The following is a 57,364-nucleotide window of genomic DNA, read 5'->3' on the forward strand; positions in this document are numbered from 1 at the left end:
ACCCGTCGCGCCGCCACGCGCGCGCAGTGCATCCAAGCGCCAGGCGTCGACGCCGGCGGCATCATCCCAGTCGGCGCGCTGCGACTGGAGGTACTCACGCAGTGCCTGGATCTGCCGCGCCTGCTCGTCCAGCCGGGCCTCCAGTGCACTGATCCGGGCGTCGCCTGCCGCCACCGGTGACGGCGCCCCCGCCTGGGCCCACGCGGGATGCGGCCCCAGCAGCGCCGCGGCCAGCAGCGCCACCATCGCCCCCCGCTTCCCCGCGCGCATCAGGGCGTCCCGAGCGCGCCCAGGCCCGACAGGCCCAGCGCGTCCGTGAAGTTCACCGCCTGCAGCAGTCCCAGCGCGTTGCTGCCGGCATCGATCGTCGTCAGCACGCGGATCTGCGCGCCGTCCAGCGTGTTCTGCAGCACCAGGCCGCCCCCGGCGCCCTCGTGCACATTGCCGGGACCCACCTGCACCAGCTGCAGCTGCTGCAGCCGCGCAAGCTCCCGGGCCTGCGGTCCGGTCATGTTGGCGATGTCGGGGATGGACACGCGTATCGACGCCACCAGCTCACCGTTCACCCAGGCCAGGCGCTCGAAGCCGAACGAGACCACCAGGCCCGACGGCAGCGCGAAGCCGCCCCGCATCGCTTCCAGCCTGGCCTCGCCCAACGGGATCCAGCCGGCCGGCGGCATCGCGCCCTGCGCACCGGCGTGGGCGTATGTCGCCGGCACGCCGGCCGCATCGGCCACGGCTGCCGCATCGGCCGCCGCCGGCAGCGGCCAGCCGATCCCCGCCAGCGCCAGCAGCGAGGTGACCAGCAGGTGCCACGCCAGGCGTCTCGCATTCGGAATCTTCATGGTCAGATGTCCCCCGGGCCGCGACGGTGCATGACCACGTCCTGCAGGCCCTGGCGCTGCACGGCGGTGGCCAGGGGCGCCAGTGGCGCCAGCCGCCAGTCGCGCGGATGGTTGAAGGCCGCGAGCTCGCGGCGGTTGTGGACCACGAACAGCACCCGGTTGTCCCACAGGCGGTCGAACTCGCGCCGTGGCAGCAGGCGCGTGCCGCGTGCCGGGTCACCCACGAGCACGCGGCCGGCGCGCATGCCCTTGACCACCACGAAATGCCGGTAGCCGCGATCGTTGAGCAGCACGATCGCCGGCAATCCTTCCTCGACCAGCCGGTCCAGCGGAACCTCGAAGCCGTCGGCCGCGTAGCCCTGGGCCTCGAGGTAGGCGCGCATGTCCAGCAGTGAAAACCCCTGCCGGCGGATCCGGGCCTGGTCGCCGCGCTCGTACATGTGGCGGAAGACGTCGCCCTCCCCCACCGCGTGTCCGTACTGGAACGTCAGCAGGGTGGCGATCGCCGCCGAGCCGCAGCTGAAGTCGTGTTGCTGCGGAACGGTCGTGCGGTAACGCGCCGCCTTCAGGCTGGTGACCGGCACCGCATAGCTTCCGCCATAGGGAACGCGGACATCGGCGGGCGCACCGCCCGCGGCGCAGGGTGCCGCTGCCTGCCAGCCCAGGCAGGCCGCCAGGGCAAGCCAGGCAGGCAGCAGCCCCACGCCGCGGACACTCACGGCACCGGCCCGCCGAACTGCACGTTCACCGCGGTGCCGTTCTGGATCAACACATTGGCGCCGCTGTTCTGGATCACCGTTGAAATCCCGGCCGCGTTGCCGAAGGCGCCGCCGGTCACGACGTTCGAGCCGCCCACGGTCCCGATCGCCGTGTTGCCCTCGACGTTGCCGCTGTTGTCGACATCGACGATGACCAGACTCGTCGACTCGCCGCCGCGCAGGGTACCCAGCGTGCTGCCGGCCACGGCTTGGCCGAAGCCTTCGACCGCGACCGCACCGTCTGCCGGGGACGCCAGCGCGAGCACGCCGGCGATGAGTGGAATCACGATGGCTGGCATGGCCGATCCTCCTTGCCTGGGGAGCGCGCGTCGCGGACACGGCGTCCGCGACGCACGCCCGTGTCCGGACTAGGGACCGCCCACGTTGAGGTTGGCCTGCACGGTCACGCCCTGCTGGATCAGCGAGGACGCACCGCTGTTCTGCGCCATGACCATCACCCCGGCCGCGGCGTTCGCCGAGCCATCCATCGAGTTGGACATGTCGAAGGCACCACCATGGGCCCAGCTGGTGCCGCCGCTGCCGCCGTCGCCACCGTTGCCGTCGCCACCGCTCGCGGCACCACCGTCGCCGTCACCGCCACGACCACCATTGCCGGCCGTTGCGAACGCATCGCCACTGCTGCCGGAGTTGTCGGCGCTGGTGTCGCCACCGGCCGAGCTGCCGTCTGCGGATGCGGTGCTGTCGCCCGAGGTGGCCGAGGCATCGGAGGTCGCGCTCGGGATCCCGTCGCCGACCGCATCGCCGTCGGCACTGGCGCTTGCGCCTGAACCCGCGCCGGCCGTGCCAAGTGCGGTGGCGAGGCCGGTCGCGCTTGCATCGCCGTCGCGCAGGCTGGCCGCCTGGCCATCGCCGCCGTCACCGCCGCCGCCGCCCACGCCGGTACCGCCGACCGCGGTGCCGCCCACGCCCGCACCGCCCGCGCCGCCATCGGCGCTGCCGTTGTTCTGGGCGATGTTGCCGAGCACCAGGACGCTGTTTCCGGTCACCGTACCGCTGAGGCTGGTCTCGGCCATCGCCGAACTGGTGTTGAACGAGCTGGCGACGCTGGTGCTGGCCGAGCTGTTGTTGTTGGCCGACGCGTTCGACATGCCATCGGCAGCGGCGCTGCCGGCGTTGTCGCGGTCGGAACCGCTGCTGTTGTCTTCGGTATTGCTGGCGTTGTTGTCGCCGCGGCCGGTTTCGGTCTGGTCCTGCGCCCATGCCTGGGCGGACAGACCTGCACCGAGCAACACGGCCACAGCCAACATGCTCTTGCGGATATGCATGGTCGTACTCCTTGGGGGAATGTCGCGCCGGCGCACGAAGGGGAGGTGCCGCACGCCGGTGCAACCCTGTCCCACGCATGTTCGATGCCAGTCATCCGGCGACGCATGCAAGCACTTGGTAACTCGGGACTTTTCAGGGAGCCGTCGGGAATGGCGGGCGTCGGGACCGGTCCAGCGCGCGCGGTGCGCGTGAAAACGTTGCAGGCATGCAACACGGCCCGCGCCGTGCGGAGTCCGCGGTGCGTGGCGGCATGCACGGGAGCGCCCGCATGGCACCGCCACCGGCGCAGGACGCCGGTCGGCAGGGATGTTTCATTTCCGACAATCGCGACTGCCGGGTCGGCCGCCGGCCGCGCGGGAATGCCCGGCGCGCGTCCTTCAGCGCGCGTCGGCGGCGCGCACCTCGAAGTCGGCACCGATGCTGCGGCCGTCTGCCAGGCTGAATTCGACGCGCGCCGAGTCGCCGCTCTGCAGCGGTGCCACCGGCCGCATCAGCATCAGGTGCAGGCCACCCGGCTGCAGCACCGCCGCATCGCCCGCTGCCACCGGCAAGCGCGGCACTTCGCGCATCCGGCTGACGCCATCGACAACCGTTGTTTCATGCAGCTCGACGCTTGCGAAGGCGTCGCTGTGCGCGCTGACGATGGCGACATCGATGGCACACGGATTCTCGATACGGGCGAAGCCCGCCATCATCGGCATCGGCATCGGCGGCGAACGCAGCCAGCCCTCGACCACGCGCGGAACGCAGGTGGCGGGTCCGCTGGCAGCCTGTGCATCAGTGCGGGCCGGGCCGGAAGCGCTGGCGCCCGCAGTGGCTGCGCACAGCAGCGCGGCGGGAACGAGGGTTCGAAGGAGGCTGGTCATGCACCTATCATAGCCATCCACTCCGGGGCGGACCTGACGACGCATGACAGCACTCATCGAAACCATCGGCCACGGCGCGATCACCGAACTCAGGCTCGCGCGCGCTCCGGTCAACGCGCTCGACCCCGAGCTCTGCGCAGCGCTGGCGGCGGCCGTGCCCGCGGCAGTCGACGCCGGCGCGCAGGGCCTGGTGCTGTCGGGCGGTGAAAAGGTCTTCTCCGCCGGGCTGGACGTACCCCACCTGCTGTCGCTGCAGTCGCGCGACGCGCTGGGCGCGGCCTGGACGGGCTTCCTGGACGCCGCGCGTGCGCTGGCCGCGTCACCGGTGCCCGTGGCCGCGGCGATCACCGGCCACTCTCCAGCCGGCGGCTGCGTGCTCGCCCTGTGCTGCGACTACCGGGTGATGGCCGAGGGGCCGTTCCGCATCGGCCTCAACGAGACCCAGGTCGGCCTGGTCGCGCCGGACGGCATCCAGCACCTGATGCGGCGCGTGGTCGGTACGCATCGCGCCGAGCGCCTGCTGGTGGGCGGCGAACTGGTCGAAAGCGCACGCGCGTTCGAGATCGGACTGGTCGATGAACTCGCCGCGCCTGGCGAGGTCGTTGCCCGCGCCCGTGCCTGGCTGGACGCGCTGCTCGCGCTGCCGCGCCGGCCGGTGCTGCACACCCGCGAGATCGCGCGCGCGGATCTTGTCGCCGCGCTGGCGCCGGAGCGCATCGACATCGATACCTTCGTGGACGCCTGGAACGACCCGGACACCCAGGCCGGGCTGCGCGCGCTGGTGGCGCGGCTGGGCAAGTAACGCAAGGCGGCACTGCGGCGGCGACCGGGGACGCCGCGGACACCGCGGACACCGCGGACGCCGAGCGTCTGGCAAGCGGCGCGGCTCAGCCGCCGCCGGCGGCGACCGGACGCGCCGGGTCTTCGATCCAGCCGCTCCACGAGCCCGTGTACAGCCCGGCACCGTGCAGCCCCGCATGCGCCATCGCCAGCAGGTGATGGCAGGCAGTCACGCCCGAGCCGCACATCGCCACCACCTGCGTCGGCGCATCGTCGCCCAACAGTGCCCCGAACTCTTCAGCCAGCACCTCGCGCGCCTTGAAGCGCCCGTCGACCAGGTTGAGCGCGTAGGGCCGGGATGTCGCGCCCGGTACGTGCCCGGCGCGGGCGTCGATGGGCTCGGCCTCGCCGCGGAAGCGCTCGCCTGCACGGGCATCAAGAAGCAGACCACCGGCGGCGAGGTGGGCTTCGACGCGCTGGCCATCGAACAGCCGTGCGTGGTCGAAAGCCACCGGATATGGCGCGGTCGGCGGCACGTCGGGAGTGGCGGCGTCCAGCGGCAGGCCTTGGGCGTGCCAGGCGGCGAATCCGCCGTCGAGCACCGCCACGCGTGCATGCCCCGCAAGGCGCAGCAGGCACCAGGCGCGCGCGGCAAACGCGCCGTCGGCTGCGTCATAGACCACGACCTGGTGCGCCGGCGTGATCCCGAGCGCGGCAAGCAGGCGGCCGAACGCCGCAGCGCCAGGCCAGGGGTGGCGACCTGCACCGGGCACGTGTGGCCCCGACAGGTCCCGGTCGACGCGTACGTAGCGCGCACCCGGCAGGTGCCCTTCGCGCCAGGCCGCCTCGCCGGCCGCGGGGTCGGCGAGCGAGAAGCGGGCGTCCAGCAGCACCAGCATCGGGTCGCCAAGGCCTGCGGCAAGGTCCGGGGGCGATACCAGCGTGCCCCAGTCGGGCATTGCATTCATGGCAGGCCTCCGGCGGCCAGCAGGCGCTGGCGCAGGTTGTAGAGGATCGACGCCGTCGCACCCCAGACGCGCTGGCCCGGTGCGGCATCGTGGCGATGGTATTCAAGCACGTGGCGTTCGCGCCCGAGGTAGTTGATCACGATGCGGTCGAGGTTCTCGGGGGCCATCAGCCACGCCAGCGGCAGGGTGAAAACCTCGGCCACCTCGCCTGGCCGCGGTCGCGGCTCGAAGCCGGCAGGCACCCGTGCCACCACCGGCAGCACCCGGAAGCCGGAGACGGTCGCCAGCGGATCCAGATAGCCGAGCACGCGCGCATCCGCGGGCCGCAGGCCGATCTCCTCGTCCGCTTCGCGCAGTGCGGCGGCGAGCGGACCGGCATCGCCCGGATCCACCCGCCCTCCGGGAAAGCTCACCTGTCCGCCGTGCTGGCGCAGGCCATCGTGGCGCCGGGTCAGGATGACGCTGGTCTCGCCTTCGCCAACCAGTGGCACCAGCACCGCCGCATCCGCCAGCGCGGCGTGCGCCGGCAGCAGATCGCTCAGTTCGTCGAGGTTCCAGGCCGCACCGACAGGCACCGCGCTCAGCGGACCCAGCGCAGCCTGGAGCGCGGCGTCGGCGTGCATGCCGGCCATCAGCCGCGGCGCGCCTCGCGTTCCGGCAGCACCGAGTCCATGAGGTGCGCACGCTGTGCGTCATCCATCGCCAGCCAGCCCGCGATCTCGTCGCCGGTCCGCAGGCAGCCGTCGCAGAAGCCTTCCGGATCAAGGGTGCACACGCCGGTGCAGGGACTCTGGACGGCGCGGAACGCGGTGTTCATCACGGACTCCCGATGGCTGGGCGGGCCCCGGACACGAACGCGCCGGCACGGGGCCGGCGCGTCCTTGGAGCAGCAGCGTGCGCAGCGGCGGCCGCGCAGCTGGAGAGGGGGCGCCGTCGGCGCCCCGCGGTCACTTGACGCTGACCAGCTTGACGTCGAACACCACCGCCTGGTTGGCCATGCGGCCGGCGCGGATGTCATTGCCATAGGCCTTGTCGCCCGGCAGCACCACTTCCCAGCGCGAACCGGCCGGCATCTGCAGCAGCGCCTCGCGCAGGCCGTCGAGCGGCACCTGGCTGACCTTGAGCTCGACCGGACCCGGGGTCTGGCCCTGCGGCACCTGGTTGGTGTCGATCAGCACGGTGCCGTCGGGCAGCGTGCCCTTGTACGTCAGCGCGACATCACTGGCCTGCGTCGGCTTGGCGCCGTTGCCGGTTTCGATCACGCGGTACTGGACGCCACTGGCCAGGGTCTTCACGCCCGGCTTGGACTTGTTCTGGGCGAGGAAGCTGTCGCTGGCCGCCTTGTTGGCGTCGGACAGCTTCTTGAACTCGGCTTCCATCTTCGCCTGCTGGCGCTTCTGCATGTTCTCGACCGCAGTGCGCAGCTGGTCGACGGCGACCGCCGGCTCCTTCTTGCCGTAGGCGTCCTGAAGGGCCTTGACGACGGTGTTGACGTCGATGGCTTCGCCACGCTCGGTCAGCTCCGCGAGCTCGGCGCCCGTGTTGTAGCCGATCGCGTAGCTGAGCTTTCCCTTCTCAGAGGTGGTGTCCTGGGCGGCGGCGGTGCCGGCGACCAGGGTGGTGGCCGCAAGGGCGGCAGCGAGCAGGCGCAACTTCATTCGTGGGACTCTCCGGAATTGCCGATTGGTTGGGTCCAAGATGCGGCGGGGCGGCCTGGCCGCCCCGTCTGGACACGTTAGGATACTGGCCCCAGTGCTTAACCGCCACTGACACCGCCCACTCCGACACCGCCGTGCGGCGTAAGTTCCGCGCGCGCCCCGACCCCGAGGCTTCCATGTCCGAACTGATCCTGGCCGCCGACCACGGCGCCGTCCGCGTCCTCTCCGTCAATCGTCCCGACAAGCTGAATGCGCTCAACCGGGCCACCCTCGAGGCCCTGCAGGTCGCGTTCGACGCGGCGGCTGTCGACGACGGGGTCCGCGTCGTGGTGCTCACCGGCAGCGGCGGCAAGGCCTTCGTTGCCGGCGCGGACATCGCCGAGATGTCGGCGCTGAGCGCGGTGCAGGCGCGCGATTTCTCGCTGGTCGGCCAGCGCCTGATGCGGCGGATGGAGCGCATGCCCAAGCCGGTGGTGGCGATGGTCAACGGCTTCGCGCTTGGCGGCGGCCTGGAGCTGGCGATGTGCTGCCACCTGCGCATTGCCGCCGACACCGCGAAGCTCGGACTGCCCGAGGTCACCCTGGGCCTGCTGCCCGGCTTCGGCGGCAGCCAGCGCCTTCTGCGCCTGTCCGGGCGCGCGGCGGCGCTCGAGCTCACCCTGCTCGGTGCACCGGTGGATGCGGCGCGCGCGTTGCAGCTGGGCATCGTCAACCGCGTCGCGCCGGCGGCGGAGCTGGAAGCCGAGACCATGACGCTGGCCGCGAAACTGGCCGGCAACGCGCCGCTGGCGATGCGCGGCATCCTGGACGCGATCCACGTCGGCGGCGAGTGCGCGATCGACGACGGGCTGGAGTACGAGAGCGCGCAGTTCGGCCTTGCGTTCTCCACCAAAGACGCACGCGAGGGAATGGGCGCCTTCCTCGAACGCCGCAAGCCGGCGTTCACGGGTCGCTGAGCCGACGCATGCCAGAGCGTGACGCCACCCGCGATCGCGATCACGATGGCGACTGCCCCGGTCCAGGCGGCCACGCCGTCCTGATGGAAAGCGGCGCCGACGCGGATGCGCCGGATGCCGCGCAGGCCGGCCGCCTCTGCGACCTGTTGCGCGAAGACGATCTGGACGCCGCGATCGATGGCGGACTGGCGCGCTTCCAGCCGCTGCCCGGGCTTGATGCTGGCTGCAACGCCATGCTGTCGGCCGCCCGCGACCGGCTGTTGGTGGCCTGGGCGGCTCGCGATCGGCATCGCGCCCGCGACGCCCGGCTGGAGCGCATCGCCAATGGGCGGCTGCGCGCCCGCGGCGGGCTGTCGGCAGACAGCCCTTTGAACCAGCCCCCCTCTGGGGACGCGGCAGTCGAGGGTCCAGCGCAGGCCGGCGCCATCGTCAGCGGCATCAGCGCCGGCATCGGGGGCACCGGCGCCGGCAGCGACACCGGCACACTCCCGGCGCCTTCCCGCTCCACGCTGCCCGCGGCCGCCGCCGCGGCCCTGGCACGCGCCAGGGCGCGCGCATCGGGCACGCAGTCTTGAGCGCCTTTCCCGAGCGGCGCGGCCGGATCATGCCCAACGCCGACGTGCGCGAGATGTTCGCGCGCCTGTCCGCGCTGAATCCGAAGCCGGCCACCGAACTCGAGTACGCCTCGCCCTACGAACTGCTGGTGGCGGTGACACTGTCAGCCCAGTCCACCGACGTCGGCGTCAACAAGGCCACGCGACGCCTGTTCCCGGTCGCCAACACGCCTGCCGCCATCGCCGCGCTGGGCGAGGACGGGCTGAAGCGCTACATCAGCACCATCGGCCTGTACAACGCGAAGGCCGCCAACGTGGTCGCGATGGCCAAGCTCCTGATCGAACGCCACGGCGGCGACGTGCCGCGCACGCGCGCGGAGCTGGAAGCGCTGCCGGGCGTGGGCCGCAAGACCGCCAACGTGGTGCTCAACACCGCCTTCGGCGAACCGGTGATGGCGGTCGACACGCATATCTTCCGCGTCTCCAACCGCACCGGCCTGGCCCACGGCGGCAACGTCCGCGCAGTGGAGGACCGGCTGATGAAGCGGGTGCCGGCGGACTACCTGCTGGATGCCCACCACTGGCTGATCCTGCACGGGCGCTACGTATGCAAGGCGCGGCGCCCGGAGTGCGGGCCCTGCGTCATCCGCGACCTGTGCACGTATCCGGACAAGACGACAGCCGACGCGACGCCTGCTGGCAGGGCGACCGGCGCCTGAGCGCCGGCCGCCGCGTCCGCCTCAGCGCGCGGCCGTCCAGGACACGGTGACGTTCGGCCGCAGCGGCAGCACGGTCTTGCTGGAGAAGCGCTGCGCATCGGGACCGGTCCAGCTGCAGGCCGAAGACGACGACCAGGGGCCGAGGTAGCACACGGGCCACAACAGCGTGGAGGCCACCGGCTCGCCGCCGACCTGCTCGCTCGAGAACCGCCACTGGCGCGAAGCATCCGCCGCGGCATCGGCCATCGCGCGCGAAACGGTGCCGGTGGCGGCGTGCACGTCGGCATCCTTCACCGAGCCGTCGGCGGCGACCTCCAGCCTCAGCACCACCATGCCCTCGTTGCCGGCCAGCTGGTCGCGCATCGGGTATTCGGGCGGTGTCATCGCCGCCAGCGCCGGCCCGGTGGTTGCGGACACCACCTCGTGGCCGCCCCCCGCCGTTTGGTCGACCACGACACGGAGGAAGGTGCGCGAAGCGCCGTCGGCGGCGCCGGAGTTGAACACCCAGTCGCGGATCTCCGCGGCCAGTGCGGACGTGGTGGGACCGGGCGCGCTGCCGTGGGGCTCGAGGCTTGCGATGCGGCCGTCGGCGTCGAGCTCGACCGCGTAGGTGTAGACCTGCTGGGTCGACTTTGGCGCGGTGTCGGCCGCGGTGGCGGCGAACGGAAGGGCCACGGAGACGAGGAGGGGAATCGCGATCCGCTGCATGTCGGTGCTCCTGCGCACGAAGCGCCTGTAGGTGATGCAGTGATCACACTACGCGTGGCGCTGCGGTGGGTTACACCTCGATGACAAAGCATCTTTCGATTGACGAGCGGTGCACATACTCCGACAGGCGGTCGGTCACATGTGCGGCCCGACCCGCAGCCACTTGGTCGCCACCCACTTTTCGCCCTCGATCACCGGCGCGCCGCCATGCAGGCTGCCGGTCATCGGATGCGGTCGATCGTAGGCGAAGAACACCGCGTTGCCCTTGACCGCCGCGACTTCAAAGCGGGCGTCGGGAAAGGTGGTCGCACCGCCGCAGTCGGGCGTGTTGAGGTACATGACGATCGACGCCACGCGCTGGCCGCCGCGCGACAGCGCCACGTGCGCGCCGGGGCGGTCGGGATCGAAGTAGTCGTAGTGCGGCCGGTACTGCGCGCCCGGGCCGTAGCGCAGCAGCTGCAGGCCTTCGCCGTTCTCGAGCGGCCAGTCGACCAGGGCCGCCAGGCGGCGTTCGATGCGCGCACAGAGCGCATTCTCTCCACGGCTGAAGAACGTGCCTTCGCTGCTCCGCGCCTCGTGCGACTCGTCGGCACCCGTGTCCGGGTTGAACACCGCCGAGGGCCGCAGGCGCTGCCGCCCCATCTCCACCAGGGCGTCGCACTCCGCATCCGACAGCACGCTGCCGAACACCACCACGCGCGGATGCAGCATGTTCGCCAGCACCGGCACGCGCCGGTCCCCGGCATCGATCACCGACGGACCGTTCATCACGATCGGCGCGGGCACCCGTTCCGGCGGCGGCAGGTCGTTCGCGCGCGCATGGGCGTCGAGGTGCCCGCGCATCGCATCCTCGAGCGCGGCGACCGCATCGTCCTCCGCCCAGCCACGCGCGACCATCGAGGCCACCACGTCCTCCGGCGACGCGCCCGAGTGCACCTGCCCCAGCAGCCACTGCAGCAGCGCGTGATCGATCACCGGTGTTTCCATGGTCATGCCCGTGAGGAATCGCCCGGATGAAGCAGACACCGGACACATGACCGCGCGATGACAGCCGTCTTCCGGATGTCATGCGATTGCCATGCATGACAACTCGCCGCCACGCGACTTGTCCCTGAAAGAAAGCTGTAACGGGACGCCCCTAGCCTTCATTCCCGATTCATCCGGAACGCAGCGGACGCCGCCCAGCGAGGGCGGGCAACGGCCGCGGTTCCATCGCTGCGTTCGCAGTCCATTCCTCCCGGAGACCAACCGATGTCCATGCGCCACAGTTCCAAGGCCCTCCTCATGACCTTTGGCGCGGTGCTCGCGCTCAGTGCCTGCGGTGGTGGAGCCGACCGCGTCGCTTCGCCCGGCGAAGGCGCATTCCCGCCGCCGCCGACCACCCCGCCGCCCCCGCCGACCACCCCGCCGCCGCCTCCGCCGCCGCCGCCGACCAGTGGCCCGGCCGAGAACTGCCCGGAAGGCTTCAGGAACATCGGCACCATCGCCGACTTCCGCGCCTGCGAGCTGCCGGAGCGCATCATCGGCGAGCTCACCCTGCCGAAACGCGACGGCACCGTCTACGCCATCAATGGCGCAGTCCACGTCGGCGAAGACATGGGTGGCGACCCGGCCGCTCCCAGGGCGGGTGCGCGCGAAGGCATCCTCAACATCGAGCCGGGCGTGACCGTGTACGCCTCCGCCGGCCCCGACGCCCTGGTCGTCAACCGCGGCTCGAAGATCTATGCGCTCGGCACCGCCGAGGAGCCGATCATCCTGACCGCGAAGATCGACGTCGAAGGCAATGCCGACGCCGAAACCGACGGTCGCTGGGGCGGCCTGGTGCTCGCCGGCCGTTCGCCGGTCAACACCTGCATCGGCGACTTCGAACCGGGCAGCGCAGCCTGCGAGACCAGGATCGAGGGCGGTGACCTCGGCATGTACGGCGGCAATTCGACCACCGACAACTCCGGCACCGTGCAGTACATGCAGATCAAGTACTCCGGCTTCGCCTTCTCCGGCGGCAACGAACTCCAGGGCCTGACCATGGGCGGCGTCGGCAGCGGCACCACCATCGAGTACGTCCAGGTCCACAACAGCTCCGACGACGGCATCGAGATCTTCGGCGGCTCGGTCAACGCCCGGCGCATCGTGATCACCGGCGCCAGCGATGACAGCCTCGATATCGACTCCGGCTGGAACGGCGGCGTGCAGTTCGGTGTCGTGGTCCAGCGCGACAGCACCGGCGACAACATGAACGAGTGGTCCGGCACCAACAGCAGCAACCCCATCCCGCTCACGCCCGGGCAGTACTCGAACCCGCAGGTCGCGAACTTCACCTACGTCGGCCGTGCCGGCGGCAGCAGCGGCAACGGCTCCGGCTTCACGGTCAACCTCGGCAGCCGCGCGGAGATCTACAACACCGTGGTCACCCGCAAGGCTGGCGGCACGGGCAAGGGCCTGACCTGCCTGAGCATCGAGCACGTGCCGGAGCGCGGCAGCACCGCCGTCCTCGAGTCGGTCTTCTTCGCCTGCCCGAACAACTTCAACAACGCAGACGCGGAAGCCGCCTTCACTGCCGGCACCAATACCGTGGCGGGCAATTCGACCCTGACCGGCGTGTTCGTCAACGGCGCCAACGAAAGCGCCGTCCCGGCGGTCGCGAACCTGGCGGGCAAGCACAGCTTCTTCGAGCAGGTCGACTACATCGGCGGCGTCAAGGACTCGAGCGACACCTGGTGGCAGGGCTGGACCTGCGGCCTGACGGCCGACGCGTCCTGCTGATCGGGCCCGTCGCTGCAACAAGGGGCGGCCTGCACGGGCCGCCCCTCCCCATGCCCGGCCCCGTAAACCGCACAGCCCAAGGTCCCTTTATGAAGCGCATTCCGTCACGCAGCGGCCTCTTCGTCGCGATCACCACTCTCATCGCATGCCAGGGCGCGTGGGCCCAGCAGCCTGAAGCGCCCGGCGGCCAGGCCGTGGTGCCGTCCCAGGCCACGATCGTGCAGGCCACGATCGCCCAGTCGGCTGCCACGGCCGCCCAGCCGACGCCGGAACAGCCGGTCCAGCTCGACGCTGTCGAAGTGCGTGGCGAATACATTCCCGAGCCGATGCTGCAGACCGCCGAGGTCGCATCGTTCATCCAGCGCGAGGACTTCGAACGCACCGGCGACGCCGACGCGGCCGCCGCCCTGCAGCGCGTGTCCGGCGTGAGCATCGTCGGCGACAAGTTCGTCTACGTCCGCGGCCTTGGCGAGCGCTACTCCTCGGCGCTGTTCAACGGTTCCCCGCTGCCCAGCCCCGAACCCATGCAGCGCGTGGTGCCCCTGGACCTGTTCCCGGCCGAAGTGCTGCAGGGCATGACCGTGCAGAAGACCTATTCGGTCCGCTATCCCGGCGAGTTCGGCGGCGGCGTGATCGACCTGCAGTCGCTCAACATACCCGACGAACCCTTCTTCAAGCTCAGCGTGGGCGGCGGCTTCAACGACAACACCACCATGGAGAAGGGCCTGACCTATTACGGCGGTGGCGACGACGACTTCTGGGGCTACGACGACGGCACCCGCAAGATCCCGCGCGCGCTCCAGGACGCCATCGGAACCGGCAAGCGGGTCGACCGCAACAACTTCAGCAACGAGGAACTGGCGACGATCGGCCGCAGCCTCGAGAACGCCAGCGTCAACGTGCTGCAGGAAAACGACAGCATCGACCCGGACGTCGACTTCGGCTTCAGCGCCGGCTATTCGGCCGACATGGGCGACGACGCCCGTATCGGCTTCGTCGCCGTGGCCGGGTTCGAGAACGAGTGGCGCACCATCTTCGGCGACCAGGAGCAGGGCGTATTCCTCGGCCCTGACCTGGAAACGCTCGCCTACGGCAACGACTACGAGTTCCTTTCCACCCGCAACAACGCCCGCGTCAACGCGCTGCTCGGCGCCGGCTACGAGTGGGGGAACAACAGGATCAACCTCACCACCCTGTACGTGCACGACACGCTCAAGGAAGCCCGCAGCCGCGCCGGCATGGACTACATCAGCAACTACGGCTACCGCAGGGACGACACCCGCTGGTTCGAGCGCGAGATGATCAACAACCAGCTCAGCGGCTCGCACGAATTCGGCGAGTACGGCGACCTCAAGGTCGAATGGCGGGCCGCCTGGGCCCAGGCGACCCGTGACGTCCCCTACGAGAAGATGATCGGCTTCCGCGACGAAGGCGACGGCTACTGGGCCTACTCGGTTGGCAACCAGGAGAACTACACCCGCTTCAGCCAGGTCGAGGACGAGGTCGCCAGCGGCGGCGTCGACGTCACCTGGCGCCTGCCGATCGAGCGCGACGTGACGCTGAGCGGCGGTGCTTCGTACATGGACAACGACCGCAACGCCTGGTCGCGGGAGTTCAGGTACTTCGCCGGTGACGGCCCCGGCAACGGCGCCACCCTGCCCCACTACTTCCCGTACCAGCGCCCCGACTACCTGTTCTCCGACTACAACCTGAGCCAGGGCTGGCTGCGGCTGGAGGAGACCACCGGCCTCGCCGGCCAGGCCGCCTACGACGCCACGCTCAAGGTGCTCGGCACCTACCTGCAGGTCGACGGCGAAATCACCTCCAGGCTGCGCGGCACCCTCGGCGTCCGCTACGAGAACGCGACACAGGCGGTGCACCCGTACGACATCTATACCGGTGCCCGCTCCGGTGCCGTCGCGCCGCTGGAGAACGACTATTTCCTGCCCGCGCTCACCCTGACCTGGAACGTCGCTGAGAACCGGCAGGTCCGCTTCGGTGCCTCGCAGACCATCGCCAGGCCGCAGTTCCGCGAGCTGTCGCCGCAGCTGTACACCGAGCCAGAGAAGGATCGCCAGCTCTACGGCAACCCCTGGCTGGTCGACAGCGAACTGACCAACTTCGACGCCCGCTACGAGTGGTTCTTCGGCTCGGGCGAATACTTCACGGCCGGCCTGTTCCACAAGCAGATCGACAAGCCGATCGAATCGATCATGTTCACCGGCGGTGGCGACGAGCTCTGGCAGACCTTCGTCAACGCGCCCGAGGCCACCGTGTACGGCGCAGAGCTGGAGCTCAAGAAGTACTTCGACCCCGGCATCGCCGCGGACTGGTGGGATGGCAATCGCCTGTACCTGGCCACCAACTACACCTGGACGGACTCCGAGGTGACCGCAGGCGCGAACGACACGGTCGCCCTGGACGGCGGCAGCGGAACCACGCAGCCCGCACGCAGCCTGATCCTTGACGGCAGCCGGATGCAGGGCCAGTCGGAGCACATCGCCAACCTGCAGTTCGGTATCGAGAACACCGCGAAGGACCTGCAGGCAACGCTGATCGCCAACTACGTCAGCGAGCGCATCTCGGCGCGCGGCAACAACCTGCGCCAGGACGTCATGGAAGATCCGGGCCTGACGCTGGACCTCGTCCTGCGCAAGACCATGCGCTTCGGCGAAACGCCGGTGACCCTGGGCTTCGCGGCGCGCAACATCCTCGACACCGAGTACGACGAGTACATCGAGGGCGGCGGCGGCCAGAAAATCCACGTCCTGCGCTACGACCCGGGCGTGTCCTGGTCGTTCAGCGTCTCGACCGGGTTCTGACGGGGGAAGAGGCCCGAGGGGCAGATGGGGGCAACGGGCGGGTATCCCGTCAAAGCGCGCCCCGCAAAACGACACCAATATGTCAGCTGCAACAAGCCTGTCACGAAAGCTTCGCATGCTGTCGCGAGGGCGCAGCATCCTGCGCCACGACGCCCTTGCCCGTGCCCGCATTCCATTCCCTTCCCGATTTTCGCACCGCCCTTGACCGCTTCCGCAGGCCCGATGGCCTGCGGCGGGCCGTCGAAGTCGCCATCGTCGTGCTGCTCGCCCTCCAGGCAGCGCGCCTGGCCTGGCTGCTGCTGCCGCCCGCCCCGCTGGGCGCGCCCGTGATTGACGCTGCGACGGTCATCCGGGAACAGCCCGGGCGCTTGGCCATCGACGCCTTCTACCCCGGCCACGGCGCGGCCATCGCCGCCAGCGCCGACGCCTCCGGCCTGCGCCTGTTCGCGGTCCGCCCCGCTCCGGCGGGTGGCAGCGCCATCATCGCCATGCGCGAAGGCCCGCAGCGCTCCTACGCCACCGGTGAAGCCGTGGCACCTGGCGTGACCTTGGCCGAGGTGCAAGCCGACCACGTGGTCCTCGACAGCGGCGGGCGCCGCAGCGAACTCCGCTTCACCCGGCCCGACGCACGCCCCGCGCCAACCCGCCCGACAGCGGCGCAGGCACCCCCGGCACCCGCGCGTACAGCGCCCACATCCGCGCCAGCCGCGGACGCGCCCGACGAAGCGATCGACCCGGCGCAGCTGCTCGCCCAGATGGGCCTTCGCCCCGACGAAACCGATGGCCGGATCAGCGGCTACACCGTGATCCCGCGCGGCGATGGCGCCGTGCTGCGCCAGGCGGGACTGCAGGCAGGCGACGTGCTGCTGTCGGTGAACAACGAGGCACTGGACGCCGAACGCTACGCCGAGCTCGCCAACAGCCTCTCCGGCGCGTCCTCGATCTCCCTCACCTACCGGCGCGACGGCCAGATCCGCAGCGCGACCCTGCAGGCCAAGACACCGTGAAACAGCGACTCCTCGCCGCCGCACTTGCCGTTGCGCTGCTCGCGCACCCGGCTCCCTTCGCCTTCGCCCAGGCCACCGCCGGCGTGAGCGCGCAGGACGCCGACATCCGCGCCTTCATCCAGGACGTCGCGCGCGCCACCGGCACCACCTTCATCATCGATCCCGCGGTGCAGGGCAGCGTCAGCATCACCCGTCACGTGGCCATGGACGAGGCCGAGCTGCTGGGCGTGCTGCTGGCGGTGCTGCGCGCCAACGGCCTGGTGGCGGTGAGCGCGGGGCCGGGCGCCTACCGCGTGGTGCCCGACGCCGCCGCGGCGCAGCTGCCCGGTGGCGGCAGCGGCGGCTCGGCGTTCACCACCCAGGTGCTGCCGCTTTCAACCGTGGACGCGCGCATCGCCGCGGAAACGCTGAAGCCGCTGGTCGGCCGCGGCGGCGTGGTGGTGCCGACGCCGCAGGGCAATGCGCTGCTGATCGCCGACTACGCCGACAACATCCGCCGCATCCGCGGCCTGGTGGCGCAGATCGACAGCGACACCGCAGGCATCGACACGGTCACCCTGCGCAACAGCTCGGCGCGCGAAGTGGCGGCCACGGTCAACCAGCTGTTCGGCGGCGGCGAAGGCCGCGGCGGCCAGCTCTCGATCCAGCCGGTGGAAGGCAGCAACTCGATCGTGGTCCGCGGCGCGCCGACCGCAGTGCAGCGCGTGGTGCAGACCATCCTCGAACTCGACCGCCGCGCCGAGCGCACCGGCGGCGTGCGCGTGGTGCGCCTGCAGCACGCCAGCGCCGAGCAGCTGCTGCCGGTGCTGCAGCAGCTGGTCGGGCAGTCGCCCGACGGCGAGGCGTCCACCACCGGCAGCGCGGCCGGCGCCGCGGGCGCCGCCACCGATGCCAATGCCGCACAGTTGATCACCGCCGTGCCCGGCAAACGCCCGACCATCGTCCGCTACCCCGGCTCCAACTCGCTGATCATCAACGCCGATCCGGAGACCCAGCGCCTGCTGGTCGACGTGATCACCCAGCTCGACACCCGCCGGGAGCAGGTGCTGGTGGAGGCGATCGTGGTCGAGATCTCCAACAACGCCGCAAAGCGCCTCGGCGCGCAGCTGCTGATCGCCGGCAAGGAAGGCAGCAACATCCCCTTCCTCGCCACCCAGCACCCCGGCGCCAATCCCGGGATCATGCCGCTGGCCGCGGGCTACGCCGCCGAACGCGCACGCGGCGACCACGATGACGACGACAACGGCGTGCTCGACCTCGCCCGCCAGGCCGCGGTGCAGTCGCTGCTGGGCATCAACGGCGCGCTCGGCGGCATCGCCGGCAGCAACGACAACGCCACCTTCGGCCTGATCATCGACGCGGTGAACAGCGACACCGCGTCGAACCTGCTGTCGACGCCGTCGATCCTGACGCTCGACAACGAGGAGGCGCGGATCCTGGTCGGCCAGGAAGTGCCGACCACCAGCGGCGAGGTGCTGGGCGACAACAACAGCAATCCCTTCCGCACCATCGAGCGCCAGGACGTGGGCATCCAGCTCGAGGTCACGCCGCAGATCAACGCCGGCGGCGGCATCACGCTCACCCTGCGCCAGGAGGTGTCCTCGATCGCCGGGCCGGTGAGCGACGACTTCGCCGAGCTGGTGCTCAACAAGCGCGAGGTCGAGACTCGGGTGCTGGTGGACGACGGCGAGATCGTCGCGCTTGGCGGCCTGCTCGACCAGAGCGACCGCAACACCGTGTCCAAGGTGCCGCTGCTGGGCGACATCCCGATCGTCGGCCATCTGTTCCGGCACCGGTCGCGCTCGCACGACAAGACCAACCTGATGGTGTTCATCCGCCCCACCATCGTGCGCAGCACCGCGGACGCGCAGGCGATGAGCGCCGGACGCTGGGACTACATGCGCAGCCAGCTGCCGGTGAAGGGCGAGCGGGAGAACGCGCTGGACGAGCTGGTGCGGGAGTACCTGCGCGCTGCGCCGCCGGCGATGCCAGCGCCCGGCGCGACGTCCGGCGCGACAGCGACGCCCCTGCCGGCACCGGCGCCTGCCGAAGCGCAGGCCCTGGCGCCCTCGCCGGGACCCGCGGCCTCCCGGACGACATCCGATGAAGACCACGCCACCGGCGACCACGCGCGATGAGCGAAGCCCTGCCCGCCCTCGCTTACACATTCGCCAAACACCAGGGCGTGGTGCTGCTGGCAATGGGCGAGCGCGCGCGCGTCGGCCTGCGCGAGGATGCCGACCCCGCAGCGCTGCTGGAAGCGCGGCGGAGCCTGGGCGTCGAGCTTGAGGTCGAAGTCCTGCCGCGCAGCACCTTCGACCGCCGGCTGTCGGAGCTGTACGCCGACGCCGCGCTGGCCGGCGGCGGCGAGTTCGAGCTTCCCGGCGACCTCGACGCCCTGGCCGGCGACATCCCCGCCACCGCCGACCTGCTCGACGCGCAGGACGACGCGCCGGTGATCCGCCTGATCAACGGCCTGATCGCCGAGGCCGCGCGCATCGGCGCCTCCGACGTCCACATCGAATCCTTCGAATCCGCACTGGTGGTGCGCATGCGCGTGGACGGCGTGATGCGTGAGGCGCTGCGCCTGCCCGGGCGCATCGCGCCGCTGCTGGTGTCACGCGTCAAGGTCATGGCGCGCCTGGACATCGCCGAAAAGCGCATGCCGCAGGACGGCCGCATCGGCCTGACCATGGGCAGCAAGGCGCTGGACGTGCGCGTGTCGACGCTTCCCGCGCGCGGCGGCGAGCGCGTGGTGATGCGCATCCTCGACAAGGACCAGGGCACCCTCACGCTCGACAGCCTGGGCCTGGAGCCGCCGGTGCGCGCGGCGCTGGAGCGCGCGCTGCGCGTGCCCAACGGCATCATCCTGGTCACCGGCCCCACCGGCGCCGGCAAGACCACCACCCTGTACGCGGCGCTGGCCGCGCTCAACGACGGCCGTCGCAACATCCTTACCGTAGAGGACCCGGTGGAATACGCCATCGACGGCGTCGGCCAGACCCAGGTCAACGCGCGCGTGGGCATGACGTTTGCCGCCGGCCTGCGCGCGATCCTGCGCCAGGATCCGGACGTGGTGATGGTCGGCGAAGTGCGCGACCCGGAGACCGCACAGATCGCGGTGCAGGCCAGCCTGACCGGGCACCTGGTGCTGTCGACGGTGCACACCAACGACGCGCCCGGCGCGGTCACGCGCCTGCGCGACATGGGCATCGAGTCCTTCCTGCTGGCATCGAGCCTGCGCCTGGTGCTGGCGCAGCGCCTGCTGCGGCGGCTGTGCACAGCGTGCCGTCAGCCGATGGTCGATGACCCGGCCGCGATCCGCCTGCTTGGCCCGGCGGCGGCCGGCGCCACCCTATACCGCGCCGCCGGCTGCGCGCAGTGCAGTCACACCGGCTACGCCGGGCGCCTGGGCATCCACGAAGCGCTCGAGATCGATGAACCCATGCGCCAGCTGATCGGTGCCGGCGCCGACGAGGACGCGCTGGCGGCACATGCCTTCGCCACCGCCGGCCGCCTTGGCGACGCCGCGCGCAGCGCGGTGCTGCGCGGCGACACCACGCTCGAGGAAGCCATGCGCGTCACCCGCCAGGAGCTGCACGACCATGGCGGCGTTTGAGTACTCCGCGCTCGACGTCCAGGGCCGCAGCCGCGAGGGCGTGCTGGATGCCGGCAACGCGGCCGAGGCACGACGCCTGCTCGAGGGCCGGAAGCTGCTGCCGGTGCGCGTTGAGCCGGCCACGGTCCGCGCCGAACAACCATCGCGCGCCCGTGGCCGCTTCAGCGCCAAGGACCTGACCCTCCTCACCCGCCAGCTCGCCACCCTGGTGGCGGTGGCGCCGCTGGAAGAAGCCCTGCGCACCATCGGCAGCCAGTCCGAACGCGCGCCGGTGCGGCGCGTGGTCATGGCCACCCACGCGCGCGTGGTCGAAGGCTTCCGCCTGTCCGATGCGATGGCGCGCGAAGGCCGCGCCTTCCCGCCGCTGTATCGCGCCATGGTCGCCGCCGGCGAAGGCACCGGCGCCCTGCCCGCCATCCTCGAACGCCTCGCCGACCTGCACGAACGCGACCAGCAGGTGCGCAGCAAGCTGGTCTCGGCGCTGGTCTATCCGGCGGCGCTGGCGGTGACCGCGGTGCTGGTGGTGATCGCCTTGATGGTGTTCGTGGTGCCAAAGGTGGTCGAGCAGTTCGAGTCGATGGGCCGCGAGCTGCCTCTGCTCACGCGCATCGTGATCGGCATCTCCGACCTGCTTTCGACGTGGTGGCTGCCGATGCTGGTGCTGCTGGCGGCCACAGGGTTCGCCGCGGTACGGCTGCTGCGCGGGCCCGTTGTCCGCCGCCGCTTCGACGCCGCCCTGCTGCGCCTGCCCCTGCTCGGCGGCATCCTGCGCGACGTCCACGCCGCGCGCATGGCGCGGACGCTGGCCACCATGTCCGAAAGCGGCCTGCCGCTGATCGAAGGCCTGGCGATCACCGCGCGCACCGTCGGCAACACCGTGCTGCGCGAAGCCACGGAGTCGATGGTCGAAGTCATCCGCGAAGGCGGCAGCCTGTCGCACGCGATGAAGCGCGCCGCGGTGTTTCCGCCGACCCTGCTGTACATGGCCACCAGCGGCGAGGACAGCGGGCGGCTCGCACCGATGCTCGACCGCGCCGCCGACTACCTGGAACGCGAGTTCAACACCTTCACCACGGCGGCGATGAGCCTGCTCGAACCCCTGATCATCATCGTGCTCGGCGCGGCGGTGGCAGTGATCGTGCTCGCCATCCTGCTGCCCATCCTGCAATTCAACGCCCTCGTGGCGGGCTGACCGGAGGCCCCATGCACAGCCGCAACATCCCCACCCGTTCTTTCCGCCGCAGCGCCGGCTTCACCCTGGTCGAACTGATGGTCGCGATCGTCATCATCGGCCTGCTGTCGACGGTGGTGATGATCAACGTCATGCCCAGCCAGGATCGCGCCATGGAGGAGAAGGCGCGCGCCGACGTTTCGGTGCTGGAGCAGGCGCTGGAGACCTATCGCCTGGACAACATGACCTACCCGACCACGGCACAGGGCCTGGACGCGCTGCTCGATCCGCCGTCGGGCCTGGCGCGCCCCGAGCGCTACCGCAAGGGCGGCTATATCCGCCGCCTGCCCGAGGATCCCTGGGGCCAGGCCTACCAGTACCGCCAGCCGGGCCGCAGCGGCGGCTTCGACGTGTTCTCCTTCGGCGCCGACGGTGCCGAGGGCGGCGAAGGCGACAACGCCGATATCGGCAACTGGCGCTGAGCCCCGGCGATGCGGCGCGCGCGCGGATTCACCCTGGTCGAGCTGATGATGGCGCTGCTCGTCATCGCCCTGGCGGGTGCCGCCGTGGCGCTGACCCTGCCGTCCACGGACGACGCGCTGGCGAAGGAGGCGGACACCTTTGCCGCGCGCCTGGCGCACGCGCGCGACGAGGCCATCCTCGGCATGCGCACGGTGGAGGTCGGGGTGACCGCGCGCGGCTACGGCTTCTCGCGCCGCCGCTTTGACGGCTGGCAGCCGCTGGAAGGCCGCGCCTTCGCCGACGTCGACTGGGAGCCGGGCACCCGGCCGCAGCTGCCGCGGCGCGAGGCCCGGCTGGCGTTCCGCTTCGACCCCACGGGCGCGTCCGAGCCTGGCGACCTGGTGCTGCTGCGCGAAGGGCGCCGCGCGCGCGTGTCGGTCGACGGCGGCGGCGCGGTGACGATCGATGGCACGGCGCGCTGAGGGCGTCGCCGCGGGCCGCGCCGTCTCCGGCTTCTCGCTGATCGAGATGCTGGTGGCGCTGGCGGTGTTCGCGCTCGCCGTGCTTGGCCTGCTCAACCTTGCCGGCGAAAGTACCCGCACCGCGGTGGCGATCGAGGAGCGCGTGCTGGCCGCCGTGGTCGCCGACAACGTCGCGGTCGAGGCCGCCGCGCTGGACGTGCGCGCCCTGGCAGACGAAGCCAGGGGCAGCGAAGAGGCCGGCGGCCGCGACTGGCGCTGGACGCGCAGCACCGGGCCGACCGCAGATCCCTCGCTGCTGCGCGTGGACATCCGCGTGTCGCCACCGGGCGAGTCCCGCGTGGCGGCGGAAATTTCGCTGTTCCGGAGCCTGCCGCGATGACCCCGATGCGGCCCCGCGATGCGGCCCGCGGCTTCACGCTGCTGGAGGTCATGGTTTCGCTGGCGCTGTTCGGCCTCATCGCCGCGGCGGGCGTCGCCGTGATGGCCTACACCGCCGACAGCCAGGGCATCCTGCGCGCGCGCATGGACCGCCTGGGCGAGTTCCAGCGCGCCCGCGCCCTGCTGCGCGCCGACCTGTCGCAGGCCGCGGTGCGCCTGGTGCGGCGCGCCGACGGCAGCAGCGCCCGCGATGCCTTCGTCGGTGGCCGTCCCGGCGAGGGCGGGCCGCTGTTCGCCTTCGTCCGTCGTGGCCACGAAAACCACGAAGCCGCAGCGCGCGCCTCGCTGGAGTACGTCGAATACCGGATCGTCGACGGCCGCCTGGAACGCAGTGCGCGCACGGCCGTGGACGGCGCGACGCCGCCACCGGCGCGGGTGCTGCTCGAGGGCATCACCGGCGCGCGCGTGGCCTACCTCACCGGTGACGTCTGGAACGACGGCTGGCACGGCGGCGCGACATCGCTGCCGGGCGCGATCGAACTGGAGCTGGAGCTCGATGCCATCGGCCACGTGCGCCAGCGCTTCCTGCTGCCGGGCATCGCGCCGTGATCAGCGCACGGCCCGGGTATGCGCATGCAGGCGCGTCGCCCGGCGCCGGCGCCGGGCCGGCGTCTTCGAAGCAGGCCGGCGCCGCCCTGCTCACAGTCCTCCTGCTGGTCGCGGTGATGACAGTGCTGCTGGTCGCGGTGATGGACGACATCCGCTTCGGACTGCGCCGCACCGGCAATGCCCAGGCGCTGGCGCAGGCGCAGTGGTACGCGCTGGGCAGCGAGGAGCTGGCGCGCGCGCGCATCCACCAGCTCGACCGCGGCGACGGTCGCACCACGCTCGAGGGCGGCTGGAACGGCCGGCCCTTCGTGTTCCCCATCGACGGCGGCACCATGCGTGTGCGCGTGGACGACGCCACCGCGTGCTTCAACCTCAACAGCGTGGTCGAAGGCGCCGTGCGCCAGTGGTCGCGGCGCGAGGCCGGCGTACGCCAGTACCTGGCCCTGCTGCAGGCGCTCGAGTTCACGCCGGCGCAGGCGAACGCGATGGCCGACGCGCTGGTCGACTGGATCGACCGCGACCAGCTGCCGGGCGCCGCCGGCGCCGAGGACGCGGCCTATGCCGCGCGCGGCCCCGGTTACCGCACCTCCGGCGCGCTGCTGGCGGAGGCGAGCGAGCTGCGCGCCATCGCCGGGCATGACGCAACCGCCTACGCGCGCCTGCGCCCCTGGGTCTGCGCCCAGCCGGACAGCGCGCTGTCACCGGTCAACGTCAACACGCTGGAGGAGGGCGACGCGCTGCTGCTCTCCGTGCTCAGCGACAACACCCTGGACATCGCCGCCGCGCGCCGCGTGATCGCCTCGCGACCCGCGGGTGGCTGGCGCGACGTGCCCGAATTCTCCAGGCAGGACGCGATCGCCGCGGCCTTCCTGCCCGACCACGTGCTGCAGCAGCTGCGCGTGCACACCCGCTACTTCGCCCTGCGCACGGAAGTGGAGTACGACGGCGCCGAAGTCGTGCTGAGCGCGCTGCTGGACAGCGACTCCCACGGCCCGGTGCACCTGGTGGCACGGCGATGGACACACGACGAATGAGCAAGCGCATCCTTTTCCTGCCCGCCGATCCCGCGGGCGCCGCCACGCTGCTGGACATGGACGGCGACGGCCGCGTGCTGGCACGCACCACGCTGCGGCCCGGAGCGACCGCGGCCCAGGCGCCGGGCATGACGCACACCGTGCTGGTGGTACCGGGCCAGGCCGTACGCATCGACCGCTTGGACCTGGTGGCGCACAGCGCGGCCCAGGCGCAGGCCGCGGCACGGGCCCTGCTGTCCACTCGTCTGGCCCGCCCCGACGCGCTGCACGTGGCGCTCGACGGCGGCGCGTCCACAACGCAGCGCACGGTAGCCGCGGTGGAACCCGGGCTGCTGCGCGACTGGCTCGCCCGCGCCGCGGCCTTTGGGCTGGTGGCCGACGCCGCGGTGCCCGAGCAACTGCTGCTGCCGGTGCCGGTGCCGGATGACGACGCCACGGTGCGCGTGCTTGATGCCGGCGACCGATGGCTGGTGCGCGGCCACGGCCTCGCCTACGTCGCCGCGCCGTCGCTGGCGGCGCAGGTGCTGGGCGAGCGCCCGCGGATCCCTGTCGAAGGCGGCCTGGAAGGCCTCGCCGCGCGCGCACTGCAGCCCGAGGTCGACCTGCTCCAGGGCGACTTCGCCCCGGCCTCCACGCGCGCCCGACCAGCCAACCGCCGCCGCCTGGCCTGGCTCGCGGCGGCGCTGCTGGCGTCGCCGCTGCTGCTGGTCGCGGCGCAGGCGCTGCGCATGGAACTGGCCGCGCGCGCGCTGGAATCCCGCGCCACGGCCACCGCCCGGGAGGCACTGCCCGCAGCCGCCGGAGCCGACGCCGGTGCCGACTCCCTCGCCCCGCGGCTGCAGGCCGCAAGGGAACCGCGCGCCTTCGCCGCCGCCAGCGGCGCCCTGTTCGCCGCCGTCTCCGCGCGCCCCGGCACGCACCTGCTTGAACTCGAATACCAGCGCGGCGATCGCCTGCGCGCGCTCGTCTTCCACGTCAGCGCCAAAGACATCGAAGCCCTCCGTAGCACGCTCGCCGCCGACGGCTGGCGGATGGTGGAGGGCACCAGCAGCGAAACCCCCGGCGGCCTGCGCACCGGACTGGTCCTGGAGCCCGAAGCATGAGCCCGATCCCACGATTCCAGGCCTGGTGGCGCGGCCGCGAGCAACGCGAACGCGTGATGCTGGCGATAATGGCGGCCCTGCTTGCGGCCTTCGCCTGGTGGTACGGCCTGCTGTGGCCACTGCAGGCGCTGCGCGACGGCGCCGAGGCCCGCCACGATCGCGCTGCCGCAGGATTGCAGCAGGTTCAAGCCGAGGTTGCGGCGCTGACCCGCTCCGGCGCGGCATCGACGCCCCCGACCGGCGGCGAAGCCCTGCAGCGGCTGATCCTCGACAGCGTGCGCGAGGCCGGCCTCGCCCCGAGCCGCCAGCGCAGCGCGGCCGACGGCGCCTTCGTGATCGAGTTCGAGCGCGTGGCCTCGCCGGCGCTGTTTGGATGGCTGGGCCAACTGGCCGGACGCGACAGCCTCGCGCCGGCCTCGCTGCGCGTCGAGCGCGCCGACGGGCAGCTGCGCGCTGAAGTCGGCTTTGGTGGAGCAGCACCATGAGCGGCCGTGGCCTGGCCTGGTGGTTCGCTGGCAGCTTCGCGCTCGCCCTGCTGCTGTCCGTGCCGCTGCAGGTGGTGCTTCCGCGGCTGGCGTTGCCTCCGGGCCTGTCGGCGTTGGACGCCAGCGGCAGCCTCTGGCGCGGCGAACTGCGCCAGCTGCACTGGCGCGGCGCGGCCTTCGGCGACGTCCGCACGGGACTCTCGCCGCTGCCGCTGCTGACCGGCCACCAGCGGCTGTGGCTGCGCACCCCGCAGGCGCAACTGGCAATCGCCGGCGGGCGCCTGCACGGCATCGACGGCGGCAACGGCGTTTTGCCGCTGCCGTCGCTGTCGGGCCTGGACCTGCGCGCATCGCTCGAGGACGTGCGGCTGCTGTTCGACGATACGACTTGCCGCCAGGCCGGGGGTCGCGTGCGGATCGAAGCCGCGCTGCCCCAGGGCGCGCTGCCTCCACTGCTGCTCACCGGCAGCCCCGCCTGTGCGGGACGCACGGGAATCCTCTCCCTGGTGCCCGAGAACGCCGACGGCCCCCTGCATCTGGAAGCAAGCCTCACCATCGAGGCCGACGGCCGCTACGCCCTGCAAACCCTGGCCCGGAGCGACGACCCCGCGGTTCGCATGGCGCTGCTCGCCGCTGGCTTCCAAGAGGCTCCGGGCGGGCTCAGTCGCGTGGACAGTGGCCGACTGGACGGCTGAGCCGACGGCCGTGGGCGGTGGCGGTGGGCGGATGGCCGACCAGGCCGCGCACGCCGCGCAGGCGCCACAGTGCGTTCCAAGGCCGCTCACGACGCGCGCGTTACACTCCGGCGCCCCCTTGATGACCGGATCGTGACATTCCGATGAAACTCCTGTTGCTGCCGATCGCGTTGACCGCCGCCGTCTGCCTCCCCGCCCACGCCGAGATCCCGCTGGGCACGGTCGCAGGCTCCGACATCGCCTTCGAGGGCATGTTCCAGGTCGACGGCTACTGGTTCGACAACGACCTGATGGACCTCGACGGCCGCGCCGACGGCCGCGACCGCGCCACCGGCGTTCGCCGCTTCGAGCTGGCGCTCAAGGGCAGCGGTCCCGGCAACCTGTCGTGGGCGCTGGGCTACGACGTCGAAGGCGAGAACTACCTCGACAACAACCTGTCCTGGCGCTTCGGCGGCGACGACGGCCCGAGCCACACCCTGCTGCTTGGCCAGTCGAAACAGCCCAACGGCCTGGAAGAGCTGTCGTCGTCCAGGAACAACGACTTCATCGCCAAGGCCACCGCCACAGGCGCGTTCGCCACCGGCCGCCGCCTGGGTGCGTCCTGGAACTACGACGCGGGCGGCCACGGCGCCACGGTCGGCTGGTTCGGACGCAACCTCGACCACGACACCCACGGCGCGGGCTACGGCCTGCGCACCTGGTGGGCACCCGTGCGCGACGACGACCAGATCCTGCATTTCGGCCTGAGCCACGTCGATCGCGATACCGACCGTGACCAGCTGCGCCTGCGCGCGCGCCCGAACGCCGACTTCGCCGAGCGCCTGATCGACAGCGGCCCGATGGCCGACGTCGACCGTCTGGCCACCACCGGACTCGAGGCGCTGTGGATCCGCGGCCCGCTGAAGCTGCAGGGCGAGTACTTCCTCGCCCGCGGCGATCGCATCGATGCCTCCGGCTACGACACCACCGGCGGCTACGCCAGCGCGGTCTGGACGCCGGGCGGCACCACATGGGGCTACCGCGGTGGTCTGCCGCGCACGCAACTGGGTGACAGCGGGCTCTGGCAGTTCGCACTTCGCTACGACCAGCTGGACCTCGACGACGGCAGCGTACGCGGCGGCCACATGGAGGCCTGGACCGTGGGCGTGAACTGGTACTGGCGCAACAACGCCAAGCTGATGCTGAACTACGTCGACGTCGCCAGCCGCCGCGTCGACGCCGCCAGCGGCGCCGTGGTCAGCGACGACCCGTCGATTGTCGAAGCGCGGGTGCAGCTGCACTGGTAGGACCTGGAGCCAGGTCACACGGCGGTCATATTCCTGCAACAGGCGCGACACCGCCAGGCGCCAGGCTTCGGTCAAACCGGAGCCCCGCATGCACTACACCATCGTCACCGAGACATATCCGCTGGAAGTCAACGGCGTAGCGCTCACAGTGCAGGAGTTGGAGCGCGGACTCCGCGCCCGGGGCCACAAAGTCGAGGTGGTGCGCCCGCGGCAACATCGAGCTGAAACCGGGCCGGGCGGCCACGTGCTGACCCGCGGCCTCCAGGTGCCGTTCTACGCCGGACTGCGCCTCGGCTTGCCGTCGGTTGCGAAGCTCCGCCGCCGCTGGCGCCGGCAGCGGCCCGATGCGGTGTACATCGCAACCGAAGGCCCGCTGGGCTGGTCGGCGATGCGCGCGGCCAAGGCGCTCGGTATTCCGGTGGCCACGGGCTTCCACACCCGCTTCGACCACTACATGCGCGACTACGGCGCGGCGTTCATGCAGCCGGTCGCACTGGCGTGGATGCGTCGCTTCCACAACGGCTCCGCCGCCACTCTGGTGCCGACCAGGGAACTGTGCGCCGAACTCGCGCGCCTGGACTTCGAGCACGTGCTGCACCTGCCGCGCGCGGTCGATACCCGCCGCTTCGACCCCACGCGGCGCGATGAGTCGCTGCGCGCCCGCTGGGGCCTGGGGCCCGGCGACCTTGCCGTGGCCTACGTCGGCCGCGTGGCCGCGGAAAAAAACCTCGATCTTGCGATCCGTGCCTTCCGCGCGCTGCAGGAGCTGCGGCCCGACGCGCGCTTCGTCTGGGTGGGCGAAGGCCCTGAGCTCGCCGGCATCCGCGAGGCCAATCCGGACTTCATCTACTGCGGCCTGCAGCGCGGCGAAGAGCTTGCCCGCCACTTCGCCAGCGCCGACCTGTTCCTGTTCCCGAGCCTCTCCGAGACCTTCGGCAACGTCACCATCGAGGCCATGGCCAGCGGCGTGGCGACCGTCGCCTACCGCTACGGCGCCGCCGCCGAACACCTGCGCCACGGCCTCCACGGCGCAGCGATCGAGCCGCATGACGAAGCCGCGTTCATCGATGCCGCCTGCCGCCTCTCACTGGAAGACGGCTCGCGCCGCGACATGGGCCACGGCGCGCGCCTGGCGGTGCAGCCGCTGCGGCCGGCGCAGGTCGCCGCCGATTTCGACGCCATCCTGCAGGGCATCGCCCGCCACCGGAGCCACGCCGATGTCCACGCTGCCCTCGCCTGACCGCCGGCTTACGCCCGACAGCCTGCTCTGTCTGCGCACCAACGGCTGGTGCGCGCGCGGCGGAGTGCTGCGCGCCTTCGCCGCGGTCAGCCGCGCCGGCGATGGCGTCGCCTGGTACCTGCTGATGGCGGCCATGGTTCTGGTGGACGGCTTCGACGGCCTGCGCGCCTCGGCGCACATGGCCGCCACCGGCGCCATCGCGCTGCTGCTGTACAAGGCGCTCAAGCGCTGGACGCGGCGCCCGCGGCCCTATGCCGCAGACGTCCGCATCCGTGCCTGGATCGCGCCGCTGGACGAGTTCAGCTTCCCGTCCGGCCACACCCTGCACGCGGTCTCGTTCACCATCGTCGCCCTGGCTTATTACCCGCAGCTGGCCTGGCTGCTGCTGCCCTTCACCGCGATGATCGCCCTGTCGCGCGTGGTGCTGGGCCTGCACTGGCCCAGCGACGTGCTCGCGGCCACGGTAATCGGCTCGCTGCTCGGCGGCGGCGCGCTGTGGCTGGGCTCGTACGTGCCGGGCCTGTCCTGAGGGTCCAGTCGCTCAGCGACCCGCCGGGGGCAGCGCCGCGCCCACGCGGTACCAGTCGATCCGTCGGGTCAGGACCATGATCGCCGCCAACACCACGAACAGCAGGCCGGCACCCAGCACCAGCGCGTTGTCCTCGGAGACCAGCAGACCGTAGAGGGCCGCGTAGAGCGTTGCCAGCATCGCCGCGAAGCCCGCGCCGCGCAGCGCACCACCAAGCACCGCCGCGAGGTAGAAGCCGATCAATCCGATGCACGCCGTTGCCGCAGAGAGGTAGGCGAGCCCGAACGGGATGTGTTCACCCAGGCTGACCAGGAGCAGGAAGAAGATCGCGATCGCCAGGCCCACCAGTCCGTACTGGATCGGGTGAATCGGCTGCTGGCGGATCAGCTCGAACATGAAGAAGGCAACGAAGGTCAGCAACACGAACAGTACGCCGTACTTGGTCGCCCGCTCGGCCTGCAGGTAAGCGTTCACCGGGTCGACCAGGGTGATGCCGGCGGCGTCGGGATCCGGGCTCCAGTGCAGCGACGGACCGGGGTCGCCCAAGGACGCGTGCCGGCGGTAGCGGCGCTGGGCGTCGGTGGCGAGCGATGCGACCTTCCACTGCGCGCTGAAGCCGGCGCCGTCGCGGTCGTGCACCGGCGACAGGCCTTCGAAGCGCGGATGCGGCCAGCTCGAACGCAGGCGCAGGTCGTTGTCCCGCGCCAACGGCATCATCGCGAACGACTCGGTGCCACGCAGCTCGATGTCAAGCCGGGTGTCGAAGGCGAGTCGTGCGCCGGCCGCCGGCGCCGGCAGGAGCGCATGCACGCCGGGGCCGTCCTTGTGGCCGATGCCCTGCGCCAGCGGCAGCGCACGACCACCGACCTGCATCCGCGGCAGTTCGCGCAGGCCGCGCACGTCCGCGATGCCGAAGGCGAGCCAGGGTTCGCCGATGCGCCGGTCCGCGCCTTCGGGGCCGTCACCGGGAATGCGCGCGTCGAAGCGCGCCTCCACCGCGCCCTGCCACTGGTACACGCGGACCTCGTGCAGCCCGCGCCTGCGGGTCTCGGGCACCAGCTCGCCGTCCACCACCAGGGTCTCGGGGAAAAAGGTCCAGTGCCGCGTGCGCCGCCGCAGCGTGGTGCGCATGACGCCGGCGGCGTCCGCCACCTGCTCGCGCACGTTCTCGGTATAGGGCACCACCAGCACCGGGCCCGACACCACCTGGCGGCCGCCGAAACTGGCCGCGATGCTCGCCACCGCTTCGGCGCGCCGCGACTGGCGCTCCTCGACCACGCCGCCAATCATCGCCAGCGGCACCAGGATCGCGAGCGTCATCGCCGCCACCATCAGGATCTTCAACCACAGTCTCATGTCCAGTCCTCCCGGGAAGTGCGGGCAGCCTGGCGGTGGCGCGTGTCCGGAGCGCGGCGTGACGGTGAGGCGGGTGTGAAGCGGCAGGAGCCGCAGCCTGGCCACGGGCGAAGCGCGGTGATACCCGGCGGGGCGACGCAAAGAAGCGGTGATCAGCCAGCCGGCAGTTCGATGCCGGCAAGCGCACCGCCAGCATCGCGATTTCGCAGCCACGCGCGGCCCCCATGCAGCTTGGCGACTTCGGCAACGAAGGTGAGGCCGATGCCGCTGCTGCGGCCGGCACCGCCGGGGCGCGACAGCGAGTAGAAGCGCTCGAACACCTGGTCGAGTGCGTAGTCCGGCACGCCCGGACCGTCGTCGGAAACTTCCAGCGCCAGGCCGCCATCGCGCACGCGCAGCGCCAGCAGGATCCTGCCGTCCCGTGGCGAGAACGCGATCGCGTTGTCGACCAGGTTCTCCAGCGCCTGGCGCAGCAGGAACGCATCACCGACCGGCGACGGCAGCGGTTCGTCGGCCTCGAGTTCGAGCACGACGCCATCGGCACGCAGCCGGGCCGCGACTGCTTCAGCGACATCGCGCGCGATCGACGCCAGGTCCACTGGCGCCGGATCCTCGATGTGCTGGCGGTGCTCCACCGCGGCCAGCACCAGCAGCTTGTCGATCATCGCGGCCATGCGCTCGCTCTGGGCGCCGATGTTGGCGGCGAAGCGCCGGCGGTCGGCTTCGGGCAGCGGTGATTCAAGCAGCTCGGCCGAGCCGCGGATCGCCGCCAGCGGTGACTTCAGTTCGTGGGTGAGCGTGTGCACGTAGCGCTCCACGTAGCGTCGGTCTTCCAGGCGCTCGCGCATGGTCTGCAGCGCGCGCCCGAGGTCGGCGAACTCGCCCGCCGAGCGCGGCAGCACCGCGCGCCGGCCGGCGGTGACGGCGTCGGCATAGCCGCGCAGCCCGCCGAGCTGGCGCGAGAGCCACCAGGCCGCGGACAGGCCCACCAGCAGCGCGCTGCCCAGCAGCACCATGCCCCAGCGCAGGATCACCGCCTCGCTGCGCGCGATGAACGGCGCCATCGCCCGGTTGGGCTTGGACACGGTGAGCACGCCGGCGATGCGCGCGCCATCGCGGATCGGCGCGGCGACGTACATCACCGAACTGCTGTCGTCATCCGGGTCGCTGCGCGTGGAGCGCGCGCCGTAGCGGCCGCGCAGGGTCAGGAGGACGTCGTTCCACTGCGAATAGTCCGCGCCCAGGTCAAGGCCCGCGGAATCGAACACCACGATGCCACGGTCGTCGGTCACCGTGACCCGGTAGTTCACTTCGCGTTTCTCGAAGCCCCAGATGCCGGCGCCGATGTCGCGCCCGGCCAGTGCCCGGATGCGGGTCGCGAAGCGGCCGTCATCGATATGGCCGGACAGCAGGTCGTCGGTGGCGAGCTCGGCCAGCACGTTGGCGGTATCCACCAGCGTGTCCTCCATCGCCTGGCGCACGCCCGGCTTCACCTCGCGCAGGAACACCTGGCCCAGCAGCAGCGCCGCCAGCGCCACGATCAGGAAGTAGCCCAGCAGGATGCGCAGGCCGATGCGCACGGGCTCAGTCCACGTCCAGCGAATAGCCGATGCCGCGATGCGTGCGCACCGGGTCGGCGCTGGCGTCGACCGCCCGCAGCTTCCCGCGCAGCGTCTTGACGTGGGTATCGACCGTGCGTTCGCCGCTGTCGAGGGCATCGCCCCAGGCGCGGTCGAGCAGCTGCCCACGGCTGAGGATGGCGCCGGGGCGGCGCAGCAGCTCGGCAAGCAGGGCGTATTCGTAGCGGGTCAGGTCGAGCAGCACGCCACGGAAACGGACCCGGCGCGCGGCGGGGTCGTGTTCGAAGCGGCCCTGCCTGGTGGGAGCGCAGGCTTCGGCGGCGGGCCCCGCCTGCGCCCCGCGCTTGTCCGCGGCCGCGGGATGCCGGCGCAACCGCGCCCGCACGCGCGCCGCCAGCTCGCGCAGGGAGAACGGCTTGGCGATGTAGTCGTCCGCGCCCAGCTCCAGCCCCAGCACCCGGTCCACCTCGTCGCCGCGCGCGGTCAGGAACACCACCGGCAGTGCGCTGAAGGCACGCAGCTGCCGGCAGACCTCGAAGCCGCCGATGTCGGGCAGGCCCACGTCCAGCAGCACCAGGTCGATGCCACCGGCGCGCACCCGCGCGGCAACACCGCCGCCCAGCAGCAGGTGTTCGACCACGTGTCCCTCCGCGCGCAGGGCGTAGAGCACGGCCTCGGCGATCGCCGGGTCGTCCTCGACCAGCAGCAGGGTGGATGGGGGCGTCGGCGCGCGCGCAGGCATGGCGCGCAGCATACCGGGGCCGCGGGCCGGCGCAGGACCGGTATCCTTCGCCGATGAATTACCGCCACGCCTTCCACGCCGGCAACCACGCCGACGTCCTCAAGCACGTCGTCCTACTGGCCCTGTGCGATGCGCTGGTGGCCAAGCCGGCCCCCCTGTTCGCGCTCGACACCCACGCCGGCCGCGGCCTGTACCACCTGGCCGGCGCCAGCGCCAAGCGCACCGGCGAGGCCGACGACGGCATCGCCCGCCTGTTCGCCGAAATGCCGAAGGACCCGCTGCTGCGCCGCTACCTGGACGCCGTCCGTGCCTGCCGCCAGGAGCACGGCGCCGACGCCTACCCTGGCTCGCCCTGGCTGCTCGCGCACGCGCTGCGCCCCGACGACCGCATCGCCTGCTGCGAGCTGCAGCCGGAGGAGGCCAAGGTTCTCGGCGCGACCTTCGCCAGCGACCGACGCGTGCGCGTGCACGGCGGCGACGGCTATGCCGCGATGCGCGCCCTGCTGCCGCCGCGCGACGGCGAGACCCGCATCGGGCGCGGCCTGGTGCTGGTCGACCCGCCCTACGAGACCCAGCTGGCCGAGTTCGACGATTCGCTGGCGGCGATCCGCGAGGGCCTGCGGCGCTTTCCGCAGGGCGTGTTCGCGCTCTGGTACCCGATCAAGCTGCGGCGCACGCTCGGCCCCTTCCAGCGCCGCGCCGCCGACCTGCCGGCGAAGTCCGCGCTGCTGGCCGAATTGATGGTGCGCCCGGACGACTCGCCGCTGCGCATGAACGGCAGCGGCCTGCTGGTGGTCAACCCGCCGTGGCAGTTCGACGCCGTGCTGGAGCCGGCACTGGCGGCCCTGGCGCGTGCCCTGGGCGAACGCGGCGCCAGCGCGCGCCTGCACTGGCTGCGCAGTCCTCCCTGAGCCACCGCGGGCGCGCCACATGCACATCGGTCCCGGCAGCCAGGCGGTGATGTAGAGGCCGGCTTCACTTCGACCGTGACAGCATCCGCTCCATGGTCGCAAGAAACCGCCTTCCGCCGTGGCACGAGGAGATCCGCCTCGGCAACGGCCGTGACGTCCTGATCCGTCCCATCCGTGCCGAGGATGCCGCCGTGCTTCGCGCCGGCTTCGAGCTGATGGAGCCAGAAGAACTCGGCCGCCACCTGCTTGCCGGGGCGGACGCCATGGGCACGGACGAGGCCATCCGCCTCGCCCAGCCCGATGCGCGCAACGCCTTCACCCTGGTCGTGGCCGAGCCGCTGCCGCCGGGCGAGGCGATGCTCTCGGGCCTGGCCCACGCCGCCGTGGTCCCGGGCACGCGGGAGGCGCGGTTCGCGATCCTCGTCGGGCGCAACGTCGCCGGCATGGGGCTGGGCCGCCACCTGATGCGTCGCGTGGCGCGCTGGGCCCGCGGCAAGCGGCTGGAGGCCGTGCACGGCGACGTGCTCGAGGACAACGGACCGCTGCGCGACCTGGCGCGCTCGATGGGCTTCGAAGACGTCGACGGAGCCGACCCCGGCTTCGTGCGCGTCCGCCTGCCGCTGGCTGCGACCACGCCGGTCGCCGGCATCGACAGGGCCACGGGTTAAACTGCGCGCCCTCGCACCTGCGGCACCAGGCCGTCGGCGCTGCCGCCTTTCCGCGCGTTGAATGACCGACCAGACTCCCCCAGCCAGCTTCGCCCCCCTCCTGCTGCCCCGTCCCCCGCTGCCCGGCCCCGGGCGCCCGCGGGCGTGGTGGCGCACGCCGGCTTCGCGCTCGGCGCTGGCCTGGTTCGTGGCCGCGGCCGCGCGTGCCCACGACGGCGTGCTGTTGGCGGTGGCGCGCGACAACCACGCGGCGACCCAGATCGAGGCCGACCTGCGCACCCTGCTGGGCGCTGATCCCACGCTGCCGGTGCTCGGCTTCCCCGACTGGGAAACCCTGCCCTACGACCGCTTCAGTCCGCATCCCGAGATCGTCTCCCAGCGCCTGGCAACCCTGCGCCGGCTGCCGACCATGGATCGTGGCGTGCTGGTGGTGCCGGTGCAGACGCTGATGCAGCGCCTGCCGCCGCTGTCGTACGTCATCGGCAACAGCTTCGACCTGCGCGTGGGCCAGCGCCTGGACATGGACGCCGAGAAGCGCCGCCTGCAGGCCGCCGGCTACCGCAACGTGCCGCAGGTCTACGATCCCGGCGACTTCGCCGTCCGCGGCGCGCTGCTGGACGTCTATCCCATGGGCGAGGCGGCGCCGTTCCGCGTCGAACTGCTGGACGACGAGATCGACACCATCCGCGTCTTCGACCCCGAGAGCCAGCGCTCGCTGGACAAGGTCCTGGCGATCCAGCTGATGCCCGGCCGCGAAGTCCCGCTCGACGAGGCATCGCGCGCGCGGGCCCTGGACGCGCTGCGCGAGCGCTTCGACATCGATACCCGGCGCAGCGCGCTGTTCCAGGACCTGAAGGCCGGCGCGGCGCCGGCGGGCATCGAGTACTACCTGCCGCTGTTCTTCCCCGAGGGCGCCACCGCCACCCTGTTCGACTACCTGGGCGAGGCCGCCCTGCCGCTGGTGGACGAGGGTACGCCGGCCGCGGCCGATCACTTCTGGGCCCAGGCGGGCCAGCGCCACGAGCAGCACCGCCACGATGTCGAGCATCCCGTGCTGCCGCCCGGCGCGCTGTGGCTGGCACCGGACGACCTGCGCGCGCGCTTCAACGAGGCCCCGCGGATCGAGCTCGCCGGCGCCGACCATCCGCGCCACGCCGAGGCGGCGCGCCTGGGGGAACAGCCCGCGCCCGAACTCCCGGTGGCCGCGCGCCACGACGCCGCCGCGGCGCCGCTGAAGGACTTCCTCGGCAGCTATCCGGGACGCGTGCTGATCTCGGCCGACAGCGCCGGTCGTCGTGAGGCGCTGCTGGAAGTCCTCGACGCCGCCGCGCTGCGGCCCCAGGTGCTGCCCGACTTCCGCAGCTTCGTCACTGGCGGGGCGCGCTTCGCGATCGCCGTGGCGCCGCTGGAAGACGGCTTCGCGCTTGACGGCGACGGGTCCGGCGGCGGCGAGCCGCTGGTGGTGCTCACCGAACGCCAGCTGTTCCCCGAGCGTGCCACGCAGCCCCGCCGCCGCACGCGCGTCGGCCGCGAGCCCGAAGCGATCATCCGCGACCTCGGCGAACTGTCCGAAGGCTCGCCGATCGTGCACGAGGACCACGGCGTCGGCCGCTACCGCGGACTGGTGACGCTGGAGGCCGGCGGCATGCCCGCCGAGTACCTGGAGATCGAATACGCCAAGGGCGACCGCCTGTACGTGCCGGTCGCGCAGCTGCACCTGATCAGCCGCTACTCCGGCGCCTCGCCCGAAACCGCGCCGCTGCATTCCCTTGGCGGGGAACAGTGGACCAGGGCCAAGCGCAAGGCGGCCGAGAAGGTCCGCGACGTCGCCGCCGAGCTGCTCGAGATCCAGGCGAAGCGCCAGGCCCGCGCGGGGCTTGCGATCGACGTCGACCGCGGCCTGTACGAACCCTTCGCGGCCACCTTCCCGTTCGAGGAGACGCCGGACCAGCACTCGGCCATCGAGGCCGTGCTGCGCGACCTGCAGTCCTCCCAGCCGATGGACCGCGTGGTCTGCGGCGACGTGGGCTTCGGCAAGACCGAGGTCGCGGTGCGCGCGGCCTTCGCCACCGCCGCGGCCGGCAAGCAGGTCGCGGTGCTGGTGCCGACGACGCTGCTGGCCGAGCAGCACTACGCCAACTTCCGCGACCGCTTCGCCGACTGGCCGATCCGGGTCGAGGTGCTGTCGCGCTTCAAGTCGACGAAGGAGATCAAGGCCGAGCTGGAGAAGGTGGCCGAAGGCACGATCGACGTCATCGTCGGCACCCACCGCCTGCTGCAGAAGGACGTGCGCTTCAAGGACCTCGGGCTCGTGATCGTTGACGAGGAGCAGCGCTTCGGCGTGCGCCAGAAGGAGGCGCTGAAGGCGCTGCGCGCCAACGTGCACCTGCTCACGCTCACCGCCACGCCGATCCCGCGCACGCTCAACATGGCCATGGCCGGGCTGCGCGACCTGTCGATCATCGCCACCGCCCCGACCAACCGCCTGGCGGTGCAGACCTTCGTCGTGCCCTGGGACGACGCCCAGCTGCGCGAGGCCTTCGACCGCGAGCTTGCGCGCGGCGGCCAGCTGTTCTTCCTGCACAACGACGTCGAGTCGATCGGCCGCATGCAGCGGCAGCTGCAGGAACTGGTCCCCGAGGCGCGCATCGGCGTGGCCCACGGCCAGATGCCCGAGCGCGAGCTGGAGCGGGTGATGCTCGACTTCCAGAAGCAGCGTTTCAACGTGCTGCTGGCCTCGACCATCATCGAGTCCGGCATCGACATCCCCAATGCCAACACCATCATCATCAACCGCGCGGACAAGTTCGGCCTTGCCCAGCTGCACCAGCTGCGCGGCCGCGTCGGCCGTTCCCACCACCGCGCCTATGCCTACCTGGTGATCCCGGACAAGCGCTCGATCAGCGCGGACGCGCGCAAGCGCCTGGACGTGATCGCATCGATGGACGAGCTGGGCGCCGGCTTCACCCTGGCCACCCACGACCTCGAGATCCGCGGCGCCGGCGAGCTTCTGGGCGAGGACCAGAGCGGACAGATGGCCGAGATCGGCTTCAGCCTCTATACCGAGCTGCTGGAGCGCGCGGTGCGCAGCATCAAGCGCGGCGAGCTGCCCGACGTCGACGGCACCGCCTCGCGCGGCGCCGAGGCCGAGCTGCACGTGCCCGCCCTGATCCCCGACGACTACCTGCCGGACGTGCACGCGCGACTGACGCTGTACAAGCGCATCAGCTCCGCCCGCGACGCCGAGGCGCTGCGCGAGCTGCAGGTGGAGATGATCGACCGCTTCGGCCTGCTGCCCGACCCGGTGAAGTACCTGTTCGCGATCGCGGAGCTGAAGCAGCGCGCAACCGGCCTGGGCATCCGCAAGATCGACATCGGCACCAGCGGCGGGCGGGTCCAGTTCGTCGAGAAGCCCGCGATCGACCCGATGGCGATCATCAACCTGGTCCAGGGCCAGCCGAAGAGCTACCGCATGGACGGCCCCGACAAGCTCCGCCTCACCCTGGAACTGCCGACACCCGAAGAACGCCTCCAGGCCGCCCGCGGTCTGTTGTCCGTCCTCGCCCCCAGCCCCTGACTACATCTTCCCGGTGGGAGCGGCTATCGCCGCGATCGAAAGGCCTGGAAAAGCGTTTGCCACGGATTTACGCGGGTAAGGGCGGATTTACACGGATAGAGCGAAAAAGGCTCAAAAGCGAGAGCTTTTTTGCCACGGATTTACGCGGATTACGCGGATTGGGCCGGGGCCAGCGCGGAGAGGCGCTTCGCACCGGTTCCTTATTCCTTCCAAACGGGTGCTTGGCGAGGCGGGCTGGATGCGTCCTGGGCAACACGCTTGCCTCAACCAGATCCGCGTAATCTGCGTAAATCCGTGGCAAGAAAGCTCTTCTCAGTTTTCTGCCCTTTCGCTCTATCCGTGTAAATCCGCCCTTACCCGCGCAAATCCGTGGCAAAAAGCTTTCCGCCTCAGCCCTGGGAGCGATTGGTCGGGGTCACTGTGGCGGCGGAGTCGGCGATGCGCCACAGGTACAGGGCGGCATGCGTGCGGTATGGCCCCCAGCGCTCGCCCCGGGCCGCGAGTTCGCGCGGCTTCGGCATGTCCTCCGTGCGATCCACCAGCTGGGCACCCTTGCGGATGCCGAGGTCGTCGACCGGCAACACGTCCGGGCGGCCGAGCCGGAACATCAGCATCATCTCGACCGTCCAGCGGCCGATGCCGCGGATCGGCACCAGCGCCGCGACGATGGCGTCGGCGTCCATGACCGACATCCGCCGCAGGTCGGGGATCTCGCCGCGGGCCTCGCGTGCCGCCAGGTCGCGCAGGGCCAGGGCCTTGTTGCCGGAGACCCCGCAGGCGCGCAGGGTCGCATCGTCGATGCGGCCGAGGGTATCGCCGTGCAGGCGCGAGCTGCCGATGGCCGCCTCCACGCGCCCCACGATCGTCGACGCCGCCTTGCCGCTGAGTTGCTGGAACAGGATCGCCCGCGCCAGCGCGTCGACCGGGTCGAACGTGCGCCGCCACCTCGGATCGGGGTCGATCGGGCCCAGGCGCCGCACCCAGGTGCCCAGGCGGCGGTCGCGGCGCGCCAGCCAGGCTTCGGCTTCGATGGTGTCGTACCCCCGGGAGAACCTGGGCATCGTCTCAGCGCCGCACTGCGGAAACGGCGTGGGCGAGCCATCCGAGGATCGTCAGGCCGCCGCCCGCCGGTGCCAGCCGCGTCGGCAGGCCGAAAAAATGTGCGCCGGCCAGCGAACCCGCGAACAGCAGCACGCCCAGCAACAGCGCCCACAGGCCCATCGTGGCCAGGCGTCCGCGCGCGCGTGGCGCCAGCGCCGCCAGGGCCAGTCCGTGGCCGAAGGCGAACGCGGCCGCCAGGCCGAGGCGCATCCCCGCGTCCGGACCCGTGGCATGCGATGCGTATGCGGCCAGCGCCACCGCAACCGCCGCCAGCAGCGCCCCCGCGGCAGCAAGCATGCGGATGCCCGCGGGCCTGGTACGGGCGTAATCGGCGTGGATCATCGCGTGCTGCTCCTTAAAAAGCAGAACGCCGCATCCAGGGATGCGGCGTTCTGCGTGGCATATCATTCATCCGGCCTCGCGGCTCAGCGCTTCACTCGCGGCTCAGCGCTTCAGGTTCCAGAACACCTTGAACTGGCCTTCGGCGGTGAACGCGGCATCGATGCCGTTGACGTAGTACTCGTACGGCCGGCCGATCGCCTCCTCGCCCTGGGTCATCGCCCAGGCACGGGTGGCGTTGCGCGCCGCGTCGAGTTCGGCCATGTAGCCCTTGTAGTCGCCGCGGGCCACGTACACCGGCTCGCTGCGGACATAGGTGACCGGGCCCTGCAGCTTGATCGAATCCTCGTCGAGGGCGTCCGACGGAGCCACAACGAACGCCGGTGCGGCGGGTGCGGCCTCGCCTTCGCCCTCGTCCGCGGCCTGGTCGCCGGCGGCATCGGTGCCGGCCTCGTCGGCGGCGCCGGTGCCCTTGCGACGCACGGCCTGGACCACGTCGAAGGTGTAGGTCTCACGCGCGAACTCGGTGGTGACGATGCGCACCGGGCCGACCGCCTCCAGGTCGCTCTCGGCCATGGTGCGGTTGATCCACTCCACGTTGTCCTTCATCGCCTTCTTGATGATCTCGTTGTTGCGTTCGATCGCACCGGCGTTGACCACCAGCAGGTTCTCGGCCGGGATCTCGGCGAACTCGAGGTTGGTCAGGGTCGACCCGTCCACGCGGTAGTCGAAGTTCGGCACCGAGGCCAGCATGTTGGACAGGCGGCCCAGGCCGAGCTTCATCGTGTCGCCGATGTTGCGGCTGACGTACAGGCCCGCGTAGCGGCCGAGCAGGTTCCAGCCGTACTCGACGCTGTAGTTCTGGGTGATCTCGACGTTGCGGCCGCCGCGACCGGTCGGCTTCAGGGTGAAGCTGGTCTGCTTGTTGGAGCCGCGCTTGCTGTCGTCGATCTTGTAGACCACGCGCTCGTCGTGATCGGACTCGACGATTTCCCAGCTGCCCTTGCCCACGCCGGACACTTCCGAGTCGTAGTCGATGCGGGCGCCGACGCCGGAATCCGGACCCGAGCGGTTCAGCTTGACCTGGCCCAGCGCAAAGGGATGCCAGTCGTCGAAGCGCTTGAAGCTGTTGAGCGTGTCGAACACGATCGCCGGCTTGCGATTGGTCTCGACGCTTTCGGTCAGGGAGCGGCTGGACGGCAGCAGCACGCCGACGACGATGAACAGCACGGCGACGATCGCCATGGAAATCAGGAGCTCGAGCAAACGGGTCATTCAGGGTTCTCCGGGACCAGGACCGGCCGAGGCCGGGGCGCAGACCGGCAATCCTAGCAAGTTTGCCCGCGCCGCCGCGACCTTTGCAGCGCGCTTTTTTGATATCCGCCCGCCGCCCGCGCGCCGTGCATGCCGCGCGCGCCCGGCGGCTCAGACCAGCTGCAGCTCGAAGGCCTTGAGCACGGCCCGCGTCCGGTCGCGCACCCCCAGCTTGCTGAGGATGTTGGACACGTGGTTCTTGATCGTTCCCTCGGCCACGCCCAGCGAGTTCGCAATCTCCTTGTTGGAGAACCCCGACGCCATCAGGCGCAGGATTTCGGTCTCGCGGTCGGTCAGCGGATCCGGGCGGTCCAGGCTGACGAAATCGTTGCGCATGTGCTCCAGGCCCGACAGCAGGCGCTGGGTCACGGCCGGCTGCACCAGCGATCCGCCGCCGGCCACCGTGCGGATCGCCCCCACCAGCTGCTCCAGGGACACGTCCTTGAGCAGGTAGCCCTTGGCCCCGGCCTTGAGCCCGGCCAGTACCAGCTGGTCGTCGTCGAAGGTGGTGAGGATGATCGTCGGCGGCAGGGTCCCGGCCTGGGACAGGGCCTGCAGCGCCTCCAGGCCCGACATCGCCGGCATGCGCATGTCCATCAGCACCACGTCGGGGGCGAACTGCGGGATCATTTCCACCGCCTGGCGGCCGTCCACGGCCTCGGCGACCACTTCGATGCCGCCGTCGAGCGCGAGCAGCGAGCGGATGCCCTGGCGGACCAGGGTCTGGTCATCGACCAGGCACACGCGGATGGCGCGCTGGGGATCGCTGCTAACGGTGGTCATGGAGCCTCCGTGGTGATGGCTGGCGCGCCGGGCGGTCCCGCCACGGGCATCGCGATGTCGGGAACGTCGTCGGTGGGCAGCCGCAGGCGCAGGGTGAAGCCCTGCCCCGGTGCGGTCTCGGCGTCGACCTCGCCACCATACGCCGACAGCCGCTCGCGCATGCCGCGCAGGCCGTTGCCGGCGGTGAAGCCGTCGGCGCCGCGACCGTCGTCGCGGGCCACCAGGTGGACCGCGCCACGGTCGAGGCGGTACTGCAGCTGCAGCACGTTGGCCTGGGCGTGGCGCACCGCGTTGGTGATGATTTCCTGGGTGCAGCGCAGCAGCACGTGGGCGCGCTCCGGATCCTCCATCGGGAACGGCCGCGGCAGGCGCATCTCGACCTGCAGGCCGGGCACGTTGCCCACCAGCGGTTCCAGGGTGGCGGCCATGTCGATGGTCTCGTTGCCGCGGATCTGGCTGACCGCCTCGCGCACGTCCGAGAGCAGCAGCCTCGCCAGCGTGTGGGCCTGGCCCACGTGCTCCTGCGCCTTGCCGCTGGTCAGGTGGTTGGCCACCTCCAGGTTCAGGCTGAGCGCGGTCAGGTGGTGGCCCAGCAGGTCATGCAGCTCGCGCGAGATCCGCGTGCGCTCGTTGACGCGGACGCTTTCCGCCAGCAGGGCGCGGGTCGCGCGCAGCTCCGCATTCAGCCGGCGCTGCTCGTCGCGGGCCTGGGCCTGCTGGCGGGCCACCAGGCCGGTGACGAAGGCGAAGCCGGTGAAACCGACGTACAGGCTGGCCTGCAGGATGGCCTCGCCCCAGGAGAAATCGAAGCCGCGCACGTAGACCGGAACGATCACGAACTCGCACAGCACCAGCAGGGCCACGCCCTGCCAGACCGGAAGCAGCCACGGCAGCACGCTGGCCACCACCATCAGCAGGATGCTGCCCAGCCCGCTCTGGCTGTAGTAGCTGATCGCGATGGCGCCGCCGGCCAGGCCCGCCAGCAGCACCCGGTCCACCGCCCCGACCCGCTGCCGCCCGAGGCCGCGGGTCAGCCAGGCGTAGCTGGCGCCGAAGACTGCCCAGGCCAGCCAGGCGCGGATGGCCCCGGGGGCGGCCGGCACGGGCACGCCCTCGCGGTCGGCTTGAGGAATGGTCAGCAGCAGCAGCGGCAGGCCGATCACCGCCCAGGTGAACAGTCCCGCGTACCGCAGCAGCCGATTGTGGTCGAAGCGCTGGAGCATGGCTGCATGGTAGGCGCAAGCGCCCCCGGGGCTACGGTCCGGAAGTCATGCCCGCGCGCGGCCGCGGGTGTGGCCATGCGATCCGGCCATGCGATAATGGCCACTGTCGCCGTACGGGCGCCGCTGGCCCATGCGCCGCGCGCGCTGCGTTGACGGTCATTGGCCACACCACGGAGTCTGGAATGTCGATTGTCGTCCGCGACGTGCGCGAGCACGAGCTGGATTCCGTCCTTGCCCTGAACAATGCCGCCGGTCCGTCGATCCTGCCCCTGGATGCGGCCCGCGTGCGCCACTTCCACGACACCGCGGACTACTTCCGGGTCGCCGAACGCGACGGCACGCTGGCCGGCTTCCTGGTGGGCTTCGGCTCGCGGCGCGGGCACGACAGCAGCAACTTCCACTGGTTCGCCGAGCGCCACCCGGAATTCATGTACATCGACCGGGTGGTGGTCGCCAGCCGCCGTCGCGGCGGTGGCGTCGGCCGCACCATCTATGCCGATGTCCAGGGCTACGCCGAGCTGCGCTATCCGGTGCTGGCCTGCGAAGTCCTGATCGAGCACGACAGCGATCCCGCGCGCATCTTCCACGGCAGCTTCGGCTTCCGCGAGGTCGGCCAGCACGTGATGCCCGACACCGGCATCCGCGCTTCAATGCTGACCAAGGACCTCTGCAGCTACGCCTGGGTCCGCGACACCTACGGCGACGACCTGCCCGATGTCCCCTGGCTGGTCCAGCCGCGGCCCACCGGCCAGGCCCACCTCGCGACGGGCACCCGCTGATGGCGGGCACCCCGGGCGCGCCGGCCGCGAACTTCGAACCCGCCGGCGAGCTCAAGATCGGCCAGGTCGGGATCGCCAACCTGCGCATCCGCACCCTCGACATCGATCGCCTGGCCTCTGAAATGCGCGAGCGCGTCCAGCGCGCGCCCAAGCTGTTCGCCCGCGGCGCGGTGGTGATCGATTTTGGTGGCCTGGCCGCGCTTCCGGACGCGGCCACCGCGCATGCCCTGCTCGCGGCGCTGCGCGACGCCGGTGCGCTGCCCGTGGCCCTGGCCTGGGGCAACAGCGAGAACGAACAGCTGGCGGTCGAACTGGGCCTGCCGCTGTTGGCCCGGTTCCGCGCGCAGTACGAGCCGGCCGGCGCGCCGGAGGCCGCGCACGAGCCCGCGCCTGCCGCACGCCGGCCCGCGGCCGCCGACCGGTCCGAGCCGGAGCCCGCCGCACCGGCCGCGCCCGCCACGCCGGCCGCGGCGCAGGCAGGCGGCCCGGGCGTGGTCCAGACCACTGCGGTACGCTCCGGCCAGCAGGTCTATGCCGACAATCGCGACCTCACCGTGCTGGCCGCCGTGGGCGCCGGGGCCGAGGTCATCGCCGACGGCTCGATCCACATCTACGGCGCATTGCGTGGGCGTGCACTGGCAGGCGCGCAGGGCAACGCGAAGGCACGTATCTTCTGCCGCGAGTTCCATGCCGAACTCGTGGCGGTCGCCGGACACTACAAGGTGCTGGAAGACATCCCCGCCGACCTGCGCGGCAAGGCCGTGCAGGTGTGGCTGGATGGCGACCAGCTGAAAATAGCAGCGCTCGACTGAGCAGCGCGCACACAGGAGATAGACTTTGGCCGAGATCATCGTAGTCACGTCCGGCAAGGGCGGCGTCGGCAAGACCACCACCAGCGCGAGCCTGGCCTGCGGCCTGGCCCGGCGCGGCAAGAAGACCGCCGTCATCGACTTCGACGTCGGCCTGCGCAACCTCGACCTGATCATGGGCTGCGAGCGCCGCGTGGTGTACGACTTCGTCAACGTGACCCAGGGCGAGGCCACACTGAAGCAGGCGATGATCAAGGACAAGCGCTTCGACAACCTGTTCGTGCTCGCCGCGTCGCAGACGCGCGACAAGGACGCGCTGAACCGCGAAGGCGTGGAGAAGGTGCTCAAGGAGCTCGACGCCGACGGCTTCGACTACATCGTCTGCGACTCGCCCGCCGGCATCGAGAAGGGCGCGTTCCTGGCGATGTACTACGCCGACCAGGCGGTGGTCGTGGTCAACCCCGAGGTGTCCTCGGTGCGCGACTCCGACCGCATCATCGGCCTGCTGGACTCCAAGACCCGCAAGGCCGAGGCCGGCGAAACGATCACCTCGCACCTGCTGCTGACCCGCTACAACCCGGCGCGCGTGGAAACCGGGGAAATGCTTTCCATCACCGACGTGGAAGACGTGCTGGGGCTGAAGACCATCGGCGTGATCCCTGAGTCCGGCGACGTGCTCAACGCATCCAACAAGGGCGAGCCGGTCATCCTGGACATGGAGTCGAATGCCGGCCAGGCCTATGACGACGCCGTCGCGCGCATCATCGGCGACGAGCGCCCGATGCGGTTCACACAGCTGGAGAAGAAGGGTTTCTTCAGCAAGCTGTTCGGGGGTTGAGGCATGGGCATGTTTGATTTTCTCAAGGTCAAGAAGAACACCGCGTCGATCGCCAAGGAGCGCCTGCGCATCATCGTGGCCCAGGAGCGCAGCTCCCGCGGCGCGCCCGATTACCTGCCGCTGCTGCAGCGCGAGCTGCTCGAGGTGATCCGCAAGTACGTCAGCGTCGACATCGACGCGGTCAAGGTGGACCTGACCAAGGACGGCGAGCACGACGTGCTCGACATCACCGTCGCCCTGACCGACGAACAACGCGCCTCGGCGGGCTGAGCCCGCCGTTGTGGACACCGCGGATGGTGTGGGGGCGGCTGAGCTGACCGTTGCGGACACCGCGGATGGTGTGGGAGCGGCCATGGCCGCGATCCCGGATGCCTCGATCGCGGCTATAGCCGCTCCCACCGAGGGGGCGGCGGGGGTGTTGGTCCTGGGCGAGATTGCATTTGCGGAGATGGCAGGGCTGCTTTCGCGGCACGGGCTGGAGCTTGGGCATGTCGAGGACGGCGCGGCGATCCCGGGCAGTTACTGGGGCGAGCCGGAGGCCGGGATCATTGGCAACACCGTCTACGCGCGCGCGGACACGCCCGTGCACTCACTGCTGCACGAAGCCTGCCACCTGATCGTGCTGCCGCCCGAACGGCGCGCCCAGGTGCATACCGACGCCACCGACTCGGTGCCCGAGGAAGACGCGACCTGCTACCTGCAGATCCTCCTGGCCGACGCCCTGCCCGCGGTCGGCCGCGACCGCCTGATGGCCGACATGGATGCCTGGGGCTACAGCTTCCGCCTCGGCTCCACCCGCGCCTGGTTCGAACGCGACGCCGACGACGCCCGCGCCTGGCTGGACGTCCGCGGCCTGCTGCCGGGCTGAGCCGCACTTGCGGGTGCCGCACCCGCCCACTAGCCTGCGGGGGTTTCGCGCCGCCAGCAGGCGCCATCGGAGATCCGCAGTGAAGCCACGCACCCGCCTTGCCCTTGCCGTCGCCACCGCGCTGGTCCTTGCCGCGTGCTCGCGGACGCCTTCCACCGCGCCAGGTCCGGACGGCACGCCGTCGCAGGCCCAGCTGGAGAAGGAAACCGCGGATGAATTCGTCGCGCGGGTCAACGACGAGCTCGCCGAGCTGATGCCCGAACTGACGGCCTCGCAGTGGGTCGCCTCGACATACAGCAACGACGACAGCGAACTGCTCGCATCGAAGGGCAACGAACGCTACCTGGCCCGCACCCAGCAATGGGTCGAGCAGTCGCGCCGCTTCGAGGGCAAGGAGATGTCGCCGGCCACCGAGCGCGCGATCAGCCTGCTCAAGCTCGGCACATCGATGCCGCCGCCGCGCGACCCGGCAAAGCTGTCCGAGCTGACCCGGCTGGCCAGCAGGATGGAAGGCACCTACGGCCGCGGCGAGTACTGCACCGGCGAGGGCGATGCCCGTTCCTGCCGCCAGCTCGGCGCGCTCGAGGACGTGCTGCGCAACAACCGCGACTACGACGCCCAGCTCGACGCCTGGCAAGGCTGGCACACCATCTCGGTGCCGATGCGCGAGGACTACGCGCGCTTCGCCGAGCTGGTCAACGAGGGCGCGCGCGACCTCGGCTTCGCCGACGCCGGCGAACTCTGGCGCGCCGGCTACGACATGACCCCGGCCGAACTCTCCACCGAGACCGACCGCCTCTGGAGCCAGGTCGAGCCGCTGTACGAACAACTGCACTGCTACGCCCGCACCCGCCTGGAAGCCGAATACCCCGGCCGCGGCTCGATCAACGGCATGCTGCCGGCCCACCTGACCGGCAACATGTGGCAGCAGGACTGGAGCAATCTCTGGTCGCTGCTGGCGCCCTACCCGCAGGCCGGCCAGCTCGACGTCAGCGGTGCCCTGGAGCGCCAGTACCAGGCCACGCTCAACGAGGCGCTGGTGCGCGAGAACGCGCTGCTTGAAACCGACCAGCGCGCCGAGGTCGCCCACGCGGCGCGCCTCGAGCATGCCAAGGCCATGACCCGCCAGGCCGAAGGGTTCTATACATCGCTCGGCATGCCGGCGCTGCCGGAAAGCTATTGGCAGAAGACCCAGTTCATCAAGCCGCGCGACCGCGACGTGGTCTGCCACGCCAGCGCCTGGCAGATGAACGCCGACGCCACCGACGTGCGCACCAAGATGTGCATCAAGCCCAACGAGGAAGACTTCACCACGATCTACCACGAGCTGGGGCACGTCTATTACTACTTGGCCTACGGCAAGCAGCCCCCGCTGTTCCAGAACGGCGCGCACGACGGCTTCCACGAAGCCATAGGCGACACCATCGAACTGGCCATGACCCCCGGCTACCTGCAGTCGATCGGGCTGGTGGAAGGCCAGGCGCCGGGCGAGGAAGCGCTGATCAACGCGCAGATGCGCATGGCGCTGTCCAAGGTCGCCTTCCTGCCCTTCGGCCTGATGATCGACCGCTGGCGCTGGGGCGTGTTCGACGGCTCGATCACCCCGGACAACTACAACACGTCGTGGTGGGACCTGAAGGCCCGCTACCAGGGCGTGGCCCCGGCCACGCCGCGGGGCGAGGAGTTCTTCGACCCGGGCGCCAAGTACCACGTGCCGGGCAACACGCCGTACACGCGCTACTTCCTCTCGCACGTGCTGCAGTTCCAGTTCTACAAGGCGCTGTGCGACGCCGCCGGCCACGACGGCCCCCTGTACGCGTGCACCTTCGCCGGCAACCAGGCCGCGGGCGGGAAGTTCTGGGCAATGCTGTCCAAGGGCAACAGCCAGCCCTGGCAACAGACGATGGAGGAGCTCACCGGCGGCGAAACCATGGACGCCTCCGCGGTGCTGGAGTACTTCGAGCCGCTGCAGGCCTGGCTGGTGCAGCAGAACGAGGGCAAGACCTGCGGCTGGCAGGCGTCCGCCGCGCCTGCATCCAGCGCCCCCGCCGCGCGCTAGCGGGCAGGTACGCCCGCGCAGTCGCGCGGGCGTGACCGACTTGTGAACGCCCCGCGCATGCCCAGGTCGTAAGGTTCCCCGTCGGGTCCGGGGGATCCGAGGGAACAGGGGACCAGGGTGACGGAAATATCGCAGGCGCAGCGCGGCGCCGCACGCTCGGACACGCCGTGCGGCGGTGCCCGCGATCCGATGCGCATGATGCTCTCGGCCCTGCAGGCCGTGGCGCAGGGTGACTTCAGCGTCGAACTGCCCGGCCACTGGGAGGGCCTGGACGGCCGGCTGGCCGATGCCTTCAACGCCGTGGTGCGCAGCAACCGGGGGCTGGCTCACGAACTCGCCCGCGTGGGCGAGAAGGTCGGGCGCGAAGGCCTCACGCGGCAGCGGATCGCGCTGCCGAACCGGCACGGCGGTTGGGGCGACATGGAGGACTCGGTCAACGAACTGGTCGACGACCTCGTCCGGCCGGTCGCCACGATCACCGAAGCCATTGCCGGCGTCGCCAAGGGCGACCTCACGCGCAGTGTGCCTCTCGACGCGAACGGCCGGCGGCTGCAGGGCGAATTCATGCGCTCGGCGACCATCGTCAACCGCATGATCGAACAGATGGGCGAGTTCAGCTCCGAGGTCACGCGCGTGGCGCTCGAGGTCGGGACCGCCGGCCGCCTCGGTGGCCAGGCGAAGGTGGAGGGCGTCTCCGGCGTCTGGAAGGAGCTCACCGACTCCGTCAACCAGATGGCGTCGAACCTCACCGCGCAGGTGCGCAACATCTCGGAGGTGACCATCGCGGTCGCCAACGGCGACCTTTCGCGCAAGATCACCGTGGACGTGCGTGGCGAAATCCTCCAGCTGAAGGAGGCCATCAACACCATGGTCGACCAGCTGCGCGGCTTCGCCTCGGAGGTCACGCGCGTGGCGCGCGAGGTCGGCACCGAGGGCAAGCTCGGCAACCAGGCGATCGTGCCCGGCGTCGCCGGCACCTGGAAGGATCTCACCGATTCGGTCAACGCGATGGCGTCCAACCTCACCAGCCAGGTGCGCAACATCGCCGAAGTCACCACCGCGGTCGCGCGCGGCGACCTGTCGCGCAAGATCGCGGTCGACGCGCAGGGCGAGATCCTGCAGCTCAAGGACACCATCAACACGATGGTCGACCAGCTCAACGGCTTCGCGGCCGAGGTCACCCGCGTGGCCCGCGAGGTCGGCACCGAGGGCAAGCTCGGCGGCCAGGCGCAGGTGCCCGACGTCGCCGGCACCTGGAAGGACCTTACCGACCACGTCAACTCGATGGCGTCGAACCTCACCAGCCAGGTGCGCAACATCGCCGAGGTGACCACGGCTGTCGCGCGTGGCGACCTCTCGCGCAAGATCACCGTGGACGTGCGCGGCGAGATCGCCGAGCTCAAGGACACCATCAACACCATGGTGGACCAGCTCAACAGCTTCGCCGCCGAAGTGACGCGCGTCGCGCGCGAGGTCGGCACCGAGGGCAAGCTGGGCGGCCAGGCCCAGGTGCGCGGCGTGGACGGCACCTGGGCCGACCTGACCGACTCGGTCAACGCGATGGCATCCAACCTGACCAGCCAGGTGCGCAACATCGCCGAGGTCACCACCGCGGTCGCGCGCGGCGACCTGTCGCGCAAGATCGCGGTCGACGCGCAGGGCGAGATCCTGCAGCTGAAGGACACCATCAACACGATGGTGGACCAGCTCAACGGCTTCGCGGCCGAGGTCACGCGCGTGGCGCGCGAGGTCGGCACCGAGGGCGAGCTGGGCGGCCAGGCGCAGGTGCCCGGCGTGGCCGGCATCTGGAAGGACCTCACCGACAACGTCAACTCGATGGCGTCCAACCTGACCACGCAGGTACGCAACATCGCCGAGGTCACCACCGCGGTGGCGCGCGGCGATCTGTCGCGCAAGATCGCGGTCGATGCGCAGGGCGAGATCCTGCAGCTGAAGGACACCATCAACACGATGGTCGACCAGCTCAACGGCTTTGCCGCGGAAGTGACGCGCGTGGCGCGCGAGGTCGGCACCGAGGGCAAGCTCGGCGGCCAGGCGCAGGTGCCGGGCGTGGCCGGTACCTGGAAGGACCTCACCGACAACGTCAACTCCATGGCGACCAACCTGACGACCCAGGTGCGCAACATCGCCGAGGTGGCGACCTCGGTGGCCCGGGGCGACCTGTCGCGCAAGATCGCGGTTGATGCGCAGGGCGAGATCGCGCAGCTGAAGGACACGCTCAACACGATGGTCGACCAGCTGAACGGATTTGCCGCCGAGGTCACCCGCGTGGCGCGCGATGTCGGCACCGAGGGCAAGCTCGGCGGCCAGGCGCAGGTGCCTGGCGTGGCCGGCACCTGGAAGGACCTCACCGACAACGTCAACTCGATGGCCACCAACCTCACGGCCCAGGTGCGCGGCATCGCCAAGGTGGTGACCGCGGTGGCCACCGGCGACCTGAAGCAGAAGCTCACCGTGGAAGCCAAGGGGGAGATCGCGGAGCTTGCCGACACCATCAACAGCATGACCGATACCCTGGCGATCTTCGCCGACCAGGTGACCACGGTCGCGCGCGAGGTCGGCGTCGAAGGCCGCCTCGGCGGCCAGGCGCACGTGCCGGGCACCGCCGGCATCTGGAAGAACCTCACCGCCAACGTCAACCAGCTGGCCGCAAACCTCACCACCCAGGTGCGTGCCATCGCCGAGGTCGCCACGGCGGTGACCCAGGGCGACCTGACCCGCTCGATCACGGTCGATGTCCGCGGCGAACTCGCCGACCTCAAGGACAACATGAACCTGATGATCGGCACCCTGCGCGCGACCACCGAAAGCAGCAGCGAGCAGGACTGGCTGAAGACCAACCTCGCCAAGTTCAGCGGCATGATGCAGGGGCAGCGCGACCTGGCGACGCTCGGCCAGATGCTGCTGTCGGAACTCGCGCCACTGGTCGACGCGCAGCAGGGCCTGATCTACGTGGTCGAGGCCGACGATGCCAGCCGCCACCCGCGGCTGCGCCAGCTCGCCCGCTATGCCGATGCCCCGGGCGCACTGCACCCGGGCACGCTGGCCCTGGGCGAGGGTCTGGTCGGGCAGTGCGCGGCGGAAGGCCGGCTGATCCTGATCGATGACCTGCCGCCCGGCTCGGTGCAGATTGCCTCCGGACTGCTCAATGCCGTGCCGAAAAGCGTGATCGTGCTTCCGGTGCTGTTCGAGAAGCAGGTCAAGGCAGTGCTGGAACTGGCCTCGTTGACCGGATTCACAGCTTCGCAGCGCATCTTCCTCGAGCAGCTGTCGGGCAGCATCGGCATCGTCCTCAACACCATTGAATCGACGATGCGCACCGAGCGCCTGCTGTCCCAGTCGCAGCAGCTCGCCGGCGAGCTGCAGACGCAGCAGGACGAGCTGCAGCAGACCAACGAGGAGATCGCGCTGAAGGCGCACATGCTCGCCGAGCAGAAGGCCGAGGTCGAACAGAAGAACCAGCAGATCGAGCACGCCAGGCGCGAACTCGAGGAGAAGGCGGCCGAACTCGCCCTCACCTCCCGCTACAAATCCGAGTTCCTTGCCAACATGTCGCACGAGCTGCGCACGCCGCTGAACTCGATCCTGATCCTCGGGCAGCAGCTGGCAGAAAACCCGGAAGCCAACCTCAACGGACGCCAGGTGGAGTTCGCCAAGACCATCCACGCCGCCGGAACCGACCTGCTGAACCTGATCAGCGACATCCTCGACCTGTCGAAGATCGAGTCCGGCACCGTGACCGTGGAAAGCGAGAGCGTCCGCTTCACGCACCTCCGCGACAGCCTAATGCGCGCATTCCGGCACGAGGCCGAGCGGCGCGAACTCGAGTTCACGATCGAGGTCGACCCGGGGCTGGGCCCAACCCTGAGCACCGACCCCAAGCGCCTGCAGCAGATCCTCAAGAACCTGCTCTCGAACGCCTTCAAGTTCACGCCCCAGGGCAGCGTGCGCATGCGCGCCTACCAGGCCTCGTCCGGGTGGTCGCCTGCCCATGACGTGCTCGGCGCCGCCGACACCGTGGTCGCGATCGAGGTCAGCGACTCCGGCATCGGGATCTCGGCGGACAAGCAGAGGATCGTGTTCGAAGCCTTCCAGCAGGCTGATGCCGGCACCTCGCGGCAGTATGGCGGCACCGGCCTGGGCCTTGCGATCAGCCGCGAACTCGCCGGCCTGCTCGGTGGCGAGTTGCAGTTGCACAGCACGCGCGGCAGCGGCAGCGTCTTCACCCTGTACCTCCCGCTGCACTATGCGGGCGCCGATCGCACCCACAGCCTGCGCGCGGCGCAGGCGCTGCTGGCGGCGCCCGCCCCCGCCGGGGCGCCGGCCGCGGCACACGACCCGGCGAGCGGGGACCGGATGCTTCACCCTGCCGCCGCCGAGCCGCCCGTGGCCACGCAGGCCCAGGCCTCCAACGAGGTCCTGGCCGACAAGCGCGTGCTGGTGGTCGATGATGACGTGCGCAACATCTTCGCGATGTCGAGCGTGCTCGAACGCCATGGCATGCAGGTGCTCACCGCGGGCACCGGCCAGGAGGCGATCGCCGTGGTCGCCGGCGACGACGGCATCGCCATGGTGCTGATGGACATCATGATGCCGGGCATGGACGGCTACGAGACGATGCACAGGATCCGGCACCTGCCGGGTTCGCACTCGCTCCCGATCGTGGCCATCACCGCCAAGGCCATGAAGGGCGACCGCGAAAAGTGCCTTGAAGCCGGTGCCTCGGACTACCTGGCGAAGCCCGTCGTGACCGACGAACTGCTGGGGGTGCTGCGACAGTGGCTGAATCGCTGACCCGTTCGCGGCGCGCCGGCACCCCGGTGTCGCCGGCCGGGGCTCCGGTGCGGATCCTGCTGGTCGACGACCAGCCGGCGCGGCTGCTGACGTACCAGGCGATCCTGGAGCCGCTGGGTGAATGCCTGGTGCGGGCGAATTCGGGCCGCGACGCGCTGCGATTGCTGATGCAGGACGACTACGCGCTGATCCTCCTCGACGTCAACATGCCCGACATGGACGGCTTCGAGACCGCAAGCCTGATCCACCGGCATCCGCGCTACGAGAAGACGCCGATCATCTTCGTGACCGCGGTCAACATCTCGGACATGGACCGCCTGCAGGGCTACCAGCTTGGCGCGGTCGACTACGTCATGGTGCCGGTGATTCCGGAAATCCTGCGCAGCAAGGTCGAGGTGCTGGTCGAGCTGTACCGCAAGCGGCGCGAGCTGGAACTGCTCAACGCCAGCCTGGCGGCGCGCAACCAGGAGCTGCAGCGGGAGAAAGCGCGCGAACTCGAGGGCCTCAACGAGTCATTGCGGCTGGCCAACGAGGCGCTGGCCAGCCGCAACGCGGAGCTGCAGAACGAAGTGTCGGAGCGTGCGCGCGCCGAGGAACGCCTGCGTGGCGTCGACCACCGCAAGAACGTCTTCCTTGCGACCCTGGCGCACGAGTTGCGCAATCCGCTGGCGCCGCTGCAGAACGCGCTCAACATCCGGCGGCTCGAGGCGGGCGGCGACGGCGATCCGCTGCAGGCCACGATGGAACGCCAGCTGGCGCTGCTGGTGCGGCTGATCGACGACCTGCTCGACATCGCCCGCATCAGCCAGGGCAAGCTCGCGCTGCGCCGGTCAAGCACCGACCTCGCCGACGTGCTCACTGCGGCCGTGGAAGTCGCGCAACCCTGGATCGACGCAGGCGGGCACCGCTTCCGGATCTCGCTGCCGGCGCAGCAGGTGCTGTTGCACGCCGACCACGCGCGGCTGGCCCAGGTCTTCGCCAACCTGCTGAACAACGCCGCCAAGTACTCGGACCCCGAGGGCCTGATCGAACTCGAGGCAGGCCTGGACGCAGGGCTGGACGAGGCGGTGATCACGGTGCGCGACCGCGGCATCGGACTGGCCGACGACCAGCTCACGGCGGTGTTCGATGTCTTCCGCCAGGTCGATACGACCATGGAACGCTCGCATGGCGGCCTCGGCATCGGCCTCACCCTGGTGCAGAAGATCGTCGAGATGCACGATGGCCGGGTGCAGGTGGAGAGCGCGGGCCTGGGCTCCGGCTGCACGTTCCGGGTGCGCCTGCCGCTGCGCAGTCACCAGCAAGCCGGGGCGCCCGACGCCGCGGCCGCGGAAGAGGCGGCACCCGCCCCCGACGCGCGACCGGCTGCCATTACCCGCGTGCTCGTGGTCGATGACAACCGGGACGCCGCCAGCACGCTGGCGATGATGGTGCGGGTGCTGGGCCACGAGGTGGCGCAGGTCCACGACCCGCTGCTGGTGGAAGCCGAGGTGGAGCGCTTCGCCCCGGACCTGGTGTTCCTCGACATCGGCATGCCCGGGCGCAGCGGCTACGACATCGCCCGCCGGCTGCGCGAGGAGCGCGGCCCGGAGGTACTGGGCATCGTCGCCGTCACCGGCTGGGGGCAGCCGGCCGATCGCCAGCGCACCCGCGAGGCGGGCTTCGACGAGCACCTGGTGAAGCCGCCCCCGCTGGACGCGATCCGCCGCCTGTGCGCCCGCGCGGACCGGCCGGAGCCATGCGCATGAGCACGCCGCCCGCCAGGCCCTGGATGGATCGCCTCGCGCACGACCTGCGCGGCCCCCTGTCACCGATGCAGACCGCGGTCCACCTGCTGCGCGACGCCCGCGTCGGCGGGGCCGAGCGCGAGGAGCTCTTCGCCGTCCTGGAGCGCCAGGTCCAGCGGCTGGCGGGGATGATCGACGAGTTCGACGACCTCACGCGCGCCGGGCAGGGTCGCCTGCTCGCCAGCGAGGAGTCGATGGACCTCGAACTGCTGGTGGCCGACGCCGCGGCCCGCCTCGGCGCCCGCGCCCCACAGGTCGGCTTCGCCCCGGGAACCGGGCGCCTCAGGATCCGCGGCGATGCCCATCGCCTCGCCCAGCTGTTCCATTCCCTGCTCGGCCTCCAGCTGTCACGCAATGATAGCGACGCGGTGCAGGCGCATATCGCTGCCGAGGGGGGGCGCCTGCGCATGGTGTGTGCGGTGCGCTGCCGCGACGCCTCCGATGCGCTGGTGGCGTCGCTGCTGACGTCACCGCACCCGGATCCACCGGACGAGGCGCTGGGACTCCGCCTGGTGATCGCGAGCGCGATCGCCGAGGCGCACGGCGGCAGCGTGACCGGCCACGCCACGGCCCACGACACGGCTGAAGTCACGCTCGAACTGCCGATTGGCGATCGCTGAATCCGCGGCCGCGGCCGCCGGCTTCAGACGTGTTCCGCCGGATCCGGCATTCCCGGGGCGCACTGCCCCTCGGGCAGGCGCCTGGTCCGGTCGCGCTCCAGGCGCCACACCAGCCAGCCGGCAAGCGTGAACGCGGCCCCGGCCAGCGCCAGCGTCAGCATCGAACCGCTGACCATTGGCGACAGCAGGCCAGCGACCACAGCGTTCAGCGCCAGGCTGGTGAACGCCTGCAGCGACGAGGCCGAACCGCGCTGGCGCGGGTACATGTCCAGGATCGCCAGGGTCAGCACCGGGAACACCAGGGCCGCGCCGAATGCGCACAGCGCCGCCGGCAGCACCGCCCAGGGCACCGCGGGCACGTCCACCAGCAGGCCGTAGGCGACGTTGGCCACCGCCGCCAGGCCGCAGCAGGCGAAGCCGATGTTGACCTGCACGGCGTGCGGCATGCGCCCCGCCACCCGGCCGGAGGTGAAAGCACCCAGCATCATCCCGCCGATCATCGGGCCGAAGAACCAGGCGAAGCTGCGCTCGTCGAGCCGCAGCAGGTCGAGCACGAAGGCCGGCGCCGAGGCGATGTACAGGAACAGCGCCGAGAAGTTCAGCGCGCCTGCGGCCGCCAGCCGCTGGAAGCGCCGGTTGGCGAAGATCAGCACGTAGTCGCGCAGCATCCGCCGCGGCACCGGCGCGCTGCGGCTTTCTGCGGGATGGGTTTCAGGCAGCCACATCCAGGTCGCCGCCAGCAGCAGCACGCCGAAGCCGACCAGGAACCAGAAGATGTCGTGCCAGTGTCCCCATCCCAGGATCCAGCCGCCGATCACCGGCGCGATGGCGGGCGCGATGCCGAAGATCATCGATACCTGGCTCATCAGCCGCTGCGCGTCGTCGCCATCGAACAGGTCGCGGATCACCGCGCGACCCACGATCAGGCCCACGCCCGCCGACAGGCCCTGCAGGGCCCGGAACGCAAGCATCGTCGCCAGGTCGTTGGCCAGCGCGCAGCCCACCGATGCGGCGATGAAGACCACGAGCCCCGCCAGGATCACCCGCCGCCGGCCCAGCGCGTCCGACATCGGCCCGTGCACCAGGCTCATCAGCGCATAGGCCACCAGGTAGGCGCTGATGGTCTGCTGCATCGCCAGCTTGTCGGCGCCCAGCGCCTCGCCCATCACCGGGAAGGCCGGGAAAATGGCGTCGATCGAGAACGGGCCGAACATCGACAGCCCCGCCAGCAGCAAGGCCAGCCGGCCGGTGGATTTGGGCAGATGCGGGGGCATGGGCGGGCGCCGGCAGGCCGACGGGATGAAGGCGGGCCGGCAAGGATACCGGCTCCCCCCCGTCGCTGTAGGAGAGGCTCCTGTGGGGGCGGGGGGGGCAGGGAGGGGGCGACTCGAGGTTTGGGAGCTTTCCCCCA

At 70.9% G+C, this 57,364-nt stretch carries 52 protein-coding genes and 1 pseudogene (1 of these 53 only partly in view); 33 read left to right on the top strand and 20 right to left on the bottom strand.

What is annotated here, in order from left to right:
- The 6 genes from WCE39_RS00825 to WCE39_RS00850 form a co-directional block, all read right to left on the bottom strand.
- Positions 1–270, bottom strand: partial view of an acetate kinase gene (locus WCE39_RS00825; protein WP_343274807.1) — the 5' end (the start) only. 1,095 nt of this gene lie to the left of the window's left edge; the window shows 270 of its 1,365 coding nt (coding positions 1–270); it begins with the start codon at positions 268–270; the stop codon falls past the left edge of the window.
- The gene (locus WCE39_RS00830; RefSeq protein WP_343274808.1) at positions 270–845 is read right to left on the bottom strand and encodes a hypothetical protein; all 576 of its coding nucleotides are present in this window, start codon (positions 843–845) and stop codon (positions 270–272) included. The genes WCE39_RS00825 and WCE39_RS00830 overlap by 1 nt, the downstream gene beginning before the upstream one ends.
- Before the next feature lie 2 nt (positions 846–847).
- Entirely contained in the window at positions 848–1,564 is a 717-nt protein-coding gene (locus tag WCE39_RS00835) for a C39 family peptidase (RefSeq protein ID WP_343274809.1), read from the bottom strand.
- Positions 1,561–1,902 (bottom strand): hypothetical protein, encoded by a 342-nt coding sequence (locus WCE39_RS00840; RefSeq protein ID WP_343274810.1) that lies wholly within the window; start codon positions 1,900–1,902, stop codon positions 1,561–1,563. The genes WCE39_RS00835 and WCE39_RS00840 overlap by 4 nt, the downstream gene beginning before the upstream one ends.
- A gap of 69 nt (positions 1,903–1,971) precedes the next feature.
- A complete protein-coding gene (locus tag WCE39_RS00845) occupies positions 1,972–2,889 on the bottom strand; it encodes a hypothetical protein (RefSeq protein WP_343274811.1) in 918 nt (305 codons plus the stop codon).
- 378 nt (positions 2,890–3,267) lie between these two features.
- The gene (locus WCE39_RS00850) at positions 3,268–3,756 is read right to left on the bottom strand and encodes a copper chaperone PCu(A)C (protein WP_343274812.1); all 489 of its coding nucleotides are present in this window, start codon (positions 3,754–3,756) and stop codon (positions 3,268–3,270) included.
- A gap of 43 nt (positions 3,757–3,799) precedes the next feature.
- On the opposite strand from WCE39_RS00850, the gene WCE39_RS00855 reads away from it, so the two are divergent.
- Positions 3,800–4,558, top strand: coding sequence for an enoyl-CoA hydratase/isomerase family protein (locus WCE39_RS00855; protein ID WP_343274813.1), 759 nt, complete (start codon positions 3,800–3,802; stop codon positions 4,556–4,558).
- Between the two features lie 85 nt (positions 4,559–4,643).
- On the opposite strand, the gene WCE39_RS00860 is transcribed toward WCE39_RS00855, so the two are convergent.
- From WCE39_RS00860 to WCE39_RS00870, 3 genes and pseudogenes are all read right to left on the bottom strand, one after another.
- Positions 4,644–5,504 (bottom strand): sulfurtransferase, encoded by an 861-nt coding sequence (locus tag WCE39_RS00860; RefSeq protein WP_343274814.1) that lies wholly within the window; start codon positions 5,502–5,504, stop codon positions 4,644–4,646.
- Positions 5,501–6,321, bottom strand: a pseudogene (locus WCE39_RS00865) (NUDIX hydrolase). Before WCE39_RS00865 ends, WCE39_RS00860 begins: the two are co-directional and overlap by 4 nt.
- A gap of 130 nt (positions 6,322–6,451) precedes the next feature.
- Positions 6,452–7,162: an FKBP-type peptidyl-prolyl cis-trans isomerase N-terminal domain-containing protein gene (locus WCE39_RS00870; protein WP_343274815.1), complete on the bottom strand. Its 711-nt coding sequence runs from the start codon at positions 7,160–7,162 to the stop codon at positions 6,452–6,454.
- Between the two features lie 176 nt (positions 7,163–7,338).
- Between WCE39_RS00870 and WCE39_RS00875 the strand changes: the two genes are divergently transcribed.
- From WCE39_RS00875 to nth, 3 genes are read left to right on the top strand one after another with little or no spacing between them, the layout of a single operon-like run.
- Positions 7,339–8,118 (top strand): enoyl-CoA hydratase/isomerase family protein, encoded by a 780-nt coding sequence (locus tag WCE39_RS00875; RefSeq protein WP_343274816.1) that lies wholly within the window; start codon positions 7,339–7,341, stop codon positions 8,116–8,118.
- Between the two features lie 8 nt (positions 8,119–8,126).
- On the top strand, positions 8,127–8,693 hold the full coding sequence (locus WCE39_RS00880) for a hypothetical protein (RefSeq protein WP_343274817.1): 567 nt from the start codon (positions 8,127–8,129) through the stop codon (positions 8,691–8,693).
- 29 nt (positions 8,694–8,722) lie between these two features.
- Positions 8,723–9,391 carry an endonuclease III gene (gene nth, locus WCE39_RS00885; protein WP_343274865.1) on the top strand — a complete coding sequence of 223 codons (669 nt, stop codon included), beginning with the start codon at positions 8,723–8,725 and terminating at the stop codon, positions 9,389–9,391.
- Positions 9,392–9,412: 21 nt separating this feature from the next.
- On the opposite strand, the gene WCE39_RS00890 is transcribed toward nth, so the two are convergent.
- Positions 9,413–10,099: a TonB family protein gene (locus tag WCE39_RS00890; RefSeq protein WP_343274818.1), complete on the bottom strand. Its 687-nt coding sequence runs from the start codon at positions 10,097–10,099 to the stop codon at positions 9,413–9,415.
- 135 nt (positions 10,100–10,234) lie between these two features.
- The gene (locus tag WCE39_RS00895) at positions 10,235–11,086 is read right to left on the bottom strand and encodes a 2OG-Fe(II) oxygenase (RefSeq protein WP_343274866.1); all 852 of its coding nucleotides are present in this window, start codon (positions 11,084–11,086) and stop codon (positions 10,235–10,237) included.
- Positions 11,087–11,350: 264 nt separating this feature from the next.
- Between WCE39_RS00895 and WCE39_RS00900 the strand changes: the two genes are divergently transcribed.
- From WCE39_RS00900 to WCE39_RS00980, 17 genes are all read left to right on the top strand, one after another.
- A complete protein-coding gene (locus tag WCE39_RS00900) occupies positions 11,351–12,862 on the top strand; it encodes a hypothetical protein (RefSeq protein WP_343274819.1) in 1,512 nt (503 codons plus the stop codon).
- Between the two features lie 89 nt (positions 12,863–12,951).
- Positions 12,952–15,684: a TonB-dependent receptor domain-containing protein gene (locus WCE39_RS00905; RefSeq protein WP_343274820.1), complete on the top strand. Its 2,733-nt coding sequence runs from the start codon at positions 12,952–12,954 to the stop codon at positions 15,682–15,684.
- A 161-nt stretch (positions 15,685–15,845) separates the two neighbouring features.
- Positions 15,846–16,691, top strand: coding sequence for a type II secretion system protein N (locus WCE39_RS00910; protein ID WP_343274821.1), 846 nt, complete (start codon positions 15,846–15,848; stop codon positions 16,689–16,691).
- Complete coding sequence (gene gspD, locus WCE39_RS00915; protein WP_343274822.1) at positions 16,688–18,829, top strand: type II secretion system secretin GspD; 2,142 nt, start codon at positions 16,688–16,690, stop codon at positions 18,827–18,829. Before WCE39_RS00910 ends, gspD begins: the two co-directional genes overlap by 4 nt.
- A complete protein-coding gene (gene gspE, locus WCE39_RS00920; RefSeq protein ID WP_343274823.1) occupies positions 18,826–20,310 on the top strand; it encodes a type II secretion system ATPase GspE in 1,485 nt (494 codons plus the stop codon). The genes gspD and gspE overlap by 4 nt, the downstream gene beginning before the upstream one ends.
- Positions 20,297–21,502: a type II secretion system inner membrane protein GspF gene (gene gspF, locus WCE39_RS00925; RefSeq protein WP_343274824.1), complete on the top strand. Its 1,206-nt coding sequence runs from the start codon at positions 20,297–20,299 to the stop codon at positions 21,500–21,502. The genes gspE and gspF overlap by 14 nt, the downstream gene beginning before the upstream one ends.
- An 11-nt stretch (positions 21,503–21,513) precedes the next feature.
- On the top strand, positions 21,514–21,963 hold the full coding sequence (gspG, locus tag WCE39_RS00930) for a type II secretion system major pseudopilin GspG (protein ID WP_343274825.1): 450 nt from the start codon (positions 21,514–21,516) through the stop codon (positions 21,961–21,963).
- A gap of 9 nt (positions 21,964–21,972) precedes the next feature.
- Positions 21,973–22,425, top strand: coding sequence for a GspH/FimT family pseudopilin (locus tag WCE39_RS00935; RefSeq protein ID WP_343274826.1), 453 nt, complete (start codon positions 21,973–21,975; stop codon positions 22,423–22,425).
- Positions 22,409–22,804, top strand: a complete 396-nt coding sequence (gspI, locus tag WCE39_RS00940; RefSeq protein ID WP_343274827.1) for a type II secretion system minor pseudopilin GspI — start codon at positions 22,409–22,411, stop codon at positions 22,802–22,804. The genes WCE39_RS00935 and gspI overlap by 17 nt, the downstream gene beginning before the upstream one ends.
- Positions 22,805–22,809: 5 nt before the next feature.
- On the top strand, positions 22,810–23,412 hold the full coding sequence (gene gspJ / locus WCE39_RS00945; protein ID WP_343274867.1) for a type II secretion system minor pseudopilin GspJ: 603 nt from the start codon (positions 22,810–22,812) through the stop codon (positions 23,410–23,412).
- Positions 23,412–24,446 carry a type II secretion system minor pseudopilin GspK gene (gene gspK, locus WCE39_RS00950; protein WP_449283957.1) on the top strand — a complete coding sequence of 345 codons (1,035 nt, stop codon included), beginning with the start codon at positions 23,412–23,414 and terminating at the stop codon, positions 24,444–24,446. The genes gspJ and gspK overlap by 1 nt, the downstream gene beginning before the upstream one ends.
- Complete coding sequence (gspL, locus tag WCE39_RS00955) at positions 24,443–25,549, top strand: type II secretion system protein GspL (protein ID WP_343274829.1); 1,107 nt, start codon at positions 24,443–24,445, stop codon at positions 25,547–25,549. The genes gspK and gspL overlap by 4 nt, the downstream gene beginning before the upstream one ends.
- Positions 25,546–26,034 (top strand): type II secretion system protein GspM, encoded by a 489-nt coding sequence (gene gspM, locus WCE39_RS00960; RefSeq protein ID WP_343274830.1) that lies wholly within the window; start codon positions 25,546–25,548, stop codon positions 26,032–26,034. Before gspL ends, gspM begins: the two co-directional genes overlap by 4 nt.
- Positions 26,031–26,729, top strand: a complete 699-nt coding sequence (gene gspN, locus WCE39_RS00965; RefSeq protein WP_343274831.1) for a type II secretion system protein N — start codon at positions 26,031–26,033, stop codon at positions 26,727–26,729. The genes gspM and gspN overlap by 4 nt, the downstream gene beginning before the upstream one ends.
- 143 nt (positions 26,730–26,872) lie before the next feature.
- The gene (locus WCE39_RS00970; protein WP_343274832.1) at positions 26,873–28,015 is read left to right on the top strand and encodes an OprO/OprP family phosphate-selective porin; all 1,143 of its coding nucleotides are present in this window, start codon (positions 26,873–26,875) and stop codon (positions 28,013–28,015) included.
- A gap of 88 nt (positions 28,016–28,103) precedes the next feature.
- Positions 28,104–29,255 (top strand): glycosyltransferase family 4 protein, encoded by a 1,152-nt coding sequence (locus WCE39_RS00975; protein WP_343274833.1) that lies wholly within the window; start codon positions 28,104–28,106, stop codon positions 29,253–29,255.
- A complete protein-coding gene (locus tag WCE39_RS00980) occupies positions 29,233–29,784 on the top strand; it encodes a phosphatase PAP2 family protein (protein WP_343274834.1) in 552 nt (183 codons plus the stop codon). Before WCE39_RS00975 ends, WCE39_RS00980 begins: the two co-directional genes overlap by 23 nt.
- A 12-nt stretch (positions 29,785–29,796) precedes the next feature.
- Here WCE39_RS00980 and creD read toward each other — a convergent pair whose 3' ends face one another.
- The 3 genes from creD to creB all read right to left on the bottom strand — a co-directional run bounded on the left by creD (position 29,797) and on the right by creB (position 33,474).
- On the bottom strand, positions 29,797–31,140 hold the full coding sequence (gene creD / locus WCE39_RS00985) for a cell envelope integrity protein CreD (RefSeq protein ID WP_343274835.1): 1,344 nt from the start codon (positions 31,138–31,140) through the stop codon (positions 29,797–29,799).
- A 152-nt stretch (positions 31,141–31,292) separates the two neighbouring features.
- Positions 31,293–32,720: a two-component system sensor histidine kinase CreC gene (gene creC, locus WCE39_RS00990; protein WP_343274836.1), complete on the bottom strand. Its 1,428-nt coding sequence runs from the start codon at positions 32,718–32,720 to the stop codon at positions 31,293–31,295.
- Positions 32,721–32,724: 4 nt separating this feature from the next.
- A complete protein-coding gene (creB, locus tag WCE39_RS00995) occupies positions 32,725–33,474 on the bottom strand; it encodes a two-component system response regulator CreB (RefSeq protein ID WP_343274837.1) in 750 nt (249 codons plus the stop codon).
- 41 nt (positions 33,475–33,515) lie between these two features.
- On the opposite strand from creB, the gene WCE39_RS01000 reads away from it, so the two are divergent.
- The 3 genes from WCE39_RS01000 (at position 33,516) to mfd (ending at position 38,618) form a co-directional block, all read left to right on the top strand.
- Positions 33,516–34,373 (top strand): 23S rRNA (adenine(2030)-N(6))-methyltransferase RlmJ, encoded by an 858-nt coding sequence (locus WCE39_RS01000; RefSeq protein WP_343274838.1) that lies wholly within the window; start codon positions 33,516–33,518, stop codon positions 34,371–34,373.
- Between the two features lie 92 nt (positions 34,374–34,465).
- Positions 34,466–35,041 (top strand): GNAT family N-acetyltransferase, encoded by a 576-nt coding sequence (locus WCE39_RS01005; RefSeq protein WP_343274839.1) that lies wholly within the window; start codon positions 34,466–34,468, stop codon positions 35,039–35,041.
- Positions 35,042–35,102: 61 nt separating this feature from the next.
- On the top strand, positions 35,103–38,618 hold the full coding sequence (gene mfd, locus WCE39_RS01010) for a transcription-repair coupling factor (protein ID WP_343274840.1): 3,516 nt from the start codon (positions 35,103–35,105) through the stop codon (positions 38,616–38,618).
- 389 nt (positions 38,619–39,007) lie between these two features.
- On the opposite strand, the gene WCE39_RS01015 is transcribed toward mfd, so the two are convergent.
- From WCE39_RS01015 to WCE39_RS01035, 5 genes are all read right to left on the bottom strand, one after another.
- Positions 39,008–39,679: a DNA-3-methyladenine glycosylase family protein gene (locus WCE39_RS01015; RefSeq protein WP_343274841.1), complete on the bottom strand. Its 672-nt coding sequence runs from the start codon at positions 39,677–39,679 to the stop codon at positions 39,008–39,010.
- Positions 39,680–39,683: 4 nt separating this feature from the next.
- Positions 39,684–40,061, bottom strand: coding sequence for a DUF423 domain-containing protein (locus WCE39_RS01020; RefSeq protein ID WP_343274842.1), 378 nt, complete (start codon positions 40,059–40,061; stop codon positions 39,684–39,686).
- A gap of 102 nt (positions 40,062–40,163) precedes the next feature.
- Complete coding sequence (locus tag WCE39_RS01025) at positions 40,164–41,333, bottom strand: polyketide cyclase (protein WP_343274843.1); 1,170 nt, start codon at positions 41,331–41,333, stop codon at positions 40,164–40,166.
- Positions 41,334–41,483: 150 nt separating this feature from the next.
- A complete protein-coding gene (locus WCE39_RS01030) occupies positions 41,484–42,155 on the bottom strand; it encodes a response regulator transcription factor (protein WP_343274844.1) in 672 nt (223 codons plus the stop codon).
- Complete coding sequence (locus tag WCE39_RS01035) at positions 42,152–43,378, bottom strand: sensor histidine kinase (protein ID WP_343274845.1); 1,227 nt, start codon at positions 43,376–43,378, stop codon at positions 42,152–42,154. Before WCE39_RS01035 ends, WCE39_RS01030 begins: the two co-directional genes overlap by 4 nt.
- Positions 43,379–43,560: 182 nt before the next feature.
- Here WCE39_RS01035 and WCE39_RS01040 point away from each other — a divergent pair, with 182 nt between their 5' ends.
- The 9 genes from WCE39_RS01040 to WCE39_RS01080 all read left to right on the top strand — a co-directional run bounded on the left by WCE39_RS01040 (position 43,561) and on the right by WCE39_RS01080 (position 55,953).
- Complete coding sequence (locus WCE39_RS01040; protein ID WP_343274846.1) at positions 43,561–44,157, top strand: GNAT family N-acetyltransferase; 597 nt, start codon at positions 43,561–43,563, stop codon at positions 44,155–44,157.
- On the top strand, positions 44,157–44,969 hold the full coding sequence (gene minC, locus WCE39_RS01045; protein WP_343274847.1) for a septum site-determining protein MinC: 813 nt from the start codon (positions 44,157–44,159) through the stop codon (positions 44,967–44,969). The genes WCE39_RS01040 and minC overlap by 1 nt, the downstream gene beginning before the upstream one ends.
- 25 nt (positions 44,970–44,994) lie before the next feature.
- The gene (gene minD, locus WCE39_RS01050; RefSeq protein ID WP_343274848.1) at positions 44,995–45,804 is read left to right on the top strand and encodes a septum site-determining protein MinD; all 810 of its coding nucleotides are present in this window, start codon (positions 44,995–44,997) and stop codon (positions 45,802–45,804) included.
- Between the two features lie 3 nt (positions 45,805–45,807).
- Positions 45,808–46,074: a cell division topological specificity factor MinE gene (minE, locus tag WCE39_RS01055; RefSeq protein ID WP_343274849.1), complete on the top strand. Its 267-nt coding sequence runs from the start codon at positions 45,808–45,810 to the stop codon at positions 46,072–46,074.
- 178 nt (positions 46,075–46,252) lie between these two features.
- A complete protein-coding gene (locus WCE39_RS01060) occupies positions 46,253–46,672 on the top strand; it encodes a hypothetical protein (RefSeq protein ID WP_343274868.1) in 420 nt (139 codons plus the stop codon).
- 79 nt (positions 46,673–46,751) lie between these two features.
- A complete protein-coding gene (locus tag WCE39_RS01065; protein WP_343274850.1) occupies positions 46,752–48,731 on the top strand; it encodes a M2 family metallopeptidase in 1,980 nt (659 codons plus the stop codon).
- Positions 48,732–48,920: 189 nt separating this feature from the next.
- Entirely contained in the window at positions 48,921–53,546 is a 4,626-nt protein-coding gene (locus WCE39_RS01070; RefSeq protein ID WP_343274851.1) for a hybrid sensor histidine kinase/response regulator, read from the top strand.
- A complete protein-coding gene (locus WCE39_RS01075) occupies positions 53,531–55,294 on the top strand; it encodes a response regulator (RefSeq protein WP_343274852.1) in 1,764 nt (587 codons plus the stop codon). The genes WCE39_RS01070 and WCE39_RS01075 overlap by 16 nt, the downstream gene beginning before the upstream one ends.
- The gene (locus tag WCE39_RS01080; protein WP_343274853.1) at positions 55,291–55,953 is read left to right on the top strand and encodes a sensor histidine kinase; all 663 of its coding nucleotides are present in this window, start codon (positions 55,291–55,293) and stop codon (positions 55,951–55,953) included. The genes WCE39_RS01075 and WCE39_RS01080 overlap by 4 nt, the downstream gene beginning before the upstream one ends.
- 23 nt (positions 55,954–55,976) lie before the next feature.
- Here the strand turns inward: WCE39_RS01080 and WCE39_RS01085 are convergent, their stop codons facing one another.
- The gene (locus WCE39_RS01085; RefSeq protein ID WP_343274854.1) at positions 55,977–57,227 is read right to left on the bottom strand and encodes a multidrug effflux MFS transporter; all 1,251 of its coding nucleotides are present in this window, start codon (positions 57,225–57,227) and stop codon (positions 55,977–55,979) included.
- Positions 57,228–57,364: the final 137 nt, after the last annotated feature.

Source organism: Luteimonas yanweni (assembly GCF_039548475.1).
Lineage (GTDB): Bacteria > Pseudomonadota > Gammaproteobacteria > Xanthomonadales > Xanthomonadaceae > Luteimonas.

Coding starts and splice junctions, on each gene's coding strand:
- WCE39_RS00830 (WP_343274808.1), bottom strand. CDS start 845: ATGAAGATTCCGAATGCGAGACGCCTGGCGTGGCACCTGCTGGTCACC.
- WCE39_RS00840 (WP_343274810.1), bottom strand. CDS start 1,902: ATGCCAGCCATCGTGATTCCACTCATCGCCGGCGTGCTCGCGCTGGCG.
- WCE39_RS00845 (WP_343274811.1), bottom strand. CDS start 2,889: ATGCATATCCGCAAGAGCATGTTGGCTGTGGCCGTGTTGCTCGGTGCA.
- WCE39_RS00850 (WP_343274812.1), bottom strand. CDS start 3,756: ATGACCAGCCTCCTTCGAACCCTCGTTCCCGCCGCGCTGCTGTGCGCA.
- WCE39_RS00855 (WP_343274813.1), top strand. CDS start 3,800: ATGACAGCACTCATCGAAACCATCGGCCACGGCGCGATCACCGAACTC.
- WCE39_RS00860 (WP_343274814.1), bottom strand. CDS start 5,504: ATGAATGCAATGCCCGACTGGGGCACGCTGGTATCGCCCCCGGACCTT.
- WCE39_RS00870 (WP_343274815.1), bottom strand. CDS start 7,162: ATGAAGTTGCGCCTGCTCGCTGCCGCCCTTGCGGCCACCACCCTGGTC.
- WCE39_RS00875 (WP_343274816.1), top strand. CDS start 7,339: ATGTCCGAACTGATCCTGGCCGCCGACCACGGCGCCGTCCGCGTCCTC.
- WCE39_RS00880 (WP_343274817.1), top strand. CDS start 8,127: ATGCCAGAGCGTGACGCCACCCGCGATCGCGATCACGATGGCGACTGC.
- nth (WP_343274865.1), top strand. CDS start 8,723: ATGCCCAACGCCGACGTGCGCGAGATGTTCGCGCGCCTGTCCGCGCTG.
- WCE39_RS00890 (WP_343274818.1), bottom strand. CDS start 10,099: ATGCAGCGGATCGCGATTCCCCTCCTCGTCTCCGTGGCCCTTCCGTTC.
- WCE39_RS00895 (WP_343274866.1), bottom strand. CDS start 11,086: ATGGAAACACCGGTGATCGATCACGCGCTGCTGCAGTGGCTGCTGGGG.
- WCE39_RS00900 (WP_343274819.1), top strand. CDS start 11,351: ATGTCCATGCGCCACAGTTCCAAGGCCCTCCTCATGACCTTTGGCGCG.
- WCE39_RS00905 (WP_343274820.1), top strand. CDS start 12,952: ATGAAGCGCATTCCGTCACGCAGCGGCCTCTTCGTCGCGATCACCACT.
- gspE (WP_343274823.1), top strand. CDS start 18,826: ATGAGCGAAGCCCTGCCCGCCCTCGCTTACACATTCGCCAAACACCAG.
- gspF (WP_343274824.1), top strand. CDS start 20,297: ATGGCGGCGTTTGAGTACTCCGCGCTCGACGTCCAGGGCCGCAGCCGC.
- gspG (WP_343274825.1), top strand. CDS start 21,514: ATGCACAGCCGCAACATCCCCACCCGTTCTTTCCGCCGCAGCGCCGGC.
- WCE39_RS00935 (WP_343274826.1), top strand. CDS start 21,973: ATGCGGCGCGCGCGCGGATTCACCCTGGTCGAGCTGATGATGGCGCTG.
- gspI (WP_343274827.1), top strand. CDS start 22,409: ATGGCACGGCGCGCTGAGGGCGTCGCCGCGGGCCGCGCCGTCTCCGGC.
- gspJ (WP_343274867.1), top strand. CDS start 22,810: ATGCGGCCCCGCGATGCGGCCCGCGGCTTCACGCTGCTGGAGGTCATG.
- gspL (WP_343274829.1), top strand. CDS start 24,443: ATGAGCAAGCGCATCCTTTTCCTGCCCGCCGATCCCGCGGGCGCCGCC.
- gspM (WP_343274830.1), top strand. CDS start 25,546: ATGAGCCCGATCCCACGATTCCAGGCCTGGTGGCGCGGCCGCGAGCAA.
- gspN (WP_343274831.1), top strand. CDS start 26,031: ATGAGCGGCCGTGGCCTGGCCTGGTGGTTCGCTGGCAGCTTCGCGCTC.
- WCE39_RS00970 (WP_343274832.1), top strand. CDS start 26,873: ATGAAACTCCTGTTGCTGCCGATCGCGTTGACCGCCGCCGTCTGCCTC.
- WCE39_RS00975 (WP_343274833.1), top strand. CDS start 28,104: ATGCACTACACCATCGTCACCGAGACATATCCGCTGGAAGTCAACGGC.
- WCE39_RS00980 (WP_343274834.1), top strand. CDS start 29,233: ATGTCCACGCTGCCCTCGCCTGACCGCCGGCTTACGCCCGACAGCCTG.
- creD (WP_343274835.1), bottom strand. CDS start 31,140: ATGAGACTGTGGTTGAAGATCCTGATGGTGGCGGCGATGACGCTCGCG.
- creB (WP_343274837.1), bottom strand. CDS start 33,474: ATGCTGCGCGCCATGCCTGCGCGCGCGCCGACGCCCCCATCCACCCTG.
- WCE39_RS01000 (WP_343274838.1), top strand. CDS start 33,516: ATGAATTACCGCCACGCCTTCCACGCCGGCAACCACGCCGACGTCCTC.
- WCE39_RS01005 (WP_343274839.1), top strand. CDS start 34,466: ATGGTCGCAAGAAACCGCCTTCCGCCGTGGCACGAGGAGATCCGCCTC.
- mfd (WP_343274840.1), top strand. CDS start 35,103: ATGACCGACCAGACTCCCCCAGCCAGCTTCGCCCCCCTCCTGCTGCCC.
- WCE39_RS01015 (WP_343274841.1), bottom strand. CDS start 39,679: ATGCCCAGGTTCTCCCGGGGGTACGACACCATCGAAGCCGAAGCCTGG.
- WCE39_RS01020 (WP_343274842.1), bottom strand. CDS start 40,061: ATGATCCACGCCGATTACGCCCGTACCAGGCCCGCGGGCATCCGCATG.
- WCE39_RS01025 (WP_343274843.1), bottom strand. CDS start 41,333: ATGACCCGTTTGCTCGAGCTCCTGATTTCCATGGCGATCGTCGCCGTG.
- WCE39_RS01030 (WP_343274844.1), bottom strand. CDS start 42,155: ATGACCACCGTTAGCAGCGATCCCCAGCGCGCCATCCGCGTGTGCCTG.
- WCE39_RS01035 (WP_343274845.1), bottom strand. CDS start 43,378: ATGCTCCAGCGCTTCGACCACAATCGGCTGCTGCGGTACGCGGGACTG.
- WCE39_RS01040 (WP_343274846.1), top strand. CDS start 43,561: ATGTCGATTGTCGTCCGCGACGTGCGCGAGCACGAGCTGGATTCCGTC.
- minC (WP_343274847.1), top strand. CDS start 44,157: ATGGCGGGCACCCCGGGCGCGCCGGCCGCGAACTTCGAACCCGCCGGC.
- minE (WP_343274849.1), top strand. CDS start 45,808: ATGGGCATGTTTGATTTTCTCAAGGTCAAGAAGAACACCGCGTCGATC.
- WCE39_RS01060 (WP_343274868.1), top strand. CDS start 46,253: ATGGCAGGGCTGCTTTCGCGGCACGGGCTGGAGCTTGGGCATGTCGAG.
- WCE39_RS01070 (WP_343274851.1), top strand. CDS start 48,921: ATGCGCATGATGCTCTCGGCCCTGCAGGCCGTGGCGCAGGGTGACTTC.
- WCE39_RS01080 (WP_343274853.1), top strand. CDS start 55,291: ATGAGCACGCCGCCCGCCAGGCCCTGGATGGATCGCCTCGCGCACGAC.
- WCE39_RS01085 (WP_343274854.1), bottom strand. CDS start 57,227: ATGCCCCCGCATCTGCCCAAATCCACCGGCCGGCTGGCCTTGCTGCTG.